The following is a 56,707-nucleotide window of genomic DNA, read 5'->3' as shown; positions in this document are numbered from 1 at the left end:
GACCGGCACCGACAAGCGGGCGGTCGGAGTTGCTGTTAACATTATCTGCACGGCGATGGCCGAAGCCGGCGCAAGCATCGAGAGCGTGGAGATTGGTGGCATCCAGACCCCCACGCTTGCTCCCGCAGAGCGGATCATCAGCGTTACGGAATGTTCCCGGATTCTCGGTGTCAGCCTGACCCCGGTGTCCATGGCCGGATACCTCCAGCGGATGCGCTTCGGGGCCGAACCGGCCGGTGCGGACAACGTGAAAGTCCAGGTGCCCTGCTACCGGGCCGACATCATGCATGACTGGGATATCTTCGAGGATGTGGCCATTGCATACGGCTATGACAAACTTGAATCCCTGCCGCCCAAGACCTACACGGTGGGAAAACCCCACCCGGTCCAGGTAAATGCCGCTCTTGCCCGCGAGGCTTTCACGGGCCTTGGCTACCTTGAAGTGATGCCGTTCACGCTCACAAACGAGGACGTGCTTTACCGGAGGATGCAGCGGGAGCAGACAAAAGGCCTCCTCCACATCATGCACCCGATAAGCATCGAGAACACGGTAGTCAGGACAGAACTTTTGCCCCTTCTCCTCGAGTTCCTCACTTTAAACCGGCACCGCGAATTGCCCCAGCGCCTCTTCACGGTCGGCGACGTGGTGCTGGACTGCCGCACGCACCAGCAGGCTGCCGGCGTCAGCACTCACCCGGATGCGGATTTCTCGGAAGCGTACGCTTCTGCCGATGCAGTGCTCCACGAGCTATCAATTGACTATACGGTTAAGGAATCGGCCGATCCGGCTTTCATTGACGGGCGCCGCGGCGATATCATCGTTGCAGGGAAAAAAGTGGGTGTCTTTGGCGAGATCCATCCCGCCGTGCTCGTGGCCTTCGAGCTCGAGCACTCCGTTGCAGCGTTCGAGTTTGATCTCAGAGCCGTACCGGGATATCCCGCGATCTGAGATACTCTTTTACTTCTTTTACGGTGAATTCCCCGTAGTGGAAGACGCTTGCCGCAAGGCAGGCATCGGCTTTTCCTTTCGTGAACCCGTTATAGAAATGTTCGAGCGTCCCTACCCCGCCGCTCGCGATGACCGGGATGCCCGCTGCTTCGGAGATGGCAGATGTTATTGCGATATCAAAACCGTTCTTGGTGCCATCGGTTTCCATACTGGTTAAGAGGATCTCGCCGGCACCCCGTTCCTCGGCTTCCTTTGCCCAGGCAACGGCATCGATCCCGGTCGGCTTGCTCCCGCCGTAGATAACCACCTCGTACCAGCAGGTCCGGCCATCTTCGAGAATAACGGGGATGGCCTTCTCATTTTGAGTGAAATTCCGGCGCACATCCATGGCGCAGACAATGCACTGCGTCCCGAATGCCTCGGCTCCACGGGTAAGGAGGGTGGGATCGAGGACTGCGCTCGTGTTCAGGCTGACCTTATCGGCGCCGGCCCGGAGGATCTGCTGGATGTCGTCGGGAGTTTTCAGCCCTCCGCCAACGGTCAGGGGAAGGAAGAGCTGGTCGGCTGCCCGTTTGATAACATCGATGATGATGCCCCGCTTCTCTTTCGAGGCCGTGATATCGAGAAATACCACTTCGTCTGCACCCTGCTCGTTGTACCGCTCGGCAAGCTCCACCGGGTCCCCGGCATCCCGGAGCCCGAGAAAATTCGTGCCTTTCACAACCCTGCCGTCCTTGAGGTCGAGGCAGGGAATGATCCGTCGCGTCAGCACCATTGGTTAGAGGGTTGGCGGGGGAGACTCTTCTATATTTCCCATTGTCTGCCGTTCGGAGTTTTTATGTAACTTGCCGTGCCTATTCATAGGGTAGTAAATATATGGGCCGTCAGATTACGGCCTTCTCTTTGTGAGGATGTTCATGAGCTCAGGAAAGCTGAAGATTGAATGGGCAGCGCAGTATATGCCGGTGCTCGCTGCTATAAAAAAACAGTTTGTCAAGGAAAAACCGTTTGCCGGCATGACGATTGGCATGGCGCTCCATGTCGAGGCCAAGACCGCAAATCTCGTGTCCACGTTTGCCGCCGGTGGCGCCGAGGTGTACATCACCGGTTGCAACCCGCTCTCAACGCAGGATGATGTGGCTGAAGCCCTCAACGACGTGAAAAATGTCCACTGTTTTGCAAAGCGGGCCTGCTCGGTGGACGAGTACTATGCTGCCATCGATCAGGTGCTGGATGCAAAGCCGGTCATTACCATCGATGACGGCATGGACCTTATCCATTACATCCACACCAAGCGCCGCGACCTTATCAAGAATGTCATCGGGGGATGCGAGGAGACCACCACCGGTATCCACCGCCTCAAGGCCATGGCCGCGGAAGGAAAACTGGAGTTCCCCGTTGTTGCTGTGAACGACACCCCGATGAAGCACTTCTTTGACAATGTCCACGGGACCGGAGAGAGTGTCCTCTCATCTATCATGATCACCACGAATACCCTTATTGCCGGGAAATACTTCGTGGTTGCCGGCTACGGCTACTGCGGACGGGGCCTTGCCAGGAAAGCCCACGGGCTTGGAGCCAAGGTTGTTGTCACTGAGATTGATCCGCGCCGCGCCCTCGAGGCCCACATGGATGGGTTCATGGTCATGTCGATGGATGATGCCGCAGCCGTCGGGGACATCTTCGTCACCACGACCGGCAACTTTGCCGTCATATCAAAGAAGCATTTTGCCACACTGAAAGACGGGGCCATTCTCGCAAATGCCGGTCACTTCAATGTCGAGATTGACATCGAGTACCTCCGTAAGAATGCGACCCGGACTATCCAGCGGGATGGTATCGAGACTTTCGTACTTGGCAAGAAGTCCGTCCATGTCCTGGCCGAGGGCCGGCTCGTGAACCTCGCCACTCCCAAGGGCATGGGTCACCCTATTGAGGTCATGGACCTGAGTTTCGCGCTCCAGGCGCTCTGCACCCTCCATATTGCAAAGAACGGTAAGAAAATGAAAGGTGGAGTATACGATGTACCGAACGAGATCGACGAACAGGTTGCAAACCTCAAGCTCGCATCGCTCGGGCTCTCGATTGATTCGCTCAGTAAAGAGCAGAAGAAATATTCCTGCAGCTGGGATATCGGGACGTAATTTTTCCTGAACCCCTGTCAATAAATCTCTTTTTCGATCCTGTTTTCACGGGCAAAAAATTATCCTTCTCTTGCCGCGTACAGGTATTCCTGCGCGTACCCGCAAAACTTCCCGAAATGCTCGCGGGCAAACTGTCTAACCTGGTCGTATTCTCGACTGGTCAGGGGGGAGTCCATGCCCAGTTCCGGGAGATAGTGCTGCTGCATGATCCTGCGAATCCAGACATCGACCGGGAACGCCTCGTACTTCTGGAACGCGAAGAGAAGGATGCAGTCGGCGGCTTTCGGGCCTACCCCATGGAGTTTCATAAGTTCCTTTCTGGCCTCCTCGTACGGGAGACTTCGGATCTTCTCCTCCCATGCTTTCTCATCGGTTACCATACACGAAGTCCCGAACACGTACGGCTGGCGGTACCCGAGCTTACATTCCGTCAACCCGTCATGGCCCCCGCAGGAGATGGGCTCCGGTCTGGGAAAGGCGTACCGGGTTCCCCCCTCGAATTCAAGAGGTTTGCCGTACTTTTCGGCGATCAAGGCAATCCTGCGCCGTATCGTGGGAATATTGGAATTTGTCGAGCAGATATAGGAGACCGTGCATTCCCATGGGGGCTGCCGCACGAGCCGGAGCCCCGGGTTTTTCGCTATGGACTCGTGAATGAAAGGATCGCGGTCTATGGATGCGAGGACTGCCCCAAGGTCAAGGTCCAGAGAGAAGTAGTCCCGGACAAACGAAGCCGGCGCCCCGACATAGGTCAGCTTGTTCCCCTCCTGTCGGATCTTCATTGCCCGGCTCCCGACAACCCCGTACCACCAGCCGTCAGCGGTGCGATCCCAGCGGAACACCTGCCCGCAGGAAAGGGTTGCGTCCAGGTTGAACGGCTCATCAGGGCGCAGGGTCAGGGATGGCATGGTTTTATTCTTATAACCGGTTTGTCCTGAACTCTTATTATGCTCGCGTCATGATGCAAACGGATAAGCATTGAACCGGTTTTTGTTGCCTCTTTTCCCTCCGGGAGTATGACATGACCGGATCAGAACGAATAGCCTTTTAATATATAACTCAAAAGTTCTTCTTATGGAATTAACCAAAACCCTCAAGGACTTTATTGAAGAAGGTGCGGACTGGGAGCGAAAACAGACCTCATTAAAAGGTGTCTCTCTCATCCGTCTTCCGGCAACCAAGAACCGGGCTGCATCGCTTGCTATCGATATCAACCCGGTCGGTGAAAACGGCCTCCCGATGAAGAAGAAAGGGATCATGATCATGAACGCTGCCGAACTTGCGGCATTCCGGGCAACATTCAACAATGAAAAGGTTGACAGCCTGATTGCGGCTCTTGAAGATGTCCTGCCCGAGCGCAAGAGCGCCGGAAAACCGGCAAAGGCGGATGTCCTGCAGATCTGATTTCCGTGTACAGTAACCAGTTTCAGGAGGGATGTTTATAAGAAAACGGATGATCCTGTTCTCTCTCGTTCTCTTTGCTGTACTGGTATCCTCCGGGTGCCTGTGGGAAAAGACACCTGCCGAAGTACAGGCCCCCCCCCCGGAGGTTTTTGTCGATTACCACCGTACCGGGGGTATTGCCGGGTTTGACGAGCGTCTGGTTATTTTTGATAATGGGGCAGGGATAGTTTCCGGCAAGACAAAAAATACCGAAATTACCTTAAACCAGACCGATCTGGATCGTATAACTGCCCTCTTTGATGAGAGCCGCTTCTCCCTGCTTGAGGGGAACTATACCTCCCGGCGCGGCAGTGCGGATCTGATCCAGTACCGTATCACCTACCACGGAAAAACCGTGAAAACCGAGGATTCGGCCACACCCCCCGCACTGCAGCCGGTGATTAACGAACTGAACCGGATCGTGAGCCTGAGCGGGAGGTCCGATCACATCCCCGAAATCTCGCGCATCCAGACTTAAGTCCGGATGCAGGATCCTTTTTTCATGAGTGTTGTTGGATAAAAATATCCGGCCAGGTCGTGACCGCCAGGAACTGGTCACGGAATTTCCAAAAAATAGATTATTTCTCGTACATGCACGACTGGACATCGTGTCCCAGTTTGCCGATGGCATCTGCCCGGCACCGCTGGCAGTGGCGCATCTGCTTGACATATTTGCCACATTCGTCCTGCATCTTCTTCTTCATCTCGGGGGTGGGCGGGGTAATGCCCGCAAACTTGTACTGGGCTATGAGGGGGATGAGGTTGAAATTGTAGACTCCCATCTCGCCGACTTTCTTTGCGATCGCCGGGATATGGTCTTCATTGATGCCGGGGATATAGACGGTATTGATCTTGACGAACATGTGGCGTTCAACGGCCATCTCAATTCCCTTCATCTGCTGGGAGAGGAGGAGTTTTGCTCCTTCAAGACCGGTGTAGCGCTTGCCCTGGTAGTCCACGTGCTGGTAGATTTTGGCCCCGATCTCGGGGTCGATGGCATTGAGGGTGACGGTGATGTTGCCGACATCATATTTCTGGAGGAGGTCGATCTTGTCCGGGAGAAGAAGACCGTTCGTGCTGATGCATTTGATGACGTTCGGGTACTGTTCGTGCAGGCGTTTTAAGGTTTCGAACGTTTCCTCGTTTGCGAGCGGGTCACCGGGCCCGGCGATCCCCACGACCTTGATGTAGTTGTACTTTTCCACAACTTTCTTGACAAGGTCCATGGACTCGTCAGGGTTGAGGACTTTCGTTGTGACACCCGGGCGGCTCTCGTTCACGCAATCAAAATCCCGGATGCAGTAGTTGCACTGGATATTGCATTTCGGTGCCACCGGGACGTGACACCTGCCAAACCCGTGGCATGCCTTCTCGGAGAAACAGGGGTGTTCCTCGATCTTGCGCATCTGCGCCGGATCCCACTGGACTTTTTTCCCGTTGACGTCTGCGATCCTCACTTCGTCGGCCATATTCAACACTACCGGATGCGTTGTGCAGCTATAAATACCGTGCAATTGTGATAGAGGGTTTTTCCCCCCCCTGTTCTGCCACACCCGGACGGTATGAACCTGCTCGTGCTGCTAAGGCAAGTGTATAAAGTTTACCGGAAAACCCTATGGAAGGATATCATGAAAAAGTCAGAGAAAGTGAAGGGAAAAGAAGCGGTGGCCGCAAGAAAGAAACGGACCCGGCGGTATGCGATTATTGCAGCAGCGGTCATCGTGGTGGTTGCCGCTGTTGTTGCAGGGTTTTTCCTGCTCAATACCTCCGGCGCACGGGCCGGGGATACTGTATCGGTCTACTACACGGGAAGCCTTGATGACGGGGCGGTTTTTTATTCAAACCTGAACAGTTCCCCGCTCATGTTCACTATGGGCGATGTGACTCTGGTTCCCGGTTTTGAAGAAGCGCTGATTGGTATGACCCCCGGGATGACAAAGACGATACGGGTTCCTGTTGACAAGGCTTACGGGACTTACAAGCCGGAACTTGTGCATATCGTGAACCGCTCGACACTCCCAGCCAATATGAACCCGGTTGTTGGTGAACGATATACCATCACGAGATCGGCTGATGGGGCGAATGCGTATGTCAAGATCCTCAATATCACGCCCTCTACGGTAGCCTGGGACGAGAACCATGAACTGGCAGGAAAAAACCTGACCTATACGATCACTGTCACATCAGTGATCAAGAAATAACTCTTTTAATACTTCCAGAAAAGATGGGCCCGGCCGGATTCGAACCGGCGACCTCCGCCGTGTAAGGGCGACGTCATAACCGACTAGACCACGAGCCCGATAACCTACTAATGTCGCTCTTGAGATTAATTAACATTGTTGCAATGTTCCCCTGGATGCGTGCCGGATAAGGGAAAAACCAGCCAGATGAAAACGACAAAAAATGGATATTATTCTTTCTTTGGCGGGAGTTTGATATCGATCCCGTACTTCTCGGCGTTCCGGTCGGCGATTGCCTGGATGGTTGCAATTTCGGCATCCTGCCGCGTTGGTTTGAAGAGGTGGCGGAACCGCTTCTGGGTCTTGAGGTATTCCTCAACTGGTTTCCGCACTACTTTTTTTGCCTTCGTGACCTTGCCGTCAACCATCTCGAAGTTCACCCAGAGGCCGGTCTCGATAGCGAGTTTTGCAATCGCGATGGTCTGTTCCCCTTCAAATCCCCAGCCGGTGCAGCACGGTGCGTGGATCTGCACGTAACAGGGCCCGGGGGTGTTGATCGCTTTCTCAACTTTCTGCTTCAGATCTGCCGGGTAGGCAATGGACGCCGTTGCAACGTACGGGGCCCCGTGCGCTGCAAGAATTCCCGGCATGTCCTTCTTGGGCCGCTTGTTCCCAAACGAGTGCGAGCCTGCAGGGCTCGTGGTGGTGCTGGCATCGTAGGGGGTTGCCCCCGACCGCTGGATGCCGGTGTTCATGTAGGCTTCGTTATCGTAGCAGACATAGGTGAAGTCATGGCCGCGCTCAAAGGCGCCGCTGATCGAGATCATGCCGATATCGAAGGTTGCCCCGTCGCCGGCCATGATCACGATCTTCTCTTTCCGCCCCTGTTTCTTGAGGGATGCCTCGATACCGGATGCGACTGCGGCCGCGTTCTCGAAGAGCGAGTGGATCCATGGGACTTTCCAGGCCGTTTCGGGGTATGGGGTGGAGAAGACTTCCATACACCCTGTGGAGGAGACAAAGATCGACTCGGGCCCTGCGGCCTCTGTTACGAGCCGGGCCACAAGCGATGCCCCACATCCCCCGCAGGCGCGGTGTCCGCAGTCGAACAGATCACAGGTTTTCTTCTGTTCCGCCATTTCAGATCAACTCCTTCTTAAGACCGAAGAACTGGTCGCCTATCCCTTTCTCCGATAGCGAAACAATCTCCCTGATATCCTTCTTCCGGATGTCCCTGCCGCCGAGGCCGAGGATGTAGCCCTTCACCGGGATTGCGGACCCGTACATTGCATCCCGGACCTCGATTGCGGTTGCGCCTCCACGGGAACCGAGGGAGACGTTCTTGTCCAGCACGGCAACCCGCTTTACATGAGCGAGTGCCTTTGCAACCTCCTCTATGGGGAACGGCCGGAAGACCCGGATCCGCAGGAGACCGACTTTCTTACCGGCAGCTCGCATCTCATCGATAGCATCTTTGACGGTCCCACACATGGAGCCCATGGCAACGATTGCCGTTTCCGCGTCGTCCAGGCGGTACGTTTCGATAAAGGCACTGTAGTCCCTTCCAAAGAGCGTGCCGAACTCTTTTCCGTATTTTGCGATTGCGTCCTTTGCCCGTTTCTGGGCCTCGTCCATCTCGTACCGGAACTCGAGATAATAATCCGGGGTGGCATACATGCCGAAGCTCATGGGGTCTTTAGCATCCAGTTTGTCGGCAGGGTTGAACGCGGGCAGGAACCTGTCGGCCTGCTCCTGGGAGAGGATGTCAACCGGCTCGTAGGTGTGCGAGAGGATGAACCCGTCAAAACAGACAAATACGGGGAGCTGGATAGAAGGATCTTCTGCTACTTTGTATGCAAGGAAGTGAAGGTCGGTTGCCTCCTGGTTGTCCTCGGCATAGAAATGAAGCCAGCCGGCATCGCGCAGGGATATGGAGTCCTGCATGTCATTCCAGATCGAGAGCGGAGCACCCATGGCCCGGTTGGCGATGGACATGACGATCGGGAGGCGCATGCCCGCTGCATTGAAGACGACTTCGGCCATCAGCATCAGGCCCTGCGAGGTGGTTGCGGAGTAGGTCCTTGAACCGGCTGCGCTTGCACCAACACAGGCCGAGAGTGCCGAGAGCTCGTTCTCGACCGTGATATATTCTGCATCGAGTGTGCCGTTTGCAACAAAATCGGCCAGTGCCTCGACGATATGGGTCTGGGGGGTGATCGGGTACGCCGAGACCACCTGCGGGCGGCAGAGACGGACCGCTTCCGCAACCGCGAATGACCCTTCGGTAATTTCCATCATTTACTTTTCCTCCTTTTTCATGGTTATTGCTTCTTTGGGACATTCGGTAGCGCAGATCCCGCAGCCTTTACAGTAGGCAAAGTCGGGGTCAAAAAATCCCCCGGCATCCTCGCTGATGCACCCTTCGGGGCAGAGTGTTCTGCACATCCCGCACTTCGAGCATTTCTCATGGTCGAAGATTGGCTTGAATACCCGCCATGAACCGGTCTTGTTGTCCCGTGATTTCCCGGGCCGTGCCCGGCAGCCAACAGCGAGTGCCATTATGCTGCCCCCTTGACCGTATCGAAAGCGATCTTTGCAGCAGCAATGTTCCTGGTTGCCAGTTCGCCGGGGAAACGGTGCTTGAGTGCATTCTCGAGTGCCGCGAACTGGATCTCGCCGGATGCTGCTGCGAACGCTCCCATGAGGGTTGTGTTGGTGATCGGGAGACCGATTGCCTTGAGGGCGATGGTCGTGGCATCGATCGTGATGAGTTTCACGCCATCCGGAACCTTGTAGTCCGGTTTCTTCTCGGTGTTGACGATGACGATGCCCCCCTGCCTGACACCCTGAAAAACATTCACATCCTTGATTAAGGTACTGTCCTGGACAATGATGTAATCCGGCTCATACACCTGGCTGCGGAGCCGGATCTTCCTGTCATCGAACCGGACAAAAGCCTGAACCGGTGCCCCGCGCCGCTCAACGCCAAACGCAGGGAATGCCTGGGCAAAGACGCCGCCCTGGAAGGCAGCGACAGCAATTAGCTCGGCAGCAGTGACTGACCCCTGGCCACCCCTGCCGTGGATACGTAGTTCTCTCAAGGAAAAAACCCTAGATAATTTTACATGATAAATCAATATAAATCTAGAGATCTGTATCGAGACCAAGGATCGTATCTTTCCCCAAAAATACATCGCGGGCAATTTTGAATAAACCCCGTGAAGCACACCATTCATCGTAAACTGCCACAGGGCAGCCTAAAAGCGACTCAACTTCCCGGGCGATTTTTGGTGCAAGGCTGCCTGCAAGTGCAATGGGAGCGCGGGGATTGAGGAGGCGCAGCGCAGCGCACTCCATTGCTGCAAACAGGGCAACGGCCGGCAGCCTCTCCTCTTCGGGCAGCGAGAAATTCACCCCCGCATGCTGGAATGCCTCGTTTGCCGTGCATTCCCCGGCATCAATCCTGCGGATGGCATCCACGTCCAGGGCCCCGTGATGTGTGCCCGGCGCAAAGATGCACGCATCGAACGCACCAACCAGTTTTCCCCTGGTGACAAGGAGCGAGACCGTGTTGGAGCTGACATCCGATATGATCGCATCTTCCCCGAGCGTTTCGCAGATTTCGTAGGCAATGCCGATCTTCTCCGGGCTTGTCTGGTGGGAATAGACCTTGAAACGCGGGTCGGTGGGAGAGCCCCGGTGGAGTCCGGGGATGACGATTGCCGGAATCCCGCTCGCAGCAACTTCGTCGTAAACCCTCGTTCCGCCGCCAATATGTTTTCCTGCACCTTCACGGCTGACGAGGCCACGGTTGGCGAGTTTTCCGATCCGGGTGATCTTCGAGAAGTTGTCTCCCATGGAATAGCAGACGGCGATTCCCTCAATGTCGTCCAGGGGGCAGATGCGGGCAAGATCGGCAATGACAAACTCCTTTGCCGCTTCGCGCGAGATCTTGAATTCGCCATTTCCGCCGGCAAACCGCATTGCTGAAGTGCCGTGATCTATCCCGATAAACATAGCAGTAATCCTATAGCATGGGTGACATATTAGGTATTGATGTTTGATGTGGTGACAGGCGGGGCCGGATTCATCGGTTCCCACCTTGTGGACTCCCTTGTCGCGCGGGGCCGTGATGTTCTGGTCATCGACTCGCTCTGTGCCGGGAAACAGGTGACGATTGCGGGACACCTTGCGTCCGGCAGGGTAAGGATCCTGCAAATGGATCTTCTCACGGATGGATGGCAGGATTCGCTCAAAGGGGCCGGGTGCGTGTACCACCTGGCCGCGGACCCGGATGTGCGGCAGAGTGCCATGACGCCCGAGCCCACATTCCGGAACAATATTGCTGCAACGTACCGCGTGCTCGAAGCTATGCGAATTCATGGCATTCTCAACCTGGTCTTTACCTCCACCTCAACGGTCTACGGGAATGCAACGGTCATCCCGACCCCGGAAAACTATACTCCACTTGAGCCAGTCTCCGTCTATGGCGGGAGCAAGCTCGCCTGCGAGGCCCTCATCTCCGCATACTGCCATTCGTTTGGTATGAAGTCCTGGCAGTTCCGGTTTGCCAATATCATCGGCGCCCGGAGCGGCCACGGTGTTATCACCGACTTTGTCCGGAAACTAAAGGAAAACCAAAAAGAACTGGAGATTCTCGGGGACGGCAAGCAGACCAAGTCCTATCTCGAAGTGCACGAGTGCGTGGAAGCCATGCATTTTGCTATGGCACATTCGAAGAACCCGGTGAATATCTTCAATATCGGCTCCGAGGACTGGATCGATGTCCGGAGCATAGCCGACATCCTTGTTGAAGAGATGCATCTCCCCGGTGTGAAATACCGCTTTACCGGGGGTGCGCTGGGATGGGTCGGCGATGTGCCGAAGATGCAGCTTGCAGTCGACCGGATCAAGGGCCTTGGCTGGAAACCCCGGCTTGGATCCCGGGAGAGCGTCCGGATTGCCGTGCGGGCAGCACTTGAGGGACAGTAGGATGAAATATATCGTTGTTCTTTCCGATGGCATGGCGGACGAGCCGATTGCAGAACTGGGCAACAAGACCCCGCTTGAATATGCAAAGACCCCGAACATGGACCGGATGGCCCGCGAGGGTACCTGCGGGATGCTTAAGACCATCCCCGACGGCTTTGAGCCGGGCAGCGATATCGCCAACATGGCCGTCATCGGCTATGCCCCGGAGAAATACTATACCGGCCGCGGCCCGCTTGAAGCCCTGAGTATGGGAGTCGATCTTGCCCCGGACGATGTTGCGTACCGCTGCAACCTTGTCACGATCGCAGAGAACCGCATGGCGGACTTCTCGGCGGGGCATATCTCCAGTGCCGAAGGATCAGACCTTTTCGCCTCGCTTCAGCAGGCGCTTCCCGAAGTCATGGTTCGGGCCGGGGTCAGTTACCGCAACCTGCTCGTGGTCCACGGAGGAAAAGGTGCAGCTACCACGCCCCCTCATGATATCGTGGGGCAGGGTATCGCCTCGTTCCTTCCCGAAGGTGGCGATGCCGAGCTCCTCCACCACTGCATGGAGACAAGCCGGAAGGTCTTCGATAACCACCCGGTCAATGGTGCGCGGATCAAAGCCGGGAAGCGCCCGGCAACAGGGATCTGGCCGTGGAGCGGGGGGCATAAGCCTGCTTTTCCCTCGTTTGAGAAGAAGTACCGGAAAAAAGGCGGGATCATCTCTGCCGTGGATCTCCTCAACGGGATTGGCCGCTGTGCAGGGATGGAAGTGATCACGGTGCCGGGTGCAACCGGCTACCTTGATACCGATTATAACGCGAAAGCCCGGTATGCCCTTGATGCGATCCGGCACCTCGATTTCGTGTACCTCCATATCGAGGCCCCGGATGAGGCCGGGCACATGGGAAGCGTTGTGGAGAAAGTGAGGGCGATCGAGAACGTGGACGGGGTGGTGGGCACGATCCTTGACGAGTTCGAGGGTGTCGTGGCCGTGCTGCCCGATCATCCCACGCCGATCCGGATCAAGACCCATTCCCGCGACCCGGTTCCCTTTGCGGTCTGGGGGAAAGGAACTGACGGAAAGACAACAGTCTATTCCGAGAAGGATGCACGGCTGGGAAGTGCAGGAACGAAAAACGCAACGGATTTCCTGGATTATCTCTTCTCGTGAAGAGACAGAACAGGTGCGGCATCAGACCCCTGCGTCATCACCACTTCAGTGGGGGTAACTTTCATCATCTGCCACACTTCGTCTTTTGTTTCGTTTGCCGGACAATATAGATTTGTCTGGTCAGATGCCTGCGTGAAAAATCCCGGTGGAATGAATGGGGGGTGACCCCCCCTCCCTCTATTTTTTATTTCGCATGGACCCCCCCCCACCCAGTAGATGGGGGGGTATGCCGGCAACCCCCCTCCCCGTTACCCTTGGGAGACCTCCCCACTCATTTTTGGGTAATCCGTGTGTTGAGGTGTTGACGTCGGAAGTTCCCTGAAAATGGTATGCGGGTGCCTGCGCGAAAAGGCGGGGTTCTCACATTTGAGGCGGGGGGTCTGCGGGGGACCCCCCCACCTTCATTTTTCTGAAACGCTCTGACCCCCCCACCCCGTTTTTTCCGGAGGGGCCCTGACCCCCATGAGATCAATTGAAAAATGGTTTCTCCTTTTTAGAACAAACAACAAAAATCCAATGCAGTTAATACCAATCACATGAGAGGTGTAGTGAGATGAAGAAGAACCTGCTGATGTGGGATGAGACCCTCTTCCGCGACCCCGAAGTCCTCGAGATCGATTACCTGCCCGAGCAGTTCGAGTTCCGCGACAGCCAGATGCAGGAACTGGCATTCCAGATAAAGCCCGGCATACGGGGCGGCCGGCCGCTCAACACCGTCTGCAAGGGCCTGCCCGGCACGGGCAAGACGACGAGCATAAAAAAAGTCTTCCAGGAGATTGAAGAGACCACGAAGAAGCTCGTGCCGGTCTATATCAACTGCCAGATCGACAATACCAAATTTGCGATTGTCTCCCAGATCTACCGGAAACTGGTCGGGCATCTTCCCCCCTCATCGGGGACTTCCTTCAAGCAGGTTTTCGACGCAGTTGCCCGCATCCTCATCAAAGATGAGATTGTGCTGCTGGTCGCCCTCGACGATGCAAATTATCTCCTCTACGAGAACGAGATCAACAAAGTCCTTTACACGCTGCTCCGCTCCCACGAGACCTACGAGGGCACGCGGATTGGTGTGATCGTCATCATCAGTGACATGGACGTGGATCTCACCCGGGCACTGGATGCCCGCGTTGCCTCCGTCTTCCGCCCGACCGAACTCTATTTCCCACCGTACGCGGATGCCGAAGTCCACGAGATCATGAAAGCCCGCGTCATGCAGGGTCTTTTTACCGGTGTCCTCTCCGATGCCCTTCTCGACCTTGTCGTGGAGCAGACCTTAAAAAGCGGGGATCTCCGGGTTGGAATCGATCTTCTCAAGCGGGCCACGCTCTCCGCGGAACGGGCTGCCCGGCGCAGTATCGAGCGGGAGGATATCTGCGGGGCTTACGAGATCTCGAAATACCTCCACCTGAATTATACCGTAAAGACTCTCAAGGACGAGGAGCGTCAGATCCTCCGGTTCCTGGCCGAACGCAGCTCAAAGGACCAGGAGATGAATGCCGGGGACGTGTACAAAACCCTCAAGGAGTCGATGGCGATCGGGTATACCCGGTTCTACGAGATCGTCAAGAAGATGGATGCCATGCGCCTTGTCAATCTCCAGTACCGGGAAGGGAAGGGACGGACGCGGATCATCACGCTCCGCTATGACCCGGTAAAAGTTCTTGACTATCTTTCCTGATCTGCTGTTTTTTTGAAAAATATTATCTATTCCGGAACCCCTCTTTTATGATACAGGGGTTAGTCATAATGTTAAGTGTTAACGAACTGGCACTGGAGATTTTTGATAATCTGGCAGATTTGGCAGAGGAATTCAACTGCGCATACCATGAACTCGATAATGGTGCACGCATTGTTGACTGTGGTGTGAGCGTTCGCGGTGGCTACGCGGCAGGCCGGGCATTTACCGAGATCTGCATGGGCGGCCTTGGCGAAGTCAACTTCCGCATGGGGCAGATCAAGGACTTCCCGATGCCGTTCATCGACGTCAACACGGACTTCCCGTCCATTGCGTGCCTTGGTGCGCAGAAGGCCGGCTGGACGGTCAAGGTCGGCAACTACTTTGCAATGGGCAGCGGCCCGGCCCGGGCGCTCTCCTTAAAGCCGAAGCACACCTTCGAGGTCATCGAGTACGAGGACGACTACGACTGTGCCGTCATCTGTCTTGAGAGCGACCACCTCCCCAATGCCGAAGTCATGGAGAAGGTAGCAGAGGAATGCCATATCGATGTTGCCAATGTCTGCGCTGTCGTTGCACCAACCTCCTCCATGGTCGGTTCCATCCAGGTGTCAGGGCGCTGTGTCGAGACCGCAATCTACAAGCTCAACGAGCTCGGGTTTGACACCAAGAAGATTATTGCCGCTATCGGTACCGCACCGATTCCGCCGGTCAGGGGTGCAAAGCTCGCCATGGGCGTGACAAACGACGCCACCATCTACCACGGGCGGATCAACCTCACTATGAATGCCCCCGAGATCAAGGACTATCTCGACAGGATCCCGAGCAACAAATCCAAGGGATACGGCAAGCCGTTCAACGACATCTTCAAGGAAGCAGGCTACGACTTCTACAAGATCGACACCGCGCTCTTCTCGCCGGCAGAAGTCATCATCAACGAACTGTCCACAGGCTCGGTCTACCATGTCGGTGCAGTCAACACCGATGTGACCCTGAAGTCCTTCGGGCTTCAGTAATTTTTTTCATTTTTTCATCCCATAACCACTTTTTACAATTCTTTGCCTGACTGGTGGTGATCCCGTGTCTGGTATACCTGACGATAAACGCCGTCTTCAGCGGAACGGTTCCAAGGGGTAATATAGTTCCCGGATTGATCCTGTTTCATGGTCCGGCCCGTTACTCTCTGTGCTGCACTGGTATTCCTGGTCATCATCGTTTTCTGGGCAGGCTGTACTTCCCCGGCACCCGCCGGGGAGCAGTCCGGCGCACTGAATCCCCCTGCAGAACCCGTAAACTCTGTCCGTGTTTCCCAAACACCTGTCCACGCGGTATCCCCGGGCGTTACCGAACAGCTGGCGCTGGTGAACTCCTCGAGCTCAGTCTGGCGTGAAGCCTACCGGATCTTCAGCAATATGAAATCCACCGAATATGTGCACACGACATATGTGAACGAATCAAAAGGCATCTACCGGTTCGACTGCCTCGGTTTTGTCGATTATGTGCTCCAGCAGGGAGCGCCTGAAGCATTCAAATCTGCGGGGCATGGGTACGAGCGACCGGAGCTCGCGGTCTATGGCAGGTATTTCCGAAATCTTGGCCCGACTCCCAACCCGGAGGGGTGGTCCCGAGTAGCCCGTCCGGTGGATCTTAAGCCCGGGGATATCTGCCTCTGGCAGAAAATTACCCCGGATAGCGTTGGTCATATGTGGATCATTGCCGGTACGCCGTATGTGAATCCAGCCCGGACTGACGAAGTGCTGGTCAGGATTTTCGACTCCGATGGTGTGCATGCTGACGATTCCCGTGCCGCGAAATCCTATAAATACGGCCTTGGTTCAGGTATCCTCGGAATGCTGGTGGATGCAGGGGGGAACCCGGTCGGGCTCAACTGGCAGGGAGGTAACATGAGCAGTCCCGGGACCATGGATCCGACGATCGTCTGCGCACGATATAATAAATAATCATTTCTCTAAAAATCCGGGCCCGTTCACTTTCACAGCCAGCCCCTTTGGGTAAAATACTCCCATGACCAATATCAGATCCGGAGTTACCTGCACTATGATCGTTATCGGCATAGACCCCGGGCTGGCGCGGCTTGGATACGGGGTTATCAGCAGCGAAAATGGTACGATCCAGCCGGTTGCGTACGGGTGTATCGAGACTTCCGGTAAAAACGCCCGGGCGTCCGAACGTCTCCTGCAGATATCCGATGCGGTGGAAGCCCTCTTCGAGAAATACTCTCCCGCTCACCTGTCCATCGAGAAATTATTCTTTACCAACAACATCACTTCGGCCATGAGTGTCAGCGAGGTGAGGGGTGTTGTTCTCCTGGCGGCAGAGAAGAGGAAGATCGAGATCACGGAATATACGCCGAACCAGGTCAAGCAGGCGATCACCGGTTCAGGCCGTGCCGACAAGCGCCAGATGCAGGAGATGATCATGCGTCTTCTCCATCTCGCCGAGATCCCAAAACCCGATGATGCTGCGGATGCACTTTCGATTGCCTTATGCCATATCCATATCCTGAGGTAGTACCATGATTGCACTGCTGCGGGGAGACGTTGTTCAGACCGGGGACCGGTGGGTGGTAATCGATGTCCATGGCGTCGGATACCTGGTACAGGTAACCCAGCCGGCCCTCGTTGTACTCGTGCGCTCACGCGAGAACGTAACCCTGTTTACGCATATGGCGGTCCGGGAGGATGCCATCACGCTCTTCGGGTTCCTCCACCAGAGCGAACTGGAGATGTTCAGGATCCTTATCGGGGTCTCCGGTATCGGCCCGCAGACTGCCATGAACCTCCTCTCCCAGATTGGGATCGAGGAGTTTGCCATCGCGATCCTCGATGAGGATGAAAAAGCCCTGACCCGGATCTCCGGAATCGGGGCCAAGAGCGCCAAACGGCTGATCCTTGAACTCCGGGACAAGATGAAGAGCGTGAACAAGGTGCTTGCCGCAAGCGGGACCGGTCGGGGCAGTCCTGCAGCCAACGATGCAATCAGTGCACTCATATCGCTTGGTTTTGCCGAGAAGGAATCCCGCGATGCCGTCATGGATGCATCTCCCGGTGCGAAATCCGCATCGGTACAGGATCTCATCAAGGCTGCACTCGCCAGACTTAAGGATCGGTAGGCCCCATGGCAGAACGGATCATTTCCCCGGATCAGGTCCCGGATGAAGGCGACGATCTGACGATCCGCCCGGCACGGCTTGAGGAGTTTGTCGGGCAGGTTCAGGTCAAGGATGCGCTGAAGATCGCAATCGAAGCGGCACAAAAACGCGGCGAACCCCTGGATCACATCCTCTTCTCCGGTCCCCCGGGGCTCGGCAAGACCACACTCGCGCATATCATCGCCCGTGAGATGGGGGCCGTTATCCGGGCAACGACCGGTCCCGTCCTGGAGAAACCCGGCGATATCGCCGCACTTCTGACCCCGTTAAAACGCGGGGATATCCTGTTTATCGATGAGATCCACCGGATCAATCCTGTTGTCGAGGAAGTACTGTATCCCGCAATGGAGGACTTTTTCATTGATGTGATGATCGGGGAAGGTCCGAGCGCCCGGTCGATAAAACTCAATCTCGAGCATTTCACGCTCATCGGGGCCACGACCAAGCAGGGCCTTCTCGGAGCACCATTCCGGGACCGTTTCGGCATCATCTCGCGGCTCGATCTCTATTCCCCGGAAGACCTTGTCAGGATCGTGACCCGGAGCGCGTTGATCCTGAAGATCCCGATAACTCCTGATGGGGCTGAAGAGATTGCCCGGCGGAGCCGGGGCACACCCCGGATTGTCAACCGGCTGCTCCGGCGGGTCAGGGATTATGCAACCGTGAAAGGTGATGGTACCATCACCCGGGAGATCACGACAAACGCCCTCCGGATGATGCAGATCGATGAACTCGGCCTGGACGAACTGGACCGGCGCATCATAGCGGTCATTGCAAATGATTTCGATGGCGGTCCGGTAGGGGTGAAAACTATTGCCATATCCGTGGGTGAAGAGGTCCGGACCATCGAGGATGTGTACGAGCCGTTCCTGATCCAGATCGGTTTTGTCAAGCGCACCCCGCAGGGGCGGGAAGTAACTCCGGCCGCCAAAAAACACCTCAGGAATCCGCAGAGAACCCTGATTTAAAAGGAGGATTAGTCCTTGTTATCCTGTACAAGGCGGATAAGGTTTTCCCGGCCTTTTCTCACTTTCTGGATGATTCCCTTCTCATGGAGAGATTTCAGGGCGGAACTTACGGTGGACTTTGGGAGACCAAGAGCTTTTACAATCCCGGACTGGTAGTGCTCCCCGCCGTTTGCAGCGAGGAGGTTTGTGATCTTCTCTTCAAGACTGAACAGGTCTGCATCCGAAAGGACGGCGACGGATGACTCTTCAGGCTCATCGGAATCATCCGGGCCCGGCAATTTGCTCCTTCTCCGGTATATCACACACGCCGCAATGGCAATGATCCCGATGACCGGAAGGAAGACTATAATGAATAAGGGAAATGCCGGTTTCGTCAGGCTGACCTGGGGCTGTCCCGGCCCGAATGCCCTGAGCCCGTGCCAGATCAGACCGTTGTTTGTCTGATCCGGCGCCGGCTCAGCGGATGCAACCGTGTATCCGCCCGGGTAACGGATGATGAGGGTATTGTCTTTTGCAAGATACATGCCGCCGACAAATGCATCGCCGGCAGAGAGTCCGCCATCTGATCTTGCAAAGTTAGTCCAGGCAAACGTGTAGGTGACAAGTCCGAATTTTCCGGTGGGGGATGTCTGGACAACCGCGTTACCCGTAAAGTTGTTCACCTCCATCTGTCGCGAGGTTCCGAGTGCGGCCTGTGCGGCCGAATGCTGCATCAGATCCCTGAGTTCGGGAAGGTAGATGGTATTGAGATCCCTGGCGTACTCTGAAAAACTGTCCAGATCCTCATCGGTGGTAAGTGGTGTGCGGTACTCCACGTTCCAAAGTGCGGTGCCGTCTTCCCGTAAGGTGATTGTATACCTGGTGGAGTACTCCGGGACTGATGCTGCCGAGACTGCCGGAAGAATGCAGAGGAGGATAATAATCACTCCAACAAACATCCTGCTTCGCGTCTGGCTTGTCATGGGGCACCTTTCTGTTATCAGTATCATGGCTGCGATAAAAAATATTTAACCGGGATTCTGGTACCCGGAATCTCTGGCAGGCAGGCTTCCCTGCTTACCGGTTCTTTACCTTCAGGTCTTTGTCTCCACCCTGTCCGTTGGGTTTTGCAATGTCCCGGGTAGTTCCGGTATTTGCGCCACCATTGTTGCCATTGGCATTACCATTCTGGTCATTCCCGGGACTCCCCGTATTGCCGCTCCCGCTGCCGGTATTCCTGTCGGCATTATCGTCATTGGTATTACTGTTCTGACTGTTGCCGGTGTTGTCCCTGGTGTTTCCCTGCCCGTTCTGCAATGTCTTTTCCTTGTTGGACTGTTGCTGACTGCCATCGGTCTGGTTTATGGTCAGTGGTACACCCTTGTTCTGGCTGCGCCCGGGATTACTGGCATTAATTGTCTGGCTCATGCCCGGGTCCGGCCGTGAACTATTTTCCGCCAGCCCCTCGTCGTGGATACGGAGTTCGTCCTGCGAAAGGGTCCGGTTCTGCGGAGAGTCTGGGTTTCCCTTACGGATGAGGGTCGTGTTATCCGGGCCGAACATCTGCCTGTTTCTGGTTTCCGTTCTCTGCTCCAGTTTGTTCTCAAATTTCTGTTCCAGTACAAGGCTGTTATTGTAAGCCCGGCTGAGTCCCGGGTTATCCGGATGTGCATTCAGGAGGTCCATCAGGACTCCCTGGTGCTTCAGGATCATTTCCCGCGCGTGTTCCAGACCCTGATCATCTGCCCCGGGTTTTGTCCCGGTCCCGTTTGGTGCATACTGCCCAAGTACGTTTTCGGTCTGGTTGAGTTTTTGCCGGTATAATTCAAGAGCCCTGTCTGCGGCGTCTGTCTTGTTCTCTGCCAGCTCGAATTTCAGTTCAGCGAGCCGGTTATCGGCATGAGCGACCTGCTTTTCCAGCCGTTCGCTCTCATTAACCGTGAAAGATTCGTCAAGATTCTCAAATGCTATCTTGATCCCGTACAGGGAATGATCCGGGCCGATAGTTCCGCGAAACGGGGTTATGGTATCAATTGCCGGTGCTGTCTGGCTGTCCGTCTGGTTTACCGATGCAGCCGCAGTAATTCCTATACTGCTGATCAAGGTAAGGGCCACCAGGCCAAATGCGAGAATACTCCTTGTTTTCATCATGTAATTCTCCATGCTATTCGTGATTTGGCATTCTGCCGCTTATCCCACGTTTGGACCCGGGTGCATTAATGGTCGCGAATGTCTTTGCGAAAATCCGATTGTCCTGAGCGTTCTGAATGGCTTAAAATCGTTCATGATAGTACAGATTTTTAATCGGGGCCGGATTTGAGCAAAAAAAATTCCGGGAAAAATGCGGAGAGATTGATGTCTCACGGATAAAAAAAGCTGTGACCGCGCGAATAACCAACTCAAGATCCCTGGCAGTACAGGTACAGATCCTCCATCGAGGATTGGATCCCGTCATTTCAGGTTTTTCAGAAACCCTATGACTTCAGTAATATCCGGCACCGAATGGACCGGGTAGATCCTGATAAAGACGATTTTCTGGTTCTTATCCACGATAATATTTGCCCGTTCTGAGAACCCGTTCTCGTCCCGGAAGATCCCGTACTTCTGCGCAACTGCCCCGTGTGGCCAGAAATCGCAGAGGAGCCGGGTGTGAGTGATGCCGAGAGTCTTTGCCCATTCCTTTTTGCAGGGTTTTGAGTCCACGCTGATCCCTACCGGCACACAGTCAAAAGAGGTGAGTATTTCCCGGTTAGTCTCAAGCGACTGCATCTGTGCTGCACAAAACTCTGTCCATGCCAGCGGATGGAAGGATAAGAGCACATTTGAGCTCGCGTGTTCATAGAGATCGAACGTCTGGTCGTTCTGGTCCTTGAGCGAAAAATTCCTGGCCGTATCGCCCGGCTGCACCATTTCGTTGACTGTCATCGGTTCACCATCACACGTGTTCTTATCGCGTGAAGGCATCATCCTTTGGGTCGGGGAAACTCGACAACGGACGGATCCATTCCTTGAGTCGTTACCATTTTGAAAAAAGAGAGATTATCCCTGTTTTCTCATGCCGATGATAAACGGCAGGAGGAGTACAAGCGCAATGATCCCCAGGAACTGCAGGAACATGTACAGGAGCTCTTCTTGCCCTTTTGAATAAAACCGCAGGTCGAATGAGTAGGATTTGTTCCACGAGATTGTTGTTGAGTTATCTGTCAGCCGGGTAACGTTGGCTCCCGAACTGATCCCGGCGAGCAGCGGGTTCCGGACATCAAATTCAGCAGGAACTGAAACATTGACCAGGTATGGCTTGGTGAATGTTGCCTGGAGATTGTTATTCTTTAAGGGTGCAATGTAGGTGACGGTATAATTTCCCTTGGGAAAGGTGATTGCCGGTACCTGGCCCCATGGCCTGGACCAGTTGTAACTGCAGGGCGAACAGTTCCCGGATAAATTTACATTTCCTACGGTAACCGGCACATTCTCGCCCATGAAACCGGTCTCCGCAAACTCGTAGCGGGAAACTTCTGCAATATCTACTGATGCCCGGTAGGCAGTGCCGTTTGGAAAAATCTGGTAATCCGCCGATAACGCACCCACAGGCGGGATTGCGATCAGCAGGATTACAAGTGAAGTGCAGAGAGCAGCGAAGGCAGATCTGCGTTGATCTCTGTTGGGGGTTCGCATTGTTTGATCACCGAGTCCGGATCTTTTAACAGGTGGCCGGTCACGACACAGACGATCTTCTCGTTCCGGTCGATCATGCCACTTTCAACAAGCTTGCGTATTCCTGCAACCGATGCTGCGGAAGCGGGTTCAACACCGATGCCCTCCATGCGGGCGAGATCCCGCTGCATACGGAGGATCTCTTCATCGGTCACCGATTCCGCAAGCCCGCCGGTCTTCCTGATTGCGACGAGCGCTTTCTCCGCATTGACCGGTGCCCCGATCCTGATTGCAGTTGCTATGGTCTCGGGATTCTCATCAGGAATTACTTCCGGGAGATTCTCACGGATTGCACGTACGACCGGGCTGGAACCTGCTGCCTGGATCCCGGTCATCATGGGGAGGCGGTCCATAAACCCAAGCTCCTGCAATTCGAGGAATCCCTTGTAAACTGCTGAAATATTCCCGGCATTGCCGACCGGGAGGACAAACCGGTCCGGAATCTCGCCAAGCTGGTCAAGTGCCTCAAACCCTATGGTTTTCTGGCCTTCAAGCCGGTAAGGGTTGATGGAGTTGAGGAGGTAGAGGCCGTGGGAGAGACAGAGATCGTGAACCATCTCGAGAGCGCGGTCGAAATTGCCCCGGATGGAGATGACTTTTGCCCCGTGCATCAGGGCCTGGGCTACTTTGCCGACCGCCACTTTCCCTGCCGGCAGCAGGACTACGGCGGGGATACCGGCCTTTGCCGCGTACACCGCCAGGCTTGCGGAGGTATTGCCGGTACTTGCGCAGGCAACGCTCTTTTTCCCGAGCTGGATGGCCATCGAGACCCCGACGGTCATGCCCCGATCCTTGAATGAACCCGAGGGGTTCATTCCCTCGTGTTTTGCATACAGGTGGGGAAGTCCCAGTTCATCCCCAATGCGCTTGAGGTGATAGAGGGGTGTGCCACCCTCCTGGAGCGTGACTGGATCGATCTTCACCGGGAGCAGTTCCCGGTATCGCCAGACCGAAAGCGGGCGGCTGTTCCATGTTGCCTTTGAAACAGAGATCTCGTCAAGCGGGTACTTCACGGCGAGAAGGTGACCGCATTTTTTACAGTTATAGAGAATCTCATCAGCGGGATATGTCGCACCACAATTAACGCATGCGAGATGATACATGCAATCTTATTGGCGGGCCAGATACATATAGGCGTGCGGTTTTTGGGATTACAAGACGGTCCGTTTCAGGTCGGATGTATGTCCTGTTATTCTGGCTTTACCAGTGTGGGGTAGAGAGCGCCCCGCCGGTCCCGTTCAACGGGAAACGATTCCCGGGCCATCCGGACTTCAGAAATCCTGAGATCCGAGAAGAGGAGTTGTTCGGCATTGTTTGCTTTTGCAATGATGGTTCCATGCGGATCGATTGTCATGGATGAGCCGGAATAGGTGTCTATGGGGGTCGTACCGGTTGCGTTCACCCCGATCGTATACATCTGGTTTTCAGAGGCCCTGGCTGTTAGGAAAAGTTCCCAGTGCCGGATCCGCTTCTCCGGCCAGGCCGCCGGAACAAAAACTGCCTGCACGCCATGCTGTGCGTAGATGCGAAAGAGTTCGGGAAAGCGGAGATCGTAACAGATGGCGATCCCGCAGGTCAGGGGGCCGAGAGGAAAAATGCCCAGCTCTGACCCGGGAGAGAATGCCCGGTCTTCCCCGGCTGGTGAGAAGAGGTGCATCTTGGCATACGTTGCCAGAATATCTCCTTCTCTGCCGATAACAATCGCGGTATTTTTTGGCCGGGGATCTGCGATCTCACGAAACGAGCCGAGGATAGCTATTGAATTTTTCCGCGCGGCTTTTTGGAGAGCGGAGACAATGTAGCCGAAAAGGGTGTCGGTATTTTTATCCGATTTTGGATCCCACCCGGTGGCAAATTGTTCCGGAAAGCAGATAAGCGATGCACCGGACTGTGCTGCATGGCGGATGAAAAGACCTGCCTTTTCGAGGGTCTTTTCCGGTTCTTCGAAGAAACCGCTGATCTGGGCACTGCATACCCTGACTACCGCATCGTCGATAGCAACCTCGCTATTTGGGATCGGATTTTTTCTGGGTATCATAATAGGTGATGATTGCGGCACTCATGACGATCAGAATTGCGGTTGTCAGGAGGAGAAAAGGGGCCTGCGGTACAGGCATTCCGAGAAGCATTGCTGCAATAATGATACCGGCAACAGTGATACTGCTCCCGATAAGAACCAGTCCGACCGATGTAAGATCCCAGTCTCCCATGTTATCCTCCGCCAAGCAGGGGAAATGCCGTTCTGATACCGGTGATGACGAACTGCACGGCAATAGCGATGAGCAGCATGCCCATCAGCCGGTTGATTGCCCGGTATTCCCTCTGCCCGAACCTTTTCATGATATAATCTGAATGCCTCATCATATAATACGTGATCCCGATGGAGAGTGCTATGGACAGGAAAAGGATGGCGATGGCAAGCAGGGAGATGACGATTGCCTCGTTCATCATGACGATGGTTGTTGTGATTGCACCCGGCCCTGCGATCATGGGGATCGCGAGCGGCATGAGGGCAACGTCCTCGTTATCCCGAGACTCGTATTTTTCTGTTGCTGTCAGTTTTGTCCGGGACGTTTTGGCATAAACCATCTCCATGCCGATACCAAACAGGAGGATCCCTCCGGCAATCCGGAATGCCTCGAGGCTGATGCCGAATATCTGGAGGATCCAGGCCCCGAGTATTGCGACCGTGAGGAGAAGGAGCAGGGCAAAACGGCAGGCATCCCGGGCAATAATGTCGCGGGCCTCCCGCTCAAGGGACGTTGTCAGGGACGCGTAGAGAAGAGTTGCACCCAGCGGGTTGATGATAATGATGATTGATGAGATGGCAAGCAGCGTGAAACTCAGGACCTCTCCGGCCATGAAGGATAGGTGCGTTTTTGAAGGATGATAGAGATTATGGTCGGAATGAGAAAAGAAAAAGATCTAGTATTCGTATAACACGGATTCGTCAATCCGGGTATACGTTGAAAGTTCATTCTGTTTGAAATGGATTGCAATCTCGCGGGCTGCACTCTCGGGAGAGTCTGACGCGTGGATCACGTTCCGGCCGATGTCGATGCCGAAATCGCCCCGGATTGTGCCGGGTGCGGCTTCCTGCGGGTTTGTTGCACCTATCACCTTGCGGACAATTGCAACAACACCTCTGCCCTCCCAGACCATGAGGAAGACGGGCCCCCCCATGATGTATTGCTTGAGGGAGGGGAAGAACGGCTTTGACAGGTGTTCCTTGTACTGGTCTGTCACCCGTGGCTCCGGCAGCATCTCAAACCGTGCTGCCACGAGTTTGAGACCTTTTGCTTCAAGCCTTGAGACGATCTCACCCACAAGACCGCGCTGAACGCCGTCGGGCTTGATCATGACGAATGTGCGGTCCATGCGAGTGCTCACTCCTTACCCAGTGCTTTCCTGCCGGTGCTGGTCCACTGGACCCGCCGGGGAACTCTGCCGAGTTTGTAGTTGTTCTGGCACTTGGTGCTGCAGAAGTAAAAGATGGTGCCGTCTTTACGGATGTACATCTTGCCGGTTCCCGGCTCAAGCTGGACTCCGCAGAACGTGCAGACATGCTGTTCGACCATCCTGCTCACCGCCTCGACATCTTCTTTGCTTCGCGCTCGGTTTCAAGGAGCATGATAATGTCTCCTTCGCGGATCGGTCCCACCGTGTTGCGGGTGATGATCCGGCCCTTGTTGTTGCCATCGAGGATACGGCATTTTACCTGCATTGCCTCACCGTGCATGCCGGTGGAGCCGATAACCTCGATCACTTCGGCTGGCGTTGCATCGTCTGCCATGATACGATCCTCACGCCTTCAGCGCGGCAAGCTGCTTTGCAAGGTCTTCGATCGTTTCTTTTGCCTTGCCGGGTTTGACAATTGCAGCAGCGGCTGAGCCAACGTCAAGACCGCTGGCTGCGCCGATGTCGTTCTGCTTGTTGATGAAGATATAGGGAACCTTCTTCTCGTCGCAGAGCGGAGCAAGGTGCATCACGATCTCTTCGGGTTCCACATCAGCACCAATGACCACAAGTGCTGCAATGCCGCGCTCGATGGCTTTTGTTGCTTCGTTGGATCCTTTCTTGATCTTCCCGGTGTCACGTGCAACTTCAAGGGCCTCAAGCGCCTTGTTCTGGAGCTCTTCTGGAGCCTCTGTTTTAACGTAGCCTTTTGCCATAAATTCACCTCATTCAGGAGTTGATTGCTCCTTCATTACTCATCAGTATGCAATGATGTAGCCATATTATTACGACAGGTACGGAAATAAATGTTTGTGAACCGGGTACCTGCAACCGTCTGTCCGGTATATACGGAAGGGCAGATGGTGTGACTCACACGACAAGCCGGTAGATATCAGTGCCCTTTTCGGAATATACTTTCTCAAGCCCAGCCGTTGAGATATTCACGGTATACCGCTCGCGCTCCGGATCACCGACATAGAGGAGTGTTGCATTGTATTTTTTCATCAGAGAAACCGTCTCATCCGGCTTCTCGTAGATGGATCTGATATCCGCGAGTCTCGTGTTGAACCATCCGGTATCATCGCTCCTCCACATGAACTCGTGGAATGGCATGCCGATGATGGCGGGAATACCGGTAAACGAGGATACCCGCGAATAATACGTATAGTCCCCCCCCTCTGCTTCGACAATGCACTCGTTACCGGGAAGTGCCCGTAAGTATGCAATTGCCCCGGCATCCCCGGGATGGGAACTTTCCAGATATGCAATTCCGTCGAGGGTGCCCGTGCCGTAACCAAGGTTGAACGAGGCGGCAAAGGGAACAATAAACAGCAGGCAGATGACCGTGACTGTTACCACTGCTGTTGTCCGGGTTGCGATGACCGGGATCTTCCGCGACTCTTCAAGCCACCTCCCGGCCAAGGTGAAAGTCCCCATCCCAAGCATCAGCCATGCAGGAAGGTAACACTTGAATACCGTGTTCATGCGGAAGTATGTCTCGCCCATGTTATCCATGAGATAGAATAATTCGCAGAAGACCAGGATGGCAAGTCCCAGCATGGAGAGGATCTCGGGAAGATCCCAGGGTTTTCTGGCGATCAGGTACACCATGGGAATCGCAGCAATCCCCGCTGCCGTGTAGCCTGCAAGGATGAACGGGAGTATGACAATGAGCAGGTACGGGCGCCGGATAATGTCCCGGTACAAAAACGCGATAACGAGAGCGATAAAGAGCCCGTTTACCAGAAGAAATTCTGTTGGGATTGATGGGGTGCGAACGATTGCGATCATACCGGTGTGGGTTTGGAGCTGCACGTAGAAGGGCAGGTAACTCAGGATGGCGAGGGGAGGTACCGCGCAGAGATACCAGAGCGATCTTTTCCTGGACCATGAAGCCCGGTTTCTCCAGAGGATCAATGCGATGAACAACACGGTTATCGGGGCATAGATCAGGACATCCCAGGTATTGATCAGCGGCATGGAGCCAAGGCTGAGTGCAGCAAGGCCGGTCAGGATAATTTTCCCCCGGGTTTCCAGAGACTCCCATCGTTTGAAGGCATAGAGGAGCAGGAAGATCAGAAAAACCTGGTTGAATATTGAAACCACATGAGCGTGAACATCTCCCCAGATGAACGAGAAGAGGGGATATTCGTTGATCGTGTTGGTGATGGTACGGGTGCTGTCCCAGAGGACCGTGCCCATAGCTTTTCCCTGGGCGATCTGGTAGAAAAATGAAGGGTTCGGGAGGAAGAAGACAAGAAGCGGCAGCCAGCGGAACCGGCTCAGCAGGAGCGTTCCGATTGCATACACGTTCACGGCAGCTATGCCGAAAACCGTGGGGAGGGCGAGGTTGAAGGCGATAGTTGAAGGAACGCCGCTTACGATTGCAAGGCAGCCGAACATCCAGTAGCCAAGGTAATAATACACATTGAGTGTTCCCCCGGCAAACCACGGGTCAAGCGGAGGTACGACAGGTGTGTGTATAATGGATGCCAGGAATCCATGGTCCATGAATTTCTCTGCGTACGAGATCGTGGGGTTGACAAACCGCACATCCAGCATGAGGAAAAAGCAGATCAGGAACAGGGCTTCCCAGTGCCACTCGGCTTTCAGTTCGCTGATCCGGTAATTGCGCTTGTATATATTGTAACCAATGAGCACAAGGAACGGGATCAGGGCAATATGGATGGGAAGCCGTACAAGGCCGCAGTACCAGGAGATGATGGTAAAAACAAGGAGGGAGGCAGAGAATGAGACCGGGAATGCAAACTGCCCGAAGGTCTTCTTAAGGCCGGGATAGAATGCCAGCTGGAGAAGAGTGATGATGACCAGCCAGCTCATCACGGAAAGAACCTGGAGATCAGTGGTCAGGCTGTTTCCCTCCGCCGAATTTTGAATTGAAGGCTTCCTTGATACTGGGGATAACCCAGTCCCCAAGGGAATAAATTGAGATTATTCCTCCGGCCAGGGTGACAAGGTTCTTGATCAGGTGATCGATGACCGCTATCAGTGTCGCGATTGCCGGATCTACGCCATCAAGTCCGAATACGATCGCCATTGAAAGCTCGTATGTTCCAATACCCCCCGGAGTGATCGGGATTGCCTTTACTAAGTTTCCGATCACGATTGCAAGTACGATAACCGCAAAAGAGATCGTCTGCTGGAACATCAGCACAACCGCAACACAGACAAGGATATCGAGAAGCCAGATAAAAATCGAAGAACAGCCTAAAACGAGGATGGACTTCAAAGTAAGGGAGGCTTTCTTGATCTCATGGAGCATCGTGAGAATGATGGCAATATACTTGTTCTTTGAGGAAAATTTTCCGATAAACAGTAAAAAAACAAAAAAAACCATGCCGGCAATGAGTGGGATTAAAATGAGCAGGAGGTATTCCGAAGGTACGTTGAGAACAAAGAATATGGAGATTAATCCGAGGAGTGCAATAGTGAAGATATCAAAAACCCGTTCCACCACGAGAGATGATACACCTTCCGAGTAACTGGTGTTATACTCGTGCTTAAGGATAAAGACCCGGACAAAATCACCCAGTCGTGCAGGTACTACCAGGTTGACGGTCTGACTGACAAAAATGCAGGCTGTGGCAAACCGGACACTCACATCGTAACTGAGGCTCTTGAGAATGGCATGATACCGCCATCCCCGGAGCCACCAGGCCGCGAGGCAGATCAACATGGCGATAAGCAGGTATTCCGGTTTGATATGCTGGATTGCTGTCAGAAGCTCGTCCCGGACGCTATAGAGCATGTAAACGATGATGCCGACTGCGATGACCGTTGGGATGACGATAGCGCTAATCTTTCGATACATGGATCTGCCACCATAACCGCAGGATCGCGGATCCCATCTCAAATACGTCTTTCATCCTGACGGTTGTCCCTTTTCCCGCTCTCCAGTGAACAGGGAATTCCCTGACCCGGAATCCCATGCGCTGTCCGCGGACAAGGATCTCCGTGTCCCAGAACCAGTGGTTTGAGCGGATGGTCGGGAGGACCGGAAGAATGCGTTCTTTATTGAAGGCTTTAAACCCGCACTGGTGATCGAAGACCTTACTCCCGAGAATTGTTCTGACCAGCAGGTTGTACGAGCGGCTTGCGATCTCGCGCCCCCCGGTCCTGACGATATCACTGTCGGGGAGCAGCCGAGACCCGGTTGCAATATCGTATCCTCCTCGGATCGCCCCGACAAGTTCTTCCAGATGCTGCATGTCGGTTGCGAGGTCTACGTCGTAGTAGCAGACAATGGATCCGTTCGCTTCACGAATTGCCCGGTTGAGCGCTTTTCCCCTCCCCTGCCGTTCATCGCGATGGAGCAGACGGACCCGTGGATCCCGTTTCTCGTAATCCCGCACAAACTCCGTACTTCCGTCAGTACTGCCATCTTCTGCAACAATAATCTCAAAATCCGGCGTAATTTTCGCGAGGGTTTCAAGGGATCTCGGGATAGCCGCCCCAAGTGAGTGATGATCATTATATACGGGAATGATGGCCGTTACTTCAGGCTTACTCATGGGAATTCCGCTTTTTTATGCACGCTGCGATGTCGAGGCCGGCACGTATGGATCCCTCCATGCTCCGTTCCGGGTAGTTTGTTTTTGAAAACATCCCTGCCATGTAGAGTCCGCTCTGTTCATATGCGGGGATCAGCGATCCATACCCTGTTGTATAGACGGGACCGGCCCATGGGTCTACTGCCATCCTGTGCCAGTGGATTTCCTGCGTCTTGACTCCGAACCGGTTACAGAAGTCTGCCATCATCCGCTCATCGAGTTGCGGCGGAACTATGCCGGAGAAATAGGACGCAAGGTATACAATATGTTCACCGTACCTTTCCAATGGAATAAAATTCGTGTGGGAGACCACAGCTCCGTACGGGGCAGAGTCCTTCATATTCAGCCAGTATATTCCTTTGGTCACTTCGCGGTCCATTGCGAGTGTCATGCAGGCTGCACCTTGGTATGGGATCTGGGGAAGGGCCGGGCCCCCCATATGTGCCAGTTCCTGAGGGGGAATTGTTGAGATCACGGCATCGTATCGTGCACCATTTATCGTCCAACTGTTTTCCGTGTGCGAAAGGGCTGAGGCCGGCGTCTGTTTGAGCACCTTGCCCCCCTTTGCCTCAATGGAGGATTCAAGGGCCGCAACGATCTGGTGGAACCCCCCGTTAAGGTACCCCAGTCGCTCTCCTGCCGCACCGCGATTCGACCGGATTGCGATACGGCTCATCAGCCAGGCAGCAGATACCTCTTTTCTCCGGTCCCCGAATTTGCTTTTCAGGAGCGGTTCGAAGAAGGACGTGTAGATATTCCAGCCGAGGTTTTCTATGATATACTGGTCTGCCGGAACCTGGTCAAGGGCTTTGAGATCGGCTTTTTTTGCAGTCAGGGTCAGCCAGGCTAAGCGGGCTTTATCCGTAATGGAAAGCTCGGGATACTTCAGAATCTGGACGGGAGTGTTCAGGGGGTAGATGGTGTTTCGGGCAAAATAGCCGGTTGTCCCGTTCACCCACTCGAGTTTACCTGAGAGGTTCAATTCTCCCAGAAGGGAGAACAGGGCAGTATCTCCGGAAAAACAGTGATGGTAATACCGCTCGATCCAGTATTTCTCCATATTGTACGAAGAAAGACATCCTCCAAGATAGGGCAGTTTCTCGTAAAGGTCCACCTCGTGTTCCTGAACAAGTGCGTGGGCTGCGATAAGCCCGGTCAATCCCCCACCGATGATACCAATCTTCATGTAAGTGATCTATAGTATTTTCGTGGCGAAATGAAAAAGGCTCCGCAAAGAGTCCAGATGCGTTTCCATGTCCTCGAAGGTGGTATAAGAAAGTTTTTACACTGTCGAAATAAAAGGTCATAATAAATGGTCATATCAGCAAAAGGACTTAAAAGAAATAAAAATAAAGTAATTAACTGTTAGCCTATTGGATGGTGTAACCGGATGCGGGTATTTTTCATAGGGTTTGGCCAGGCTGGCGGCAAAATTGTCGATATGTTCATCGAGCAGGATAGAAAGCTCGGAACCAACAGTTTTAGAGGAATTGCCGTCAATACCGCAAGAACGGATCTGATGGGGCTCAAGAATATCGAGATGAAGGATAGGATTCTCATTGGCCAGACCATGGTGAAAGGTCATGGTGTAGGCACCGACAACGTTACCGGTGCCCGGGTCACTGCCGATGAAATTGACAGCATTATCAGTGCTATCGACATGAGAGGCACTCATGATGTTGATGCGTTTGTCATTGTGGCAGGTCTTGGCGGTGGAACAGGATCCGGCGGATCACCGGTTCTTGCCCGTCATCTTAAGAGAATTTATCGCGAACCCGTATACGCCATCGGCATTATTCCTGCTCCTGAAGAAGGACGGCTCTATTCCTATAATGCCGCCCGCAGCCTGACAACCCTTGTGAACGAAGCGGACAACACGTTTATTTTCGATAATAGTGCCTGGAAAAATGAAGGCGAGAGCGTCAAGACCGCATTTCAGCGCCTTAACAATGAGGTTGTGAGGCGTTTTGCGGTCCTCTTCCGTGCCGGGGAAGTGAACAAGGGCATGGCCGTTGGTGAGATGGTGGTAGACTCCAGTGAGATCATCAACACGCTGCGGGGGGGAGGCATCACCTCTGTGGGGTATGCGGTCAGCGAAGTCATCAGTAAGCGGACAAAACAACAGCGTGGGCTATTGGGCGGTCTGAAAGACAAGTTTGGCGGTAAAAAAGAGGCAAACGAAGAAGCACTGATGGGGGAGGACCGGTCTGCCAAGATTGTTGCCCTTGTGCGCAGGGCAATGCTCGGGCGACTGACCCTTCCCTGTGATTATTCTACCGCTGAACGCGCCCTGGTTCTCCTTGCCGGGCCCCCCGAAGAGATGGATCGCAAGGGTGTTGAGAAGGCAAAAAGCTGGGTCGAGGAGAATATTGCCGGTGTTGAAGTCCGTGGCGGAGATTATCCGGTAAACAGCGAATATATTGCAGCGGTTGTTATGCTTGCGACGGTAGGAAATGCCCCGCGAATCAAAGAACTCCTTGATATCGCCAAAGAAACAAAGGAAGATGTTATTAAGTCAAAAGAGAAAAAATCCAGTATGTTTGAAGAGGGTATCGACCCCCTTTTCGAGTGAGGATGATGATGAAGGGATTCAATAAATGGATATTAATTACGGTCGCATTTTTATTGTGTATTCAGGCTGTTACGGCATTCACGGTATCTTCGATAACGGTTGACCCGGCGGGATCTCTGACCCCCGGTACGGCGGTTACCGTATCATATAAAGTTGATCTCCAATCGACTGGCAGCACCACATTTTCTTCTTCAAATGATCTGCAAATGACAACAGATCTTGAAAAACCGCAGTGGACATATACCATCCTTCTTGACGGTATTGAAAATCCACGGCAGCCAACCGGTGGGCGTACACTCACGATCACTGGTTTTGAGTTGTCCTACAAATCCGGTGTTGAAGAGTCGATCCGTGTCACTCTTCAGGGAACTGTACCCGCCGTTACTAAAACCTCTGAAAAAACAATTGTGAAAATCGGGGAATACGACAGTGGAAATTCCCTGATTACAAGTACTATGCGGGAACAGAAAGCAACGATCATCAACACCGCTGAAGTGGCGACTGCTATATCCGCTCGCTCCAACGACCTGCAGACCTTCCGCTCACATATCGATGAAAAATCTGCCCTTGGTATCGATACCTCAGCTGCTGAGTCCAAGTATAATGATGCCAAGTCAAAAATTGACGCAGCTCGTGCCCTGACATCCAGCCAGTATGAGACTGCCCAGAGTTACATTACTGCCGCTCAGACCTCCATCACGGATGGAGAAAAAGCCCTTAACAAAGCGTGGGCTGAATATGACGTGGCAAATGCCCAGACTCCCATTAATAATGTGGATGTGGTAATCGCCTGGTTCAAAGGAAACCAGAGCACGGCAAATGACGCCGGCCTCCCAACTATCATCACGAAGCGCGAAGTCGCTGTCAGTTATATCTCAACTGCGAATGATGAAATAGCCAGTGGAAACTATGATCAGGCCCGGACAAAGGCTCAGGAAGCATTTGATAAGGGTAATGAATCCTACACGGATGCGCTTACTCTCCAGAAAAAGCTCAGTTCGGGATGGAGTTTCTCTTTCCCCAAGATTGACGGCTTGGTTTTCATAATCGCAGGGATTATTGTCGTTGTTCTGGTGGTTGTGGGAGTAATAATTTACCGGAAACGTTCACGCTGGGACGAACTCGGATAAATATTTCATCTCCCCCCTGTTTTCTATATTTAAGGTAATTCTGTTTTTCAATATCTGCTCATCATCCCGGAGATTACTGTTCATGTGATAACACCGATAACATGCCCAGAAAATGGCGATAAATGAGGATTCACGATCCATTCTTTTTTACTGCGTATCCATGGGTCTGATCGTGGTCTTCGAGCGTTTTTCCTGATATGCGAACCATCTGCAGATTGTGATGATCCTCGGGATATGCCAGGGAACTGATAAAAAAACATTTTGCGAATCAGCCCTTCAATAGACTGAAGAGTTATTCACTTCAGGTATAAAGTCACCCTTGGGTTAAGCCTGTTGCAAAAGAGACCGAGTAGTTAGCAAAAAAATTAGACTGTTTTCCTTTGGGTAAAGACATCGATATTGATGCTCCCCATTTTCCCGTCCCGGTGCAGGTAGTAATCGATCAGCCGGTTCTGATTATCATAAACGGAGAACCAGTAACTCAGTTTGTAAGTTACTTTGTCGTACCCTTTTAGCGAGGGATAACTCTCGGTATCATGAAGAATAATGACATCCGGGTCATTCTGCGTAAGGGTATCTTCATCCGTCAGATTTCCATAAAACGAGATTTTACTCCACCGATCTCCCCGGTAATACCAAGGAAGCGGCCAGTAATCCTTGGATGCGACCACGACGTGATCCGATGCATCAATGAGCTGCATTACCATATGCATGTCTTCAGAATTCTGGACCTGGACAATTGGCTCGTTGATATCTACCGGGACGAATGCCACATGCCAGGTCATCACGACAAGGAATATACATCCTACAATGGCAACTGCGGTTTTCTGCCAGTTCAGTTTGTATACTGCCACAAAGCACATGGGGAGGAGCTGGTGGATGAGCAGCCAGGGAACTTTCTCTCCTACATACGCGTAAAATGCCATAGATAGGAGCATCCAGTAGATACAGAATCTGAAAAATTCGTCAGATTTGGAATATCCCGCCTGCTTTTCTTTCAACTGACGAAGCGCGGTTCCTGCCAGCTGGGCAACCGTAAGTCTGCTGTCCCGGAGGAGGATCCAGTTTTTCAGCCGCATCAGCGGAGGTGACGGGTGAATACCGGTAACCATGAACAGGATGACACCAATGACTGCAAGAATAAATATTGGCAATTCATACAGCAGGAAGAGCGGGACGTAGAAGAACCATGGACCTCCCAGGCGCTGCTGGTTATGCATAGCGGTCCAGTGTTTTATTGCCTCCAGCCAGCCGCTTTGGAGTGTTTCTAAGTGCACACCAAAACCTGAGTACAGGATTGCCATTATGGCGATAAGGGTGAATAGGCACAGAATAAGGTCGCGTTTCCATCTGGGTGGCAGGATAAATTTCCCTCTCCAGATTGCATACAGGAAAAAGGATGCAAAGATGAGAAGAATCACTGGCATCTCTTCTTTACATGCAAGGCCTCCTGCTGCTGCTATTGCTGCGATAACCGCAAACCGTGTCTGCCCTCGCTCGAAATAATAAAGCAGGGCAACCAGGAGGAGGAGGGTGAAAAAAAGCATGAATATATCATGGCGAAGAAACCGGGAAAAATACACCATGTCCGGGGAAAGGGCAAGGAAGATCGCCGCAACGAGTGTCTGGTTCTTGTTGATATACCCAAGCCTGTAGATGCAATAGACCAGAGGGATGAGCAGGGTGCCAAAGAGCGCCGGCAGGAGCCGTGCTACCAGATCGGAGTCCCCGAATACCGAGAACATCCCGGCTGTTATATAATACAGGAACGGGCCATGGTAACTTGGATCATACATCCATGTGCCCTTGGTCAGGAGCTCATACGAGAACCATGAGTGGATTGCCTCATCGTGATGGAAGAGTTTGAGATCGAGGTTCCAGAATCGTACTACAATGGTAACGAGAAGGATCAGGAAAAAAATTCTTTCAAAAGTAAATAATTGTTTAATTTTTGAAGAAAAAATAGCGGCCTGCTGCACGCCGCACCTTCAACTCTCGAGAACAATTTCAATGCCGATATCTTTTGGCACCTGAATACGCATCAGTTGGCGGAGAGCACGCTCATCGGCATCAATGTCGATGAGGCGCTTGTGGACCCGCAGCTGCCAGCGGTCCCACGTTGCAGTTCCCTCTCCATCTGGACTCTTGCGGATTGGTACGACCAGACGTTTGGTCGGAAGCGGTATCGGGCCGGCCAGATTAACACCTGTGCGCTCTGCGATCTCACGGATTCTATCACAGACCATCTCTACTTTGTTGAAATCAGTCCCTGTCAGGCGAATTCTGGCTTTTTGCATGGTAACACCAAAAAATTATAGCATCTGTTTTGGCTGAACTGCGATACACATGCCGGCGGCAATCGTTGAACCCATATCGCGGACGGCAAATCTGCCGAGCTGCGGGAGCTCCTTGACGTTTTCGATGACCATCGGTTTTGTCGGCTTGATGACGACGATGGCTGCATCTCCTGACTTAAGGAAGGTTGGGTTCTCTTCCTTGGTCTGGCCCGATCTGGGGTCGAGTTTCTTCTTGAGCTCGACGAACGTGCATGCAGTCTGGGTTGTGTGGCAGTGGAAGACCGGCGTGTACCCGACGGTCAGTGCACTTGGGTGCTGGAGCACAACGATCTGTGCGGTGAATTCATCTGCAACAGTTGGTGGTGCTTCTGCCGGGCCCATAACATCGCCACGGCGGATATCGCCTTTGCCGATACCACGGACGTTGAAACCAACGTTGTCACCAGGAACTGCCTGGGGGATTTCCTCGTGGTGCATCTCAATTGACTTGATTTCCCCTGCCTTGTTAGCGGGCATGAAGGATACCTTCATTCCCTTCTTCACAATACCGGTTTCAACACGGCCGACTGGCACAGTGCCGATACCGCTGATGCTGTAAACATCCTGAATTGGCAGGCGCATGGGCTTGTCAGTTGGTTTCGCCGGCTCCTTGAAGGTGTCGAGTGCCGCGATGAGTGGCTGGCCTTTGTACCAGGGGGTCTCGGGGCTGTTAACCTTGATGTTGACTCCCTGAAGGGAGCTGATGGGGATGAAGGGAGTCTCTTCCGGCTTGTACCCAACCATCTTGATGAGGTCGGAGAGATCCTTCTTGACTTCGTTGAACCGCTTCTCATCATACTTGACTGCGTCCATCTTGTTGATGGCAATGATGATCTGGGTGATGCCAAGAGTCCTTGCAAGGAATACGTGCTCCTTGGTCTGCTCCATCGGGCCGTCGGGAGCCGCAACAACGAGGATCGCGGCATCCGCCTGGGATGCACCGGTGATCATGTTCTTGACGAAGTCTCTGTGTCCTGGACAGTCTACGACCGTGAAGTAGAACTTGGCGGTATCGAACCGCTTGTGAGCGATATCGATGGTGATACCTCTCTCACGCTCTTCCTTGAGGTTATCCATAACCCATGCAAATTCGAACGTTGCCTTTCCCTTGGACTCTGCTTCCTTGCGGTAGCCTTCAATGATGTGGGCCGGCACAGCGCCGGTCTCGAACATCATCCGTCCGACGGTAGTTGACTTTCCGTGGTCGATGTGGCCGATTACGGCCAGATTCATGTGGGGCTTGTCAGATGCTGCCATTTTATGTAATCCTCCAAATAAGACTGTCCGCTTACAGTCAATTTATGCGAGTATTACTTATATGAGACCCAACTATTTAAAATATTTCGATTGACGGAGGCCGGTTTTCCGGTGAAGATCTCACATCGGTATTATCATATCGGATGTCAGAATATCTTTTCTGTATGAAGAGACTGGAATTCCAGCGGGATGAAAAGAAACAACGCGTCACAGTAGCCTGTGCCGATGGCGATGTCTCGGTTTACAGCCATTGCGCGTACTGCCGACACTGTTCAGGTGTATGGGTTGGAAAACGGGCTGTCCCGACCCCGCAGAACCAGGCACTTAGCGATATGCGAAGCGGAAAGGCATCCGACGATACCCTGATGAATGCAGCAATGATGTTCAATACTCTGATCCGTGACGGTTCAGCCATAGAATGCAGTGACGATGAAAATCGGGGATTTACCACCCTCTATTAATCTTTTGACTGTTTTTTGATTCTCGTCTATCTGCCCGGAACGTATCTTAATGGAGATTATCCATCTGCTCTGAAATGAGTGCCGCTCCATGCGCGACAGTAAACTCCGCTTATCATCAACGATAAGAAATGCCTTGGTGTTGTTTGGGTGGATTTGGATATTGATCCTGATGATCTGACCGGGATCAGATCAAGGCTATGGCGATAATGACACATGCCCGTGTGATCTCATTGGATGCGCCGACAACATCCCCATTGACTCCTCCGAATAAGTGCTTGGAGACGAGAAGCAGGATCGCTGGACACAGGATCATCAGTATAAAAGCCCCGAGTACTTTCAGGGGAGAGATCGGAAGAAGAATGAGCGGGATACAAAGCATAGCTGCAAGAACCGGATAATATGGCCGGGAAAACTGGTGGAGGTAACTATGGATGCCCTGACGGAATGGCGCGCCGTATGCAGTGAGAAATGCCATGGAGAACTTCGCGCAGACCTCTCCTATGATGAGGGCCCAGACAATCGCGGATGAGGCCTGCAGGCCCGCAAACAGGAGAATCGTAACCGCAATACCGAGCGCCACACCCCCGGCTCCGATGTGGATATCGGTGAGTGCGCGGATACGTTTTTCCCGGTCACCGTGCGCCATCAGTGCATCGCCAAGATCCAGCAGGCCATCAAAGTGGTGGGCACCGGTCAGCAACATAAGACCGGTGATGGCGATCGCAGCTGAAATCGTGCGATCCGGGATAAAAAAGACTACCAGGGCAACAATTCCCCCGATGAGATAGCCTGCAATGGGGTACAGGTATGAATTGCGGGCAAACTGTTCGAGATCCTGTGGTTTTCCTAGTGGCAGGATCGTCGAGAACTGGATGAGGGAGATGAGCGGTTTCATAGGCATTCGCTGTACAGCCGAGAGGTGCACCCGGCAATCAGTCCTGCGACTGCATCGTCGAGAAACGGCCCGAGTTTTGCGAGGATCCCGGGCTTCTTCTGGTCGTAACGGGTGAATTCGAACCGGGCATAGGTCCCGCCGATACATTCCGCGATTGCCATCCCGATAATCTCGTCGCTGAGCAGAAAGACCGGGTCATCGGCTATTTCAGAATCCTTCCGTTTCGTGTAGAGTTCCTCCTCAAGGAGAATCGCGCCAAGAAGAAGGGAGGCGACATTGGGATCATCCAGGAATTTTTTGATCTTTTTCTTGATCTCAAGGGCCGCTTCCTCCTCCGGCATCCCGTGGGATACGTAAAGCCCCATGGCTGCTGTCACCATATCATCAATGGTAATTCCCTGAGCCCGCAACCGCTGTTCGATCTCAAACATGTGATTAGGTGTTGGAATGGCCGGACTATTATATCATTACGGATTTTCCTTTTCCGATATCTTGAAAGTAAAAGAATGGCGATCTATGTGTGGATAGTTATGAGTTTCTTATCCCGACTGCCCGATATTGCATTTACCAAACCCCTTTTCTGCGGTATCCTTGGGAATACACTCCTTTCGACCGTACCGGGAATCTCCGGGGCAGGGCCTACTCCTGAAGGAACTCTGTGGACCCCGGTACTCGATGCCGAACTGGTAACCCGTGGTGCCATTACGAGTTTCCCCATGAAGCCAAATACCCCAACGGGTTGTCCGACGCCGGCATCCATTACCCGGGCGATGATGGAATTGTCCGGTATCCGGCCGCTGTTCATCAATGCAGGCCTGCGTCATCCCCCGACGGTTCCCTGTTTTGATGTTTATGGCGACGTGGGGGGAGATCCCCGGTTCGGTGAGGCCGTTCCCCGCGCCAGCGATCTTTTCTCCCGGGGTGTGATGATGGGAGAGATTCTTTCGGATATGAGTGATCTTTTGGTTCTCGGCGAGTGTGTGCCGGGTGGGACGACCACCGCACTCTGCGTTTTGCGTTCGCTCGGCTATAATGCAGCCGTCAGTAGCAGTTTTGCAAATAATCCCGTTACACTGAAGGAGGAGATCTGCCGGGTTGCGCTGGAACGGATCCGGGATGCGGGACTGAGCACGCCCCTTGACATTGTCAGGTATGCAGGGGATCCGATGATGCCGGTTGCGGCGGGAATCGTGAAGAGCTATACCGGCAACCTTCTCCTTGCCGGCGGGACCCAGATGCTTGCCGTTTGTGCGGTCATAAAAGCAATGGGGGGCACCCTTCCCACGGTTGTCACAACGGCATATGTCCGGGATGATCCTTCGGCCAATGTTCCGGCTCTTGCCGACAAAATGGGTGTTGAAATGATCTATGTTGATCCGGATTTTGGTGCTCTGGGTCATTCGGGTCTTGCCCGGTACTGCATTGGTGAAGTGAAGGAAGGAATGGGGGCTGGCGGGGCCATGTGTCTTGCTCATCTCACCGGCCATTCTGCCGACGAGATCCGTAATAAGATTCTCACATCGGTGAGTGCCTACAGTTGAACAGGCTTATAGTACCCCAGTACAAATCTTAAGGATAATGCTACCCATCTATGTTGTCAACAATTATGGGCAATTCAATCACCTGATCCACCGGGCTCTTCGGGATCTGGAGATCGAAGCTGCGATGATCCCGAACACCATGCCCCCGGAGCAGGTCGGGGAGGAGTGCAGGGGGATAATTCTCGGCGGGGGCCCTGCGATAGAACGGGCTGGCAATTGCCCTCAGTATCTCGATCTTGGTCTTCCGGTGCTTGGGATCTGTCTCGGGCTCCACATCATAGCAATGAAATTCGGTGGGAACGTCCACCAGGGACACAGCGGCGGGTATGGGCCGGTTGAGGTGGAAATCTGTGAGCCTGACAACATTCTGAATGGCTATCCTTCGAAGATCAATGTCTGGGCATCCCATGCCGATGAAGTCTCGCAGATCCCCTCCCCGTTCACCTGCCTTGCCCGTTCGGACATCTGCAATGCGGAAGCCATTGCATGGCCGGAAAAGCGGATCTATGGCCTGCAATGGCATCCTGAAGTGAGCCATACCTTTGAAGGGCAGCGCGTCTTTGAAAATTTCAACAGAATCATCCTTGAGAACCCGGTCTGAATTTTTTTGATCTCTGCAGAGACCTTGCCAGAATTCCCTCGGTCTTTGTCTAGTTCTTATGTGCGTTTGGTACCAGTGAAAAAAAACCGGTACGACACACTCCCTTTGGAGAATGGTACGGGGCTCGGCTCACCTTCGGCCTTACATGGCACTCCCGACACTTACGCGGACCCCCGGTGAGGCATGACTTGTTCTGGAAGCGGTACCGGAAGTGGCAATGCAGGAGAAACCGTACCGGATAACAGAGCGGGGTGAGATTGCAATCCCGTTTTTTTACGGATCCGGCAACCAATACGCATATCAGGATCCTTCTACGGAATCCGTAACAGGTTTTTTTTCAATCACGATCCGCTGAAATTTTTTTGATCGCGATCAAAGAGTGTTAGTAAACCTGCCTACAATAGGATAATTATCCGTTTGTAGGATAATTATCCAACAACAAATTATTTTTTTCGGCGTGAGCCGTCCGGCCGATCAGTCAAGGGCTGATTGAAAAATTTCAAGCAGGGGCTGAGGGGGTGATTGAAATTTTTTTGCCGGAGCTCGATTGCAATCAAAAATCTGCATTTGATCTGAATGGTTCCTGAATGCCTGCGGGCAGTTTTCACAACTTGTTAGTTATAAATATTGAAACGAAATACGATGATTATGCAGATTAAGCGTGGCCAGTTCTCTAGTCTTCTGCTCATCGGCTCCCTATTTTTGATTGGGGCCGTCCAAGGAGCAATTATCACGGTCAACCAGGGAAATACCGTTTTTATTGGTGAACAGGGGCTTGACATCTCCGCTGCAATGGGTCCGGATACCAGCATCGGATGGTGGGCTTCCGGTGCTGATGTACGGAGCTCCACACCCTCAAAAACCATCAATGTCGCTTCACAACTGAATTCGTTTGCGGTCAGCCCCTCACAGTTCTCCGGTTATACCGGAACCTGGAACCGGCTTGACAGTCAGGGAAATTCAGATGGTTCTGCCTTTATTGTTGCGGATCCACAGATCAATATTCATGTTGAAGATACCACCACGGGTGCAGATGTCCAGAATATGAATAACTGGGTTCCAAGCGGGGATGTGCTCCGTTTCAGGATTGAAACGAACCTTGCGCAGATCTCATCCCAGCGGGGTGCTGCAGCTACGATGACTATCAAGGTTCAGCCACCCAGTGGCGGGATTTATAATGCCCTGATCGATGCTAGCGGAATCTCCCAGTCTATCGTTAATATCCCGATCACAACAACTCCGCAATACACCAACCCCATCTGGGACACTGGGAACCGTGCAAATTACGCTCCCGGATCGTACACGGTCTGGGCAGAATGCAATACGAATCTGATGAAAGACAACTACGAGCAGACCGGGAAAACGGTTACCCAGAAAATCAGTTTTGTGAATCAGGATCAAAATCCCCTTATTGGTGGAAACGTGCAGACAACCGCACAGGCAACCACTGCCACAACAATACCCACTACCCGTGCAACAACGATTCCGGTTACAAGCCCTCCTACAATAAAAACTACCCTCCAGACAACGGTACCCACGCAACCGCCGACGACCGTACCGCCAACCGCTGAGTCTACCAGTCCCGTGACTTCAGTCCCGGTCACTCCCGCACCAACGAAAACCCCCGGTTTTGGATCAGCCCTTGCCGGCATCTCCCTCATAATCGGTGCAATTGTGTATTTTAAGAGAAATTGATCTCATTCATCCCCAATTTTTATCTCTCCTTATTCCCTATTCCGGTGTATGAACATAGTCACCACCATAATCAGGTCGCGGCATAGTGTACGGAAGTTCAAATCAGATCCTGTTGATGACAAGGCAATTCAGGACGCGCTGGAATGTGCCGTGCATGCCCCGACTGCAATGAACCACCAGCCCTATGTCTTTGTTGTGGTAAAACAGAAAGAAACCCTTGCAAAAATTGCCGGACTTGCCGAGAACGGGAGATTTATTGCAGATTCCGCAGCGTGTTTTGCGGTTTTTGGTGAGACGCAGGAGACCTATTATCTTGAGGATGCGTGTGCTGCCACGGAGAACCTCATTCTTGCACTCCAGGCATATGGTATCTGTTCCTGCTGGGTAGCCGGCAACAAAAAACCCTATGCAGATCCGGTGCGGGAACTCCTTGCGGTTCCGGAAAAATATACCCTGGTGTCCCTTGTCGCGGTAGGATATCCGGCAGAAGTCCCGATTACACCGAAAAAGCCCATGAATAAACTCGTATTTGCTGAAAAATACGAGGAAAAATAATTTTTGAATGCTTTTATCCTTCATTCAGATTCCCTGTGTTTTGTTGACAAAGAAAACCTGGTGATAATTCAGTATATGCGCTATCTCCTCCTTCCTCCTGTTTGACTCCCGGTTATCCGGTATCACTTACGTTATCGTTTCTGGTGGATGGGTCTGTCTGCTCTTCCGATGAAGTACTATATGCAGCTGCGATTGGGTTACTGGATAATCACTCAAGATTGGAAGTCTTGGTAACTGGAAGCAGGTTTTAGTTCTGAAAATCTCATAAAACCCACTCGCAATTATTAAACCTGTGGCACATCAGATCACTGATCATGAAAAAAGCGGTCCTGCAGGTGGCATTGGATCTCCTTGAACTTAAACGGGCTTTGCAGATCGCACAAGAATCTCTTGATGGCGGGGCTGACTGGATCGAAGCAGGAACCCCTCTCATCAAGAGCGAGGGTATGACGGCGATAAGGGCTATTCGGGATCAGTTTCCGGGTTCCGTCATTGTTGCAGACATGAAGATTGCTGATACCGGGGCCATAGAAGTTGAGATGGCGGCAAAAGCGGGCGCAAATATCGTCTGCATTCTTGCTGATGCTGACGATTCTGTTATTGCAGAAGCGGTCCGAGCATCCCGTCTCTACGGGACACGGTTGATGGCAGACCTGATCAATGTTGCAGATCCTGTATCCCGCGCCTGCCAGCTGGAATCGATGGGTGTCGACATTATCTGTGCCCATGTGGGAATCGATCAGCAGATGATCGGGAAGAAATCAATCGATCTTCTGACAACTTTGTCCGATCAGGTCCATGTCACTCTAGCTGTAGCGGGTGGCATTGATGCAACAACCGCCGGACAGGCTATCCATTGTGGTGCAGACATTGTCATTGTCGGGGGATGGATTGTCCGATCCGCGAATGTGACTGAATCTACACGGTTGATCAGGGTGGAGATGGACGCCCCCTCCCTGTTGCAGATGGAAAAGCGTTCCCGGGACGAAGAGATTCGTGCTCTTCTGATGCAGGTCTCCTCCCCGAACGTTACCGACGCAATGCACCGGAAAGGTGCCATGCAGGATCTCATCTCTATATCCGGCAACGTGAAAATGGTTGGGAAAGCCGTAACCGTTCAGACGGTAGCCGGAGATTGGGCAAAGCCGGTTGAAGCGATAGATCTTGCTCAAAAGCAGGATGTTATTGTCATTAACAATGATGGGTGCACTCATATAGCCCCGTGGGGGGAGCTTGCCACATTGAGCTGCGTGAGCAAGGGGATCAGCGGGGTTGTCATCGATGGTGCAGTCCGGGATGTGGATGATATCCGGGCAATAAAATTCCCGCTCTTTGCAAAAGCCGTGGTACCCAATGCCGGCGAGCCAAAAGGTTTTGGCGAGATCAATTCCGAGATCCGGTGCTGCGGGCAGCAGGTATCCCCCGGGGACTGGATTATTGGTGATGAGAGTGGCGTGGTTGTCATTCCTGCAGTGCGTGCGTATGAGGTAGCACGGCGGGCTCTTGAAGTCAGGAAGACTGAGGAACGGATCCGGGAAGAGATCCGGCGGGGCAGTACGTTGTCTGAGGTTTCGGAACTGATAAAATGGGAAAAACGATGAATATTATCCGTGAAACCCTGACTTTTCCAGAAGGACGGCCCCGGAATTTTTTATCTTTTTGATTGCATCCTCGACATGGTCAACCCTGAGGATGAGTACCGCCCCCTCCTTTCCTGAGTATGCATAAGAATACTCAATGTTGATTCCGGCGTCTCCTAAAATCTTTGCAACCTCATAAAGCCCGCCGGGTTTATCTTTCATTTTAACTGCGATAACCTCGGTGAATGCGATATTGAACCCCAATGACTGGAGTTTGTCATGAGCTTTCTCCGGATGATCTACAAGTGCCCTGACTACGCCAAAACCGTTTGCCTCGGCAATGCTGAATGCCAGGATGTTGATCTTCTCCTCCCCGAGAGCATGGGCAATAGCTGCAAGCCTTCCCGGGCGGTTTTCAGAGAAGATTGAGATCTGTTTAATCACGAATTTCTGTGTGTCCATTTACATCGACCTCTTGTCTATGACTTTTTTTGATTTCCCTTCAAATCGTGGTAATGAACCAGGTTCAACCAGTTCCACCTCAGCGTTCACGTTCAATGCGTTCCTGAGCCGGTGTTCGACATTTCGCCGTACCTGCATGAGATCATTGATCTTGTCGCTGAAGGATTCCTTGTTGAGTTCAACCCGTACCAGCATGTCGTCAAGGGCACCTTTGCGCTCAACTACAATCTGGAAGTGCTGCCCAACCTCGGGAATGGTCATCAGTGTGTGTTCTATCTGCGATGGGAAGACATTGATGCCTCTGATGATCAGCATATCGTCTACCCGTCCCTGAATGCGCTGGATTCTTGGGTGGGTTCTTCCGCAGGCGCAGACCTCTTCCTCCATGGAGGAGATGTCCCCGATGCGGTACCGGATCATGGGGAGTGCCTCTTTCTGGAGCATGGTCACGGTAACCTCCCCTTTCTCTCCCGGTTCAAGTGGCTCCTCTGTTTTTGGATCGATGATCTCGACAAGGGCGAGATCCGACCAGATGTGGAAACCCTGTTGTTCGGCACATTCCGTGAACATCGGGCCGGAAAGTTCGCTGGTACCGTAAATATCGAATGCCTTGATCCCCAGCCAGTCTTCAATCCGGGTACGCATGCTCTCCGTCCAGGGTTCCGCACCCAGGATCCCCGCCTTAAGGCAGGTGTCGTTTTTGATGCTGATCCCCATCTTCTCTGCCACTTCCCCGATATGGAGAAGGTATGACGGTGTGCAGGCAATGGCTGTGGCTTTCAGGTCCTGCATAAGCTCGATCTGGCGCTCCGTATTCCCAACGCTGGTGGGTAAAACGGTAGCCCCGATCCGCTCGGCACCGTAATGAAGCCCGAGTCCACCAGTGAACAGTCCGTATCCATAGCTTACCTGAATGATGTCTCCCCTGCCAAGACCTATTGACGTAAGGCCCCGGGCAAGCGAGGTTGACCAGCCATCTATATCGTTCTGGGTATATCCGACAACGGTTGGTTTCCCCGTAGTTCCCGAGGATACGTGGTACCTGACAAGTTCTTCCTGCGAGGCAGTAAAGAGTTTGTCAGGGTAATTGTCTCGTAGATCCCGTTTGAACATGAAGGGGAGTTTCCTTACATCAGAAATGTCCCGTATGTCGTCGGGATGCACGTTCTGCTCCTTCATGCGGTCATGATAAAATGGTGAAAAACTATACAGCCGGTATACAAGACTCTTCAGTAGTTTATACTGCTTTTTCTTGAGATCGGTCATGGGAATCGTTTCAATTCGCGGGTCCCAATAGGTCATTCTGCCTCTCTCCTGTCAATAACTCGTTTTGCTTTTCCTTCAAACCTGGGAAGCGATCCCGGCTCCACGAGGGTTACTGTTGTCCGTAATTCAAGGGTATCACGGAGTTCTTTGACCACTTTTTTCTGGAGCCTGGTGAGATCTGCCAGTTCCCCGCTGAATGAGTCACGGTTGATCTCTACTTCGACGGTCATCTCGTCCAGATGATTAATTCTGTCGATATATACCATAAATTGATTACCTACTTCCGGAATCCTGAGCAGGACGTGCTCTATCTGCGATGGGAAGACATTGATTCCCCGTATGACCAGCATATCGTCACTCCTCCCGGTAATCCGTGCAATCTTTTTCCCTCTCCTGCACAGGCAACCGTCCTCCATCAGCATCGTGATATCCCCGGTCCGGTACCGCAGGAGGGGCATTGCCTCTTTTACCAGGGGAGTTACGACCATTTCCCCGCGTTCCCCGTCTGCAACGTGTTCTCCGGTCTTTGGATCGATGATCTCAACCAGATAACTGTCATGCCAGATATGGAGGCCGTCCCGCTCAGGGCATTCAAATGCCACCCCTGGGCCGAAAAGTTCGCTTAACCCATAGGAATCATATGCCGTGAGTCCCAGTCGGTTTTCCAGGGCTTTCCGGGTGCTCTCTGACCACGATTCTGCACCGAAAATTCCCGTTTTCAGACTGTCAAGGGATGTGCCCATCTCTTCAGCTACTTCTGACAGGTGCATGGCATAGCTGGGTGTGCAATGGATTGCTGTAACTCCGAAATCGTTTATCATCTCGATCTGGCGTTTCGTATTGCCCGTTGCGCTGGGAATAACGGTCATACCGATTTTTTCTGCCCCGTAGTGGAATCCGAGACCCCCCGTGAACATGCCATAGTTTACCATGTTCTGAAAGATGTCTTCATCCGTTATGCCAACCATTGTCATGTTACGGGCAATCAGGTCCGACCATGTATCGAGATCTTTCCGGGTATATCCGACAACGGTAGGTTTTCCCGTTGTTCCGGAGGTTGTATGGATACGGACCACTTGTTTAAGGGGCACTGCAAAAAAACCAAACGGGTACCCGTCCCTGAGATCCTGCTTCCTGGTGAAGGGGATTTTTGTAATATCATCCAGGGTTTTTATTGAGGTTTTCTGGATACCTGCATTTTTGAATTGTTTGCGGTAAAAATCAAGATTCTGTGCCAGGCTCAGTGTTTTTTTCAGCCGTTTGAGCTGGAGAGCAGATAAGGCATCAGGCTTCAGGGTCTCTATTTTCTCATTCCAGTACATCTGCCACCCTTGTTATGCTAATGCATGACAAATATACTAATTACGTCTCAAACGGTTTATAATCACCGAAATGGACTTTTTTATAATAAACTTCGTCAAAATATACCCGTATTCCTATGTAAAAAAAGATGTCTTTTGATCGCTCAAAACGATGAATTAATCAATCGAAGTGTGATAGTAAATAGATAGACCGGATCGGTTTTTTGGGGTTAATAGTGACGAATTATTCATGGCTGCCTGTTACTGGTTTCGGCGCCCACATAAAATCCACCCAGAAGCAACTCATAGTGCAGAAAAAGAATGCCACTGAAACCTATCCTATCGATGGTTTTACCCATCTTCTCATTGTTGGGGGACATACTATTAATTCGACAACGGTCTCCCAGCTCGTGAAAAAAGGAGTGTTCATTTCTTTTTTCGATCCAGATGGATCGCCGGTGGGTGTCATCCAGCCGTTTGGAGGTCATGGCATGACGGAACTCCACACTCTTCAGCAGAGCATCCCCCGTCACCGGTATGCTATCGCCATTGCAGAGGGCTCCATTCGTTCACGATTATTATCGATCACCCGGGTTCAGGAAGGACACAACACGAACCTGTTTTATGAGGGTGAACTGGAATTCTTGAAAAATGCCCAGGAAGAGCTGGTATACTTAATCAAACTGGACGAAATCCGGCGCCTTCACCGCATGACCTCCGATATGTATTATGAGATCATGGCCCGTGATCTCCCCCCCGACTGGGGATTCCGGAGACGGACTGATCGGCCACATACTGATCCGGTGAATGCGATGCTGTCATTTGGATATGCAATGCTCTATGGTGCGTGTTCCGTATCTGTTATTGGTGCGTTTCTGGATCCGGATATCGGGCTGTTACATGATGGGAGAGGAAGCCTTGTTCAGGATCTTATTGAGCCAATGAAATCAGAAATGGTTGACAGGTTTGTGTTCCAGATTGCAAAAAATGACCTGAACCCCGCCGACTTTGAACTGACGGTGAGCCGTTGTATTTTATCAGACGATCTCATCCGGAAGATGATTGATCTCTTTTATACAACAATCAATGCCGAAAAAATCAATGAACATGTCTCTGATTTTTGCAATTCCATGAAAAATAATGCTGAATTCAGAGTGCAGTACTGACTCTGCCCTCACTTTTAATGACTGAAAAATCGGTAAAATTTTTCAGGGGGATTTCCTCGATATGTACATCCCGGATAACTGCCCGTGGACACCCGTAGACCATTGAGACAAATTTTTCAAGGATCATTAGCTCTCCGGTTGCATAGATCTGGACTCTTCCATCCGAGAGGTTCATGACGGTCCCTGTCACGTTTAAATCAGTTGCAATTCGCCGGACACATGCCCGGAACCCGACTTTCTGAACTCTTCCGGTAATAAGTATCTCAACGGATTTCACCCTTACATCCCCTGCATGATTTTTATCGCAAGTCCCAGCTCGTCAAATACTTCCTCGCGTACTGATGCCATACGGATGTTGGTTGCGGAATCTATGGCATAATCGAGAATTTCATGTGCCGTATCATCGTTACCGGATGCATAGATCTTCAATGCGATATCGCACATAACATAGGACCTGCGGGACAGTGGCCGGATAATTCTGGCCTCTTTTATTGCCGCGTGAATCATCCTTTGAGCAAGCTTTCCCTCACCCGCTCTCTTAAAAAAGATAGCAAGATCGCAGAAAAAGAGTGATTCCTTGCCCCGGTCAGCTACAGATCGGACAAGGTGTTCAAGGGAAGTAATCTGACTGGTATAGGAATTATCGCGTACAATTTTTTCCGAAAGCATCTTAATTTTCATATACCTTGTGTTCTCGTCAACAGGCTCTCGCTTTCCGATTTGATGGAGATGATGAATTCGGACTTCGTCATTATCAATTGCGAATATTATCCTGTCTGCGAGATCAAGAATTTTTTTATCCTTGTGTTTCTGGTAAAGTACAAGATAAATCTGGGTCATATTTTCCCGGATGATGTCCGCGATATACTGGATGTTGATCTTTTCGGATTGTGATTCCGCGATTGCAAGAAGGGCTAATGAAATATCTATGTTATCGTTCTGGAGGGCGAGCGGGACCAGGCTCAGAATTGTTGATGCTCTTTCATAGGGGGATTGAATTTTTTCTGTTGCATTTGTCATTATGATCAGGAGTTCATTACACTGCTCCTTATCATGACTGAACAGAGTGTAGATTGCAACCAGTGAACTGATGTATTCTATGGGATCGGTAATCTCCTGGATAATATCCAGAGCAATCCGATTCCATTGATTATCGGGGACCACCGAGTTAAGCCGAACAATCGATAAAACGATCTGTCGTCTCACCTCCGAAGATTTTTCCGGTTCAGCCAAGTCCAACCGCTCAATACCCTGGTTCAGGTAACCAGAAGCAATTTCTGGAGCGATTATGGAATAGATTGTTGCCATATCAGCGAGAATTAGTATTTTCTGGTATTCGGTAGACAGAATGCCAAGATTGTTATGAATCTGGTTAAGCAACTGTTGTGCGCATTCCCGGTCACCCCGTTCTATTGCCCAGTCTGCAAGATTACACAATCCTGAAAACCGGACGAATGGATCACAAATTTTTTGAATATTCTGATAAAGCAGTTTGAATACCACGGCATTTGTTTTTGCGATATCATTCCTGAAAAGATGATTCGCCATTATCTCGTATGGGTCTGTTGATCCGGTGTGAGGTATGTTGTCCCGCATGCAGGAGATTATCCGGGCCATCATAGCATCCCGCTCGTACACATTGGCAATGTTGGATGCATACAATGCCAGTATGATGGTGTAATCAGGATTTTCGCTTGATTCTGAATAGGATAAGATGATATCAATAAAACAGGCAATTTTGAGAGAAATCTGGTGGGACTTACAGTTCTTTTTAATAATTTCCATCCCGCATTCGAATGGGTAAAGAACCGAAGAGATCCGGCCTTCGCGTGTCGGGTAGAGGGGATCCTGTAAAAGAATACACCCTATTTTTACGAATCCTTCGGCAATTTTTTCCAGCAACTGTGTTTTTAGTGGTGGATCATTTATCTCATCTGCAATCCTGGTGGCCTCTTCTAGGGCTCCTACGGACTGCTGGTTGATGGCATATTTTATTATTCCATCAATGATATTTGCCAGGGCATAGGTTGCCAGATCCGGTTCAAGGAGATCGGAGCTCCAGACTTTCATGCGTAACAGGAGATCCAGGTCTCCCTGCTGTGCTGCAAGAATTGCTGCCTCGTCGATGATACTGCTTAATGCTGCTGAACGGGTGTTTTGCCCCTCTATTGCACAGGTAAGCCCGACTGCCCTTTGAAGCATGTCCCGGTTCCTTCCATGCACACCCATCTTGGCAATCTTGATTACTATGAGTGAGATCGCCCGTTCTTTGATGGATTGATCCTGAATGGAATTTGCAAGATTGATAAGGATGTCTGGATTATGATTCTCGAGAAAACCTCGTTCAACGAGAATGGTGATATTCTCAAGTAGTATGTAATCCCGCCGTGGGTGAAGAGTAAGAAGGTCGATTATGGATGGGATGTGGTTAATAATCTCATCCGTGGGGGCTTCCTTGCATACATCAGCAATTGCCCGTATAATTGCAGCATTAACGATTTTAGGATTGTTTCTTGTCAGAACTGAAGCATTCATCTGGGGTACCCTGTCATTCAGAACACCCTTTTTAATCAGGTGCGTCAGGGTGTCAGCATAGAGTGGGGTGCCCTCCATTGCCCGGCAAATTTTTTCAAATACCGACAATGCAGAAATAAAATCATTGGAAATGAGCATTATCTGTGAAAATTGCAGGTAAATACGGGATGATACCGCCGAATCCTCATTTTTACTGATCAGTGGGACGAGATCGAGTAAAACCTGCATATTCTTTGAATTGTTGGCAACTGATATTCCGGCACGCACCAACTCTCTGACGGGATAAGCTTCCGGTTTAAGCAGATGCTGCTGTAAATCCAGTGCAGACGATAGGAACCAGAGATCTCCCGACCTCTCGGCCTTCTTCAAAAGATTGACAATGATGATTTCTGTAACGGAAGGATCTTTTTGACAGAGTATTCTGAGTGTTTCAAGGATCTGGTTCTTATCTTTGACCCTGTCAAGCATCTGCTCTGTGAGAGCACCAATTATTTCAAGATATGCGTCATGAGGGACATTCTGGAAATTGGTGATGAAGAGCTGCACATCGGTCATCTCTCTTCCAAAAATTGATTTGGATCCTTTCTCGATGATGAAGACAAGACAGTCGTGCCTTCTGTTTTTCTGGTGGATTGCTGTTGCCTGGTTGATACTGTCAAAAAAAGATGCCCGATCTTTATTGATAATGGCAATCGTTGCAAGAGCTTTTGCAAGTTCCGAATGAAGAACTGCACGTTTTGAGATGTCACCGATTTCTTCTATCAGTTCAAGGGATGTGTAGATCAAATTGTTATCACGGGTTGTGATTGCCCAAACTATGAGAAGTGGGATGATGTCTATCATTATTTCAGATCGGTATTTCCGAAAACTGATCCCTTGCAGAACTGCCAGTCCGTCATGAATGAATTGCGGATTGGGCTGGGATACCCCATGATTTATGAGGTCACGTGAAATCCCGGCAAAAATCCGGGACTGGTTGCTTTTCTTCCCCATTTTTTCTGAGAGCGAAAAAATCGCTTTAAACCAGAGAGTGTCTTTTGTGCTGATGTAATGGTTTACGATTTGGGAGAACAAACTCTCGGCTTCATCGTCAGAGATATCAGGGAGAATGTTTAGTATTGTCGGGTTATTGCTTTTTATCGAAGTATCTATGATAATTCTGTTTATTTCCATGAGGATATTTTTGTGCGATTTCCTTCCAGTGATTGAGGAAATATCTGGAATAGTTGATTCGATGTTCATCCAGATTTCACTAGGAAGGGCTTGCTGGAGTTTTTCAAGAATCTCACTCGACTGAACCATATCTTTCACAAAGAATTCTGATGACTGGGTACTGTGAATTAGATTAAATTATTAATAAATATTTTGATAAGAATCGGGCTCAATTTTTTTTATTTTAGGCATACGGGGCAATATTTAGCGATTTTCATGAAATATCGTCGCATTGATGATATTATGTTCAGCTATGATCAGAAGGTGTGTCGGCTTGTATAGAATAAAAAAAATTTCAGGTTGCTGTTAGTGAGAAATGCCGGGTGTCGTATCTTTTTTTTATCCGTATATCAGTATCTTTTGTTTGATTTCGTTATGGAATGCCTGACCTTTTTTTGGATCATCTGCATCAACTATGATCCGGATTATTGGTTCAGTTCCTGATACTCTCACCAGAATCCATGAACTTTCCCTGATAATCTTCAATCCATCTGTCTGGTCCGTTTTTTCTTGGGAATATTCGGACTTGATAGCTTCCATTATCTCTTTTCCCTTTGGGGTTCTGATCTTATCCTTGAGGACATACCTTTTGGGTAGTTGACTGATGAGCTCTGACAGTTTTTTACCGGTTGAAGAGAGGATGGAGACCATCATTGCTGCCGTCATGCCCCCATCCCGGCAAAACTGGTGGTTGGGAAAGATCAAGCCACCATTTCCTTCTCCACCAAAAACCACGTTTTCCCCATTCCCAAGCAGCGAACGCATTGTGCGGGCAACATAGATGCTGCCGACAGATGTGTACACTATCGAACTCCCTTCAGCGGTTACTACCATCTCGACGATCTGCCCCGTGCTGACCGGTGTTACGACAATACCCTTATTCTTTCGACAGATATATTGGGCGATCAGGGCGAATTGCTGGTCTTCTTCAACAAATTTCCCTGTTTCATCAACGAATACAGCCCGATCCGCATCCCCGTCATGAGCTACCCCAAATGCAGCTCCGCTGCTGAGGACCAGTTCGGATAAGGGTATCAGCCCTTCAATTGAAGGCTCAGGGAGCCGTCCGGGAAAGGTTCCGTCAAGTTTGCCATTTATTGTTAAAACCGTACATCCCAGTGCAGTAAGGATCGTGGGGGTTGTAAGACAGGCCGGGCCGGAACCGGGGTCTGCCACAACGGTCATTCCTTTTCCCGGGTTACCCGGGAAATACCCTGAAATTGATGAGCAATACTCCTGAATAAGGTGGGGTGCGTTCGCTTCTTGGCCCGCCTCCTCCCAGTTTACGGATGGAAAAGAACGGCTGAAAATCAGTGTTTCTAGTTTGATTGTTTCCTCATCCCCCATCTCGGTTCCATCCGGCTCGATAATCTTAACCCCGTTATACTCAGGGGGGTTATGGGATGCAGTGATCATAGCTCCCCCATCGAAGTGTTCTTTGACAAGGTACTGGAGTGCTGGTGTTGGAAGAATCCCGCAATCGATGACGTCGCATCCCATGGCGAGGAGGCCGGCTTTTATGGCTGTGATGAGGGATTCCCCCGAGGTCCGTGTATCCCTGCCTATGGCAATTTGCCCTTTCCTCATAGATCCGAGGGCCTGACCTATAGTGTTCATGAGGTCCGGTGTAATTTCCTTGCCTGTGACTCCTCTAACACCGTTCGTTCCGAAAAGCTGTTTCTGCATTTTTATTGATGTCATGGATAATTCCCCAATGGTGCTTTATGCATGAAAGTTTTCAAAAAGATCAAGATTGGCTACAACTTGGTGGATGGTGGGATTGCTGAGAACGCATTTCTCAATCTCAAGATTGCCGATCACGATTTTTGGGAAAGGATATTGTTTGAACCCTTCAATTACCGTATAATCCATTCCCTGGTATTCCAGCAGCTGTAACGTGTTTTCCAGTGCAGTGTTTCGCAGCGCAATGACTGTTTTTTTTGAATCGATACCTACTGAAATATCAGCACCTGCCTCAAAAAAACCGGTTGTGTCTTTTCCCTCTTCAAGATAGAAATCATGATCTCCCAGATGTTTTATTACGGAAACGGTACCGAGTTTTCTGAGTTCTGGAATCAGATTTTTGATAAACGTTGTTTTACCGGAATTTGAACGGCCAACAACCTGGATAATTTTCATAATGGATCTGTCCCCCCATCACTTTTTTTGTTGGGATTATTGTTCTGTTGATCTGTTTGTGTATCCTGTACTATCGCAGACTCATTTGTAAGATTTAGTTTACAATATTCATTATCATCAGGCAATTGCAGTGATGATTGATTGTTCCTTTGTGTGGGATCTGGATGCCCGATATCCATTGGATCCGGCAAACGGGTTATTGTATGGGGAAACTCTGTTATAACTACGGATGCCGAGACGTTATTATCCTCCCCCCGTGTCTTGAGAATGGTTTTTGCAGCCTCCCCAACACTTCGCATTACTGTGGTGATACGATCTTCTATATCGATCTCGTCATCGATATCCAGAGTAGTTCCCTCTACTTCTAAGAGAAATCGTGCAACTTCGCTGGCTTCAAACAGCAGATCGTCAAGTTCATCGGTTGTGAAAAAACCGCACATTGCGCCATAAAAAAAGGTTGCACTTGCTTTTCTCACTTTTTTCTTAAAGGATGTCCGGGCCTGGTTTACTGCCTGAGGGGTATAGGTTTCCTCCATAAATGGGACAAGCTCAGGAAGATGTTTGCCAATAAAGGTCATCTCTGCCCCACCGGATGTCCGGAAGTCCGTGCATAAACGTGCAAGTGCCCATTCTCGTGCCGTGATGTACGTACGTTTCCGTAAAAAGTGGTTTACTTTCCGATAGGTGGCGCCGTCCACTTTCTTGAATTTTTTATATTTATTAATTTCCTGCTGGATATTCCCCTCGTCCATCGGTATACATCCTTATCTTTTGTTTATTATGGTTTTTGCATTTGCGGAATCAATGGCGTGTTTTGTATAGCATTATGTGGTTTATTGTTTATAAAGGATCGATGGGTACGAGTATTTTTCGGTCTGAAAATTTATTCTGATGTTCGGGATTTTTTAGCGCCTCACGCTAATGCTCGGTTTTCTGAAGAGAATATCTGTTTAAAATAGGTTTAGTTCCAGATCTTGAGATTTTTCCAGAAAGAGGAATTGTTTGCTCTGTAAAAAACCTTCCCTATGAGAAATTGTAGAAACGCACATGAACGGGAGTTCACACCCGAAGCATGAAAATTGTGTAAAATAAAATCCCTTCTTGTGGGCAGCCAAGACTGAGAGGATTTTAGGATCAAAATCCTGTTGTAGAAAGTAGTCCCTCCCGTACACCCGAATGCGTCCTAAAACGCGAATGGGAAATTGCCGTTGTACAGGAGTTAGCTGCCCACAGGATCAGTATGTCAACAGAGAGACGAAAAGTTTGTGGGATAGATGTTCACAAAAAATTTCTTGTCGCAACGATTCTCGACCGTGAAGGAAAGAGTGAGACGAGGAGAATATCACAGAAAACAGAATCACTTCTTGAATTACGCAACTGGATTGAATCGGAGCACTGTGAATCGGTAGCGTTCGAATCGACAGCGGATTACTGGCGATCCTTGTATCTTGTTCTGGAGAATCATGTACCGGTAGGGCTTACGCGGTTGAATCCGGTTCAAGAGAGAATCATCACTTCATAATTGCTAAAAAGAATCTGTTTAGAACGCCGGAGAAGCAATAAAGCGAGAAGTAGCTGATCGATGGATCGAGCGTTTTGACTCA

At 51.6% G+C, this 56,707-nt stretch carries 60 protein-coding genes and 1 tRNA gene (1 of these 61 cut by a window edge); 23 read left to right on the top strand and 38 right to left on the bottom strand.

The window, feature by feature from the left end; translation table 11 throughout:
- Nucleotides 1–949: the 3' portion of a phenylalanine--tRNA ligase subunit beta gene (gene pheT, locus WC598_RS07575; protein ID WP_372960874.1), read on the top strand. The gene continues 680 nt to the left of window position 1, outside the view; only the last 949 of its 1,629 coding nucleotides appear in the window; its start codon lies beyond the left edge, outside the window; its stop codon occupies nt 947–949.
- Here pheT and hisF read toward each other — a convergent pair.
- Entirely contained in the window at nt 918–1,724 is an 807-nt protein-coding gene (hisF, locus tag WC598_RS07570; RefSeq protein ID WP_372960873.1) for an imidazole glycerol phosphate synthase subunit HisF, read from the bottom strand. The genes pheT and hisF overlap by 32 nt on opposite strands.
- Before the next feature lie 142 nt (nt 1,725–1,866).
- Between hisF and WC598_RS07565 the strand changes: the two genes are divergently transcribed.
- Nucleotides 1,867–3,093 carry an adenosylhomocysteinase gene (locus WC598_RS07565; RefSeq protein ID WP_372960872.1) on the top strand — a complete coding sequence of 409 codons (1,227 nt, stop codon included), beginning with the start codon at nt 1,867–1,869 and terminating at the stop codon, nt 3,091–3,093.
- Nucleotides 3,094–3,152: 59 nt separating this feature from the next.
- Here WC598_RS07565 and WC598_RS07560 read toward each other — a convergent pair whose 3' ends face one another.
- Nucleotides 3,153–4,001 carry a DNA-3-methyladenine glycosylase gene (locus WC598_RS07560; RefSeq protein ID WP_372960871.1) on the bottom strand — a complete coding sequence of 283 codons (849 nt, stop codon included), beginning with the start codon at nt 3,999–4,001 and terminating at the stop codon, nt 3,153–3,155.
- 166 nt (nt 4,002–4,167) lie between these two features.
- Between WC598_RS07560 and WC598_RS07555 the strand changes: the two genes are divergently transcribed.
- Nucleotides 4,168–4,497, top strand: a complete 330-nt coding sequence (locus tag WC598_RS07555; RefSeq protein WP_372960870.1) for a hypothetical protein — start codon at nt 4,168–4,170, stop codon at nt 4,495–4,497.
- A gap of 31 nt (nt 4,498–4,528) precedes the next feature.
- On the top strand, nt 4,529–5,014 hold the full coding sequence (locus WC598_RS07550; RefSeq protein ID WP_372960869.1) for a hypothetical protein: 486 nt from the start codon (nt 4,529–4,531) through the stop codon (nt 5,012–5,014).
- Nucleotides 5,015–5,114: 100 nt separating this feature from the next.
- Here WC598_RS07550 and nifB read toward each other — a convergent pair whose 3' ends face one another.
- A complete protein-coding gene (nifB, locus tag WC598_RS07545) occupies nt 5,115–6,005 on the bottom strand; it encodes a nitrogenase cofactor biosynthesis protein NifB (protein ID WP_372960868.1) in 891 nt (296 codons plus the stop codon).
- 159 nt (nt 6,006–6,164) lie between these two features.
- Here nifB and WC598_RS07540 point away from each other — a divergent pair, with 159 nt between their 5' ends.
- Nucleotides 6,165–6,737, top strand: a complete 573-nt coding sequence (locus WC598_RS07540) for a peptidylprolyl isomerase (RefSeq protein ID WP_372960867.1) — start codon at nt 6,165–6,167, stop codon at nt 6,735–6,737.
- Nucleotides 6,738–6,761: 24 nt separating this feature from the next.
- On the opposite strand, the gene WC598_RS07535 is transcribed toward WC598_RS07540, so the two are convergent.
- The 6 genes from WC598_RS07535 to WC598_RS07510 all read right to left on the bottom strand — a co-directional run bounded on the left by WC598_RS07535 (nt 6,762) and on the right by WC598_RS07510 (nt 10,733).
- Nucleotides 6,762–6,835, bottom strand: a tRNA-Val gene (locus WC598_RS07535).
- Nucleotides 6,836–6,946: 111 nt separating this feature from the next.
- On the bottom strand, nt 6,947–7,855 hold the full coding sequence (locus WC598_RS07530; protein WP_372960866.1) for a thiamine pyrophosphate-dependent enzyme: 909 nt from the start codon (nt 7,853–7,855) through the stop codon (nt 6,947–6,949).
- A gap of 1 nt (nt 7,856) precedes the next feature.
- Nucleotides 7,857–9,014, bottom strand: coding sequence for a transketolase C-terminal domain-containing protein (locus tag WC598_RS07525; RefSeq protein WP_372960865.1), 1,158 nt, complete (start codon nt 9,012–9,014; stop codon nt 7,857–7,859).
- Nucleotides 9,015–9,275 (bottom strand): 4Fe-4S binding protein, encoded by a 261-nt coding sequence (locus WC598_RS07520; RefSeq protein ID WP_372960864.1) that lies wholly within the window; start codon nt 9,273–9,275, stop codon nt 9,015–9,017.
- Nucleotides 9,275–9,817 (bottom strand): pyruvate ferredoxin oxidoreductase subunit gamma, encoded by a 543-nt coding sequence (locus WC598_RS07515; RefSeq protein WP_372960863.1) that lies wholly within the window; start codon nt 9,815–9,817, stop codon nt 9,275–9,277. Before WC598_RS07515 ends, WC598_RS07520 begins: the two co-directional genes overlap by 1 nt.
- A gap of 43 nt (nt 9,818–9,860) precedes the next feature.
- A complete protein-coding gene (locus WC598_RS07510) occupies nt 9,861–10,733 on the bottom strand; it encodes a methanogenesis marker 12 protein (RefSeq protein WP_372960862.1) in 873 nt (290 codons plus the stop codon).
- 39 nt (nt 10,734–10,772) lie between these two features.
- On the opposite strand from WC598_RS07510, the gene WC598_RS07505 reads away from it, so the two are divergent.
- From WC598_RS07505 to ruvB, 8 genes are all read left to right on the top strand, one after another.
- Nucleotides 10,773–11,708: an NAD-dependent epimerase/dehydratase family protein gene (locus WC598_RS07505; protein ID WP_372960861.1), complete on the top strand. Its 936-nt coding sequence runs from the start codon at nt 10,773–10,775 to the stop codon at nt 11,706–11,708.
- 1 nt (nt 11,709) lies between these two features.
- Entirely contained in the window at nt 11,710–12,864 is a 1,155-nt protein-coding gene (locus WC598_RS07500; RefSeq protein WP_372960860.1) for a cofactor-independent phosphoglycerate mutase, read from the top strand.
- A 553-nt stretch (nt 12,865–13,417) separates the two neighbouring features.
- Nucleotides 13,418–14,542: an ORC1-type DNA replication protein gene (locus tag WC598_RS07495; RefSeq protein WP_372960859.1), complete on the top strand. Its 1,125-nt coding sequence runs from the start codon at nt 13,418–13,420 to the stop codon at nt 14,540–14,542.
- Between the two features lie 68 nt (nt 14,543–14,610).
- On the top strand, nt 14,611–15,555 hold the full coding sequence (gene mch, locus WC598_RS07490; RefSeq protein WP_372960858.1) for a methenyltetrahydromethanopterin cyclohydrolase: 945 nt from the start codon (nt 14,611–14,613) through the stop codon (nt 15,553–15,555).
- Nucleotides 15,556–15,702: 147 nt separating this feature from the next.
- Complete coding sequence (locus WC598_RS07485; protein WP_372960857.1) at nt 15,703–16,500, top strand: hypothetical protein; 798 nt, start codon at nt 15,703–15,705, stop codon at nt 16,498–16,500.
- 64 nt (nt 16,501–16,564) lie between these two features.
- Nucleotides 16,565–17,071 (top strand): crossover junction endodeoxyribonuclease RuvC, encoded by a 507-nt coding sequence (ruvC, locus tag WC598_RS07480; RefSeq protein WP_372960856.1) that lies wholly within the window; start codon nt 16,565–16,567, stop codon nt 17,069–17,071.
- Nucleotides 17,072–17,075: 4 nt separating this feature from the next.
- Entirely contained in the window at nt 17,076–17,672 is a 597-nt protein-coding gene (ruvA, locus tag WC598_RS07475) for a Holliday junction branch migration protein RuvA (protein WP_372960855.1), read from the top strand.
- 5 nt (nt 17,673–17,677) lie between these two features.
- The gene (gene ruvB / locus WC598_RS07470) at nt 17,678–18,679 is read left to right on the top strand and encodes a Holliday junction branch migration DNA helicase RuvB (protein WP_372960854.1); all 1,002 of its coding nucleotides are present in this window, start codon (nt 17,678–17,680) and stop codon (nt 18,677–18,679) included.
- A gap of 8 nt (nt 18,680–18,687) precedes the next feature.
- On the opposite strand, the gene WC598_RS07465 is transcribed toward ruvB, so the two are convergent.
- From WC598_RS07465 to WC598_RS07390, 16 genes are all read right to left on the bottom strand, one after another.
- Nucleotides 18,688–19,641: a helix-turn-helix transcriptional regulator gene (locus tag WC598_RS07465; protein ID WP_372960853.1), complete on the bottom strand. Its 954-nt coding sequence runs from the start codon at nt 19,639–19,641 to the stop codon at nt 18,688–18,690.
- A 94-nt stretch (nt 19,642–19,735) separates the two neighbouring features.
- The gene (locus tag WC598_RS07460; RefSeq protein WP_372960852.1) at nt 19,736–20,809 is read right to left on the bottom strand and encodes a DUF5667 domain-containing protein; all 1,074 of its coding nucleotides are present in this window, start codon (nt 20,807–20,809) and stop codon (nt 19,736–19,738) included.
- Nucleotides 20,810–21,109: 300 nt separating this feature from the next.
- The gene (locus tag WC598_RS07455) at nt 21,110–21,583 is read right to left on the bottom strand and encodes a redoxin domain-containing protein (protein WP_372960851.1); all 474 of its coding nucleotides are present in this window, start codon (nt 21,581–21,583) and stop codon (nt 21,110–21,112) included.
- 114 nt (nt 21,584–21,697) lie between these two features.
- Nucleotides 21,698–22,246, bottom strand: coding sequence for a DUF5803 family protein (locus tag WC598_RS07450; protein ID WP_372960850.1), 549 nt, complete (start codon nt 22,244–22,246; stop codon nt 21,698–21,700).
- A 23-nt stretch (nt 22,247–22,269) separates the two neighbouring features.
- A complete protein-coding gene (gene thrC / locus WC598_RS07445; protein ID WP_372960849.1) occupies nt 22,270–23,475 on the bottom strand; it encodes a threonine synthase in 1,206 nt (401 codons plus the stop codon).
- A gap of 86 nt (nt 23,476–23,561) precedes the next feature.
- Nucleotides 23,562–24,410 (bottom strand): nitrilase-related carbon-nitrogen hydrolase, encoded by an 849-nt coding sequence (locus WC598_RS07440; RefSeq protein WP_372960848.1) that lies wholly within the window; start codon nt 24,408–24,410, stop codon nt 23,562–23,564.
- Nucleotides 24,379–24,582, bottom strand: coding sequence for a hypothetical protein (locus WC598_RS07435; protein ID WP_372960847.1), 204 nt, complete (start codon nt 24,580–24,582; stop codon nt 24,379–24,381). Before WC598_RS07435 ends, WC598_RS07440 begins: the two co-directional genes overlap by 32 nt.
- A gap of 1 nt (nt 24,583) precedes the next feature.
- Complete coding sequence (locus tag WC598_RS07430) at nt 24,584–25,234, bottom strand: MarC family protein (protein ID WP_372960846.1); 651 nt, start codon at nt 25,232–25,234, stop codon at nt 24,584–24,586.
- Between the two features lie 63 nt (nt 25,235–25,297).
- On the bottom strand, nt 25,298–25,750 hold the full coding sequence (gene ndk / locus WC598_RS07425; protein WP_372960845.1) for a nucleoside-diphosphate kinase: 453 nt from the start codon (nt 25,748–25,750) through the stop codon (nt 25,298–25,300).
- A gap of 8 nt (nt 25,751–25,758) precedes the next feature.
- Nucleotides 25,759–25,950, bottom strand: coding sequence for a 50S ribosomal protein L24e (locus WC598_RS07420; protein ID WP_372960844.1), 192 nt, complete (start codon nt 25,948–25,950; stop codon nt 25,759–25,761).
- Between the two features lie 5 nt (nt 25,951–25,955).
- Entirely contained in the window at nt 25,956–26,165 is a 210-nt protein-coding gene (locus tag WC598_RS07415; protein WP_372960843.1) for a 30S ribosomal protein S28e, read from the bottom strand.
- Between the two features lie 10 nt (nt 26,166–26,175).
- A complete protein-coding gene (rpl7ae, locus tag WC598_RS07410; protein ID WP_372960842.1) occupies nt 26,176–26,544 on the bottom strand; it encodes a 50S ribosomal protein L7Ae in 369 nt (122 codons plus the stop codon).
- Between the two features lie 154 nt (nt 26,545–26,698).
- Nucleotides 26,699–28,669, bottom strand: a complete 1,971-nt coding sequence (locus tag WC598_RS07405; protein WP_372960841.1) for a DUF2298 domain-containing protein — start codon at nt 28,667–28,669, stop codon at nt 26,699–26,701.
- Nucleotides 28,670–28,688: 19 nt separating this feature from the next.
- Nucleotides 28,689–29,660, bottom strand: coding sequence for a lysylphosphatidylglycerol synthase transmembrane domain-containing protein (locus WC598_RS07400; protein WP_372960840.1), 972 nt, complete (start codon nt 29,658–29,660; stop codon nt 28,689–28,691).
- Nucleotides 29,644–30,360, bottom strand: a complete 717-nt coding sequence (locus WC598_RS07395; RefSeq protein WP_372960839.1) for a dolichyl-phosphate beta-glucosyltransferase — start codon at nt 30,358–30,360, stop codon at nt 29,644–29,646. Before WC598_RS07395 ends, WC598_RS07400 begins: the two co-directional genes overlap by 17 nt.
- Complete coding sequence (locus WC598_RS07390) at nt 30,353–31,585, bottom strand: NAD(P)/FAD-dependent oxidoreductase (protein WP_372960838.1); 1,233 nt, start codon at nt 31,583–31,585, stop codon at nt 30,353–30,355. The genes WC598_RS07395 and WC598_RS07390 overlap by 8 nt, the downstream gene beginning before the upstream one ends.
- 204 nt (nt 31,586–31,789) lie before the next feature.
- Here WC598_RS07390 and WC598_RS07385 point away from each other — a divergent pair, with 204 nt between their 5' ends.
- Together WC598_RS07385 and WC598_RS07380 are read left to right on the top strand one after the other, a co-directional pair.
- Nucleotides 31,790–32,971 carry a tubulin/FtsZ family protein gene (locus tag WC598_RS07385; protein ID WP_372960837.1) on the top strand — a complete coding sequence of 394 codons (1,182 nt, stop codon included), beginning with the start codon at nt 31,790–31,792 and terminating at the stop codon, nt 32,969–32,971.
- 206 nt (nt 32,972–33,177) lie between these two features.
- Nucleotides 33,178–34,101 (top strand): hypothetical protein, encoded by a 924-nt coding sequence (locus WC598_RS07380; RefSeq protein ID WP_372960836.1) that lies wholly within the window; start codon nt 33,178–33,180, stop codon nt 34,099–34,101.
- A 365-nt stretch (nt 34,102–34,466) separates the two neighbouring features.
- Here WC598_RS07380 and WC598_RS07375 read toward each other — a convergent pair whose 3' ends face one another.
- The 3 genes from WC598_RS07375 to tuf are packed head-to-tail and all read right to left on the bottom strand — an operon-like array spanning nt 34,467 to nt 37,694.
- Entirely contained in the window at nt 34,467–36,080 is a 1,614-nt protein-coding gene (locus tag WC598_RS07375) for a flippase activity-associated protein Agl23 (protein WP_372960835.1), read from the bottom strand.
- A gap of 9 nt (nt 36,081–36,089) precedes the next feature.
- Nucleotides 36,090–36,398 carry a 30S ribosomal protein S10 gene (gene rpsJ / locus WC598_RS07370; RefSeq protein ID WP_320162706.1) on the bottom strand — a complete coding sequence of 103 codons (309 nt, stop codon included), beginning with the start codon at nt 36,396–36,398 and terminating at the stop codon, nt 36,090–36,092.
- A 15-nt stretch (nt 36,399–36,413) separates the two neighbouring features.
- Nucleotides 36,414–37,694 (bottom strand): translation elongation factor EF-1 subunit alpha, encoded by a 1,281-nt coding sequence (gene tuf / locus WC598_RS07365; protein WP_372960834.1) that lies wholly within the window; start codon nt 37,692–37,694, stop codon nt 36,414–36,416.
- A gap of 164 nt (nt 37,695–37,858) precedes the next feature.
- Between tuf and WC598_RS07360 the strand changes: the two genes are divergently transcribed.
- Entirely contained in the window at nt 37,859–38,155 is a 297-nt protein-coding gene (locus WC598_RS07360) for a hypothetical protein (protein WP_372960833.1), read from the top strand.
- 184 nt (nt 38,156–38,339) lie between these two features.
- On the opposite strand, the gene cobS is transcribed toward WC598_RS07360, so the two are convergent.
- Nucleotides 38,340–39,050 carry an adenosylcobinamide-GDP ribazoletransferase gene (gene cobS / locus WC598_RS07355; RefSeq protein WP_372960832.1) on the bottom strand — a complete coding sequence of 237 codons (711 nt, stop codon included), beginning with the start codon at nt 39,048–39,050 and terminating at the stop codon, nt 38,340–38,342.
- Nucleotides 39,047–39,481, bottom strand: a complete 435-nt coding sequence (locus WC598_RS07350; protein WP_372960831.1) for a phosphatidylglycerophosphatase A — start codon at nt 39,479–39,481, stop codon at nt 39,047–39,049. Before WC598_RS07350 ends, cobS begins: the two co-directional genes overlap by 4 nt.
- A gap of 99 nt (nt 39,482–39,580) precedes the next feature.
- Between WC598_RS07350 and cobT the strand changes: the two genes are divergently transcribed.
- The 5 genes from cobT (at nt 39,581) to WC598_RS07325 (ending at nt 45,043) form a co-directional block, all read left to right on the top strand.
- Nucleotides 39,581–40,591: a nicotinate mononucleotide-dependent phosphoribosyltransferase CobT gene (gene cobT, locus WC598_RS07345; protein WP_372960830.1), complete on the top strand. Its 1,011-nt coding sequence runs from the start codon at nt 39,581–39,583 to the stop codon at nt 40,589–40,591.
- A gap of 37 nt (nt 40,592–40,628) precedes the next feature.
- A complete protein-coding gene (locus tag WC598_RS07340) occupies nt 40,629–41,192 on the top strand; it encodes a GMP synthase subunit A (RefSeq protein WP_372960829.1) in 564 nt (187 codons plus the stop codon).
- Between the two features lie 648 nt (nt 41,193–41,840).
- Nucleotides 41,841–42,887 (top strand): DUF3821 domain-containing protein, encoded by a 1,047-nt coding sequence (locus tag WC598_RS07335; protein ID WP_372960828.1) that lies wholly within the window; start codon nt 41,841–41,843, stop codon nt 42,885–42,887.
- Nucleotides 42,888–42,935: 48 nt separating this feature from the next.
- Nucleotides 42,936–43,442, top strand: coding sequence for a nitroreductase family protein (locus WC598_RS07330; RefSeq protein ID WP_372960827.1), 507 nt, complete (start codon nt 42,936–42,938; stop codon nt 43,440–43,442).
- Between the two features lie 314 nt (nt 43,443–43,756).
- On the top strand, nt 43,757–45,043 hold the full coding sequence (locus WC598_RS07325) for an orotidine 5'-phosphate decarboxylase / HUMPS family protein (protein ID WP_372960826.1): 1,287 nt from the start codon (nt 43,757–43,759) through the stop codon (nt 45,041–45,043).
- A gap of 3 nt (nt 45,044–45,046) precedes the next feature.
- Here the strand turns inward: WC598_RS07325 and WC598_RS07320 are convergent, their stop codons facing one another.
- From WC598_RS07320 to WC598_RS07310, 3 genes are read right to left on the bottom strand one after another with little or no spacing between them, the layout of a single operon-like run.
- On the bottom strand, nt 45,047–45,484 hold the full coding sequence (locus WC598_RS07320) for an ACT domain-containing protein (RefSeq protein ID WP_372960825.1): 438 nt from the start codon (nt 45,482–45,484) through the stop codon (nt 45,047–45,049).
- Nucleotides 45,485–46,786, bottom strand: coding sequence for a phenylacetate--CoA ligase family protein (locus WC598_RS07315; protein WP_372960824.1), 1,302 nt, complete (start codon nt 46,784–46,786; stop codon nt 45,485–45,487).
- A complete protein-coding gene (locus WC598_RS07310; RefSeq protein WP_372960823.1) occupies nt 46,783–48,072 on the bottom strand; it encodes a phenylacetate--CoA ligase family protein in 1,290 nt (429 codons plus the stop codon). The genes WC598_RS07315 and WC598_RS07310 overlap by 4 nt, the downstream gene beginning before the upstream one ends.
- A gap of 215 nt (nt 48,073–48,287) precedes the next feature.
- Here WC598_RS07310 and cas1 point away from each other — a divergent pair, with 215 nt between their 5' ends.
- A complete protein-coding gene (gene cas1 / locus WC598_RS07305) occupies nt 48,288–49,217 on the top strand; it encodes a CRISPR-associated endonuclease Cas1 (RefSeq protein WP_372960822.1) in 930 nt (309 codons plus the stop codon).
- Here cas1 and WC598_RS07300 read toward each other — a convergent pair.
- The 5 genes from WC598_RS07300 to WC598_RS07280 form a co-directional block, all read right to left on the bottom strand.
- On the bottom strand, nt 49,201–49,494 hold the full coding sequence (locus WC598_RS07300) for an acylphosphatase (protein WP_372960821.1): 294 nt from the start codon (nt 49,492–49,494) through the stop codon (nt 49,201–49,203). The two genes, cas1 and WC598_RS07300, sit on opposite strands and share 17 nt — an antisense overlap.
- Nucleotides 49,495–49,496: 2 nt before the next feature.
- A complete protein-coding gene (locus tag WC598_RS07295; protein WP_372960820.1) occupies nt 49,497–53,063 on the bottom strand; it encodes a hypothetical protein in 3,567 nt (1,188 codons plus the stop codon).
- Nucleotides 53,064–53,303: 240 nt separating this feature from the next.
- A complete protein-coding gene (glmM, locus tag WC598_RS07290; RefSeq protein ID WP_372960819.1) occupies nt 53,304–54,665 on the bottom strand; it encodes a phosphoglucosamine mutase in 1,362 nt (453 codons plus the stop codon).
- A 21-nt stretch (nt 54,666–54,686) separates the two neighbouring features.
- Nucleotides 54,687–55,103 carry a molybdopterin-guanine dinucleotide biosynthesis protein B gene (gene mobB / locus WC598_RS07285; RefSeq protein WP_372960818.1) on the bottom strand — a complete coding sequence of 139 codons (417 nt, stop codon included), beginning with the start codon at nt 55,101–55,103 and terminating at the stop codon, nt 54,687–54,689.
- Entirely contained in the window at nt 55,100–55,855 is a 756-nt protein-coding gene (locus WC598_RS07280; protein WP_372960817.1) for a DUF5806 family protein, read from the bottom strand. Before WC598_RS07280 ends, mobB begins: the two co-directional genes overlap by 4 nt.
- Before the next feature lie 488 nt (nt 55,856–56,343).
- On the opposite strand from WC598_RS07280, the gene WC598_RS07275 reads away from it, so the two are divergent.
- Entirely contained in the window at nt 56,344–56,625 is a 282-nt protein-coding gene (locus WC598_RS07275) for a transposase (RefSeq protein WP_372960816.1), read from the top strand.
- Nucleotides 56,626–56,707 lie beyond the last annotated feature (82 nt).

The sequence above is a fragment of the Methanoregula sp. genome (genome assembly GCF_041645475.1).
Lineage (GTDB): Archaea > Halobacteriota > Methanomicrobia > Methanomicrobiales > Methanospirillaceae > Methanoregula.
The sequence above is the reverse complement of the archived record's forward strand: the minus strand, read 5'-3'. Positions and strand labels throughout refer to the sequence as shown.

Bases quoted from the DNA above. Each gene is read 5' to 3' on its own strand.
- WC598_RS07550 (WP_372960869.1), top strand. From the start codon at position 4,529: ATGTTTATAAGAAAACGGATGATCCTGTTCTCTCTCGTTCTCTTTGCT.
- WC598_RS07390 (WP_372960838.1), bottom strand. From the start codon at position 31,585: ATGAAGATTGGTATCATCGGTGGGGGATTGACCGGGCTTATCGCAGCC.
- WC598_RS07310 (WP_372960823.1), bottom strand. From the start codon at position 48,072: ATGTACTGGAATGAGAAAATAGAGACCCTGAAGCCTGATGCCTTATCT.
- mch (WP_372960858.1), top strand. From the start codon at position 14,611: ATGTTAAGTGTTAACGAACTGGCACTGGAGATTTTTGATAATCTGGCA.
- mobB (WP_372960818.1), bottom strand. From the start codon at position 55,103: ATGAAAATTATCCAGGTTGTTGGCCGTTCAAATTCCGGTAAAACAACG.
- WC598_RS07455 (WP_372960851.1), bottom strand. From the start codon at position 21,583: ATGACAGTCAACGAAATGGTGCAGCCGGGCGATACGGCCAGGAATTTT.
- WC598_RS07340 (WP_372960829.1), top strand. From the start codon at position 40,629: ATGCTACCCATCTATGTTGTCAACAATTATGGGCAATTCAATCACCTG.
- WC598_RS07560 (WP_372960871.1), bottom strand. From the start codon at position 4,001: ATGCCATCCCTGACCCTGCGCCCTGATGAGCCGTTCAACCTGGACGCA.
- WC598_RS07360 (WP_372960833.1), top strand. From the start codon at position 37,859: ATGAAGAGACTGGAATTCCAGCGGGATGAAAAGAAACAACGCGTCACA.
- WC598_RS07420 (WP_372960844.1), bottom strand. From the start codon at position 25,950: ATGGTCGAACAGCATGTCTGCACGTTCTGCGGAGTCCAGCTTGAGCCG.
- WC598_RS07330 (WP_372960827.1), top strand. From the start codon at position 42,936: ATGAACATAGTCACCACCATAATCAGGTCGCGGCATAGTGTACGGAAG.
- WC598_RS07395 (WP_372960839.1), bottom strand. From the start codon at position 30,360: ATGAGTAAGCCTGAAGTAACGGCCATCATTCCCGTATATAATGATCAT.
- WC598_RS07525 (WP_372960865.1), bottom strand. From the start codon at position 9,014: ATGATGGAAATTACCGAAGGGTCATTCGCGGTTGCGGAAGCGGTCCGT.
- WC598_RS07315 (WP_372960824.1), bottom strand. From the start codon at position 46,786: ATGACCTATTGGGACCCGCGAATTGAAACGATTCCCATGACCGATCTC.
- WC598_RS07335 (WP_372960828.1), top strand. From the start codon at position 41,841: ATGCAGATTAAGCGTGGCCAGTTCTCTAGTCTTCTGCTCATCGGCTCC.
- nifB (WP_372960868.1), bottom strand. From the start codon at position 6,005: ATGGCCGACGAAGTGAGGATCGCAGACGTCAACGGGAAAAAAGTCCAG.
- WC598_RS07530 (WP_372960866.1), bottom strand. From the start codon at position 7,855: ATGGCGGAACAGAAGAAAACCTGTGATCTGTTCGACTGCGGACACCGC.
- rpsJ (WP_320162706.1), bottom strand. From the start codon at position 36,398: ATGCAAAAAGCCAGAATTCGCCTGACAGGGACTGATTTCAACAAAGTA.
- WC598_RS07540 (WP_372960867.1), top strand. From the start codon at position 6,165: ATGAAAAAGTCAGAGAAAGTGAAGGGAAAAGAAGCGGTGGCCGCAAGA.
- ndk (WP_372960845.1), bottom strand. From the start codon at position 25,750: ATGGACCGCACATTCGTCATGATCAAGCCCGACGGCGTTCAGCGCGGT.
- WC598_RS07485 (WP_372960857.1), top strand. From the start codon at position 15,703: ATGGTCCGGCCCGTTACTCTCTGTGCTGCACTGGTATTCCTGGTCATC.
- tuf (WP_372960834.1), bottom strand. From the start codon at position 37,694: ATGGCAGCATCTGACAAGCCCCACATGAATCTGGCCGTAATCGGCCAC.
- WC598_RS07495 (WP_372960859.1), top strand. From the start codon at position 13,418: ATGAAGAAGAACCTGCTGATGTGGGATGAGACCCTCTTCCGCGACCCC.
- ruvC (WP_372960856.1), top strand. From the start codon at position 16,565: ATGACCAATATCAGATCCGGAGTTACCTGCACTATGATCGTTATCGGC.
- WC598_RS07275 (WP_372960816.1), top strand. From the start codon at position 56,344: ATGTCAACAGAGAGACGAAAAGTTTGTGGGATAGATGTTCACAAAAAA.
- WC598_RS07555 (WP_372960870.1), top strand. From the start codon at position 4,168: ATGGAATTAACCAAAACCCTCAAGGACTTTATTGAAGAAGGTGCGGAC.
- WC598_RS07415 (WP_372960843.1), bottom strand. From the start codon at position 26,165: ATGGCAGACGATGCAACGCCAGCCGAAGTGATCGAGGTTATCGGCTCC.
- WC598_RS07520 (WP_372960864.1), bottom strand. From the start codon at position 9,275: ATGGCACTCGCTGTTGGCTGCCGGGCACGGCCCGGGAAATCACGGGAC.
- thrC (WP_372960849.1), bottom strand. From the start codon at position 23,475: ATGTATCATCTCGCATGCGTTAATTGTGGTGCGACATATCCCGCTGAT.
- WC598_RS07325 (WP_372960826.1), top strand. From the start codon at position 43,757: ATGAAAAAAGCGGTCCTGCAGGTGGCATTGGATCTCCTTGAACTTAAA.
- WC598_RS07465 (WP_372960853.1), bottom strand. From the start codon at position 19,641: ATGACAAGCCAGACGCGAAGCAGGATGTTTGTTGGAGTGATTATTATC.
- WC598_RS07350 (WP_372960831.1), bottom strand. From the start codon at position 39,481: ATGTTTGAGATCGAACAGCGGTTGCGGGCTCAGGGAATTACCATTGAT.
- ruvB (WP_372960854.1), top strand. From the start codon at position 17,678: ATGGCAGAACGGATCATTTCCCCGGATCAGGTCCCGGATGAAGGCGAC.
- ruvA (WP_372960855.1), top strand. From the start codon at position 17,076: ATGATTGCACTGCTGCGGGGAGACGTTGTTCAGACCGGGGACCGGTGG.
- WC598_RS07430 (WP_372960846.1), bottom strand. From the start codon at position 25,234: ATGGCCGGAGAGGTCCTGAGTTTCACGCTGCTTGCCATCTCATCAATC.
- WC598_RS07405 (WP_372960841.1), bottom strand. From the start codon at position 28,669: ATGAGCTGGCTGGTCATCATCACTCTTCTCCAGCTGGCATTCTATCCC.
- WC598_RS07565 (WP_372960872.1), top strand. From the start codon at position 1,867: ATGAGCTCAGGAAAGCTGAAGATTGAATGGGCAGCGCAGTATATGCCG.
- WC598_RS07400 (WP_372960840.1), bottom strand. From the start codon at position 29,660: ATGTATCGAAAGATTAGCGCTATCGTCATCCCAACGGTCATCGCAGTC.
- WC598_RS07500 (WP_372960860.1), top strand. From the start codon at position 11,710: ATGAAATATATCGTTGTTCTTTCCGATGGCATGGCGGACGAGCCGATT.
- WC598_RS07505 (WP_372960861.1), top strand. From the start codon at position 10,773: ATGTTTGATGTGGTGACAGGCGGGGCCGGATTCATCGGTTCCCACCTT.
- cobS (WP_372960832.1), bottom strand. From the start codon at position 39,050: ATGAAACCGCTCATCTCCCTCATCCAGTTCTCGACGATCCTGCCACTA.
- hisF (WP_372960873.1), bottom strand. From the start codon at position 1,724: ATGGTGCTGACGCGACGGATCATTCCCTGCCTCGACCTCAAGGACGGC.
- WC598_RS07460 (WP_372960852.1), bottom strand. From the start codon at position 20,809: ATGATGAAAACAAGGAGTATTCTCGCATTTGGCCTGGTGGCCCTTACC.
- WC598_RS07440 (WP_372960848.1), bottom strand. From the start codon at position 24,410: ATGATACCCAGAAAAAATCCGATCCCAAATAGCGAGGTTGCTATCGAC.
- WC598_RS07385 (WP_372960837.1), top strand. From the start codon at position 31,790: ATGCGGGTATTTTTCATAGGGTTTGGCCAGGCTGGCGGCAAAATTGTC.
- WC598_RS07280 (WP_372960817.1), bottom strand. From the start codon at position 55,855: ATGGACGAGGGGAATATCCAGCAGGAAATTAATAAATATAAAAAATTC.
- WC598_RS07380 (WP_372960836.1), top strand. From the start codon at position 33,178: ATGACAACAGATCTTGAAAAACCGCAGTGGACATATACCATCCTTCTT.
- cobT (WP_372960830.1), top strand. From the start codon at position 39,581: ATGAGTTTCTTATCCCGACTGCCCGATATTGCATTTACCAAACCCCTT.
- glmM (WP_372960819.1), bottom strand. From the start codon at position 54,665: ATGACATCAATAAAAATGCAGAAACAGCTTTTCGGAACGAACGGTGTT.
- WC598_RS07320 (WP_372960825.1), bottom strand. From the start codon at position 45,484: ATGGACACACAGAAATTCGTGATTAAACAGATCTCAATCTTCTCTGAA.
- WC598_RS07510 (WP_372960862.1), bottom strand. From the start codon at position 10,733: ATGTTTATCGGGATAGATCACGGCACTTCAGCAATGCGGTTTGCCGGC.
- WC598_RS07435 (WP_372960847.1), bottom strand. From the start codon at position 24,582: ATGGGAGACTGGGATCTTACATCGGTCGGACTGGTTCTTATCGGGAGC.
- rpl7ae (WP_372960842.1), bottom strand. From the start codon at position 26,544: ATGGCAAAAGGCTACGTTAAAACAGAGGCTCCAGAAGAGCTCCAGAAC.